The 49,568-nt window shown below is 46.3% G+C and carries 35 protein-coding genes and 1 pseudogene; 13 read left to right on the top strand and 23 right to left on the bottom strand.

Going from position 1 to position 49,568, the window contains the following annotated elements; all coding sequences use genetic code 11:
• The first annotated feature begins 421 nt into the window (after positions 1-421).
• Positions 422-709, top strand: a complete 288-nt coding sequence (locus RIG27_RS21115) for a BrnT family toxin (protein ID WP_446348406.1) — start codon at positions 422-424, stop codon at positions 707-709.
• Positions 663-956: a hypothetical protein gene (locus RIG27_RS21120; protein WP_446348408.1), complete on the top strand. Its 294-nt coding sequence runs from the start codon at positions 663-665 to the stop codon at positions 954-956. The genes RIG27_RS21115 and RIG27_RS21120 overlap by 47 nt, the downstream gene beginning before the upstream one ends.
• 88 nt (positions 957-1,044) lie before the next feature.
• On the opposite strand, the gene RIG27_RS21125 is transcribed toward RIG27_RS21120, so the two are convergent.
• From RIG27_RS21125 to RIG27_RS21155, 7 genes are all read right to left on the bottom strand, one after another.
• Entirely contained in the window at positions 1,045-1,377 is a 333-nt protein-coding gene (locus RIG27_RS21125; RefSeq protein WP_446348410.1) for a DUF5615 family PIN-like protein, read from the bottom strand.
• On the bottom strand, positions 1,378-1,692 hold the full coding sequence (locus tag RIG27_RS21130) for a DUF433 domain-containing protein (protein WP_446348412.1): 315 nt from the start codon (positions 1,690-1,692) through the stop codon (positions 1,378-1,380).
• A 73-nt stretch (positions 1,693-1,765) separates the two neighbouring features.
• Positions 1,766-2,374, bottom strand: coding sequence for a Uma2 family endonuclease (locus RIG27_RS21135; protein ID WP_446348414.1), 609 nt, complete (start codon positions 2,372-2,374; stop codon positions 1,766-1,768).
• A 137-nt stretch (positions 2,375-2,511) separates the two neighbouring features.
• Positions 2,512-2,883, bottom strand: coding sequence for a hypothetical protein (locus RIG27_RS21140; RefSeq protein ID WP_446348416.1), 372 nt, complete (start codon positions 2,881-2,883; stop codon positions 2,512-2,514).
• A 3-nt stretch (positions 2,884-2,886) separates the two neighbouring features.
• Positions 2,887-3,102 carry a hypothetical protein gene (locus RIG27_RS21145; RefSeq protein WP_446348418.1) on the bottom strand — a complete coding sequence of 72 codons (216 nt, stop codon included), beginning with the start codon at positions 3,100-3,102 and terminating at the stop codon, positions 2,887-2,889.
• 220 nt (positions 3,103-3,322) lie between these two features.
• A complete protein-coding gene (lysS, locus tag RIG27_RS21150; RefSeq protein WP_446348420.1) occupies positions 3,323-4,873 on the bottom strand; it encodes a lysine--tRNA ligase in 1,551 nt (516 codons plus the stop codon).
• Positions 4,874-5,322: 449 nt separating this feature from the next.
• Complete coding sequence (locus RIG27_RS21155; RefSeq protein ID WP_446348464.1) at positions 5,323-5,583, bottom strand: hypothetical protein; 261 nt, start codon at positions 5,581-5,583, stop codon at positions 5,323-5,325.
• A gap of 499 nt (positions 5,584-6,082) precedes the next feature.
• Between RIG27_RS21155 and RIG27_RS21160 the strand changes: the two genes are divergently transcribed.
• The 3 genes from RIG27_RS21160 (at position 6,083) to RIG27_RS21170 (ending at position 13,226) form a co-directional block, all read left to right on the top strand.
• Positions 6,083-11,377, top strand: coding sequence for an eCIS core domain-containing protein (locus RIG27_RS21160; protein ID WP_446348422.1), 5,295 nt, complete (start codon positions 6,083-6,085; stop codon positions 11,375-11,377).
• Between the two features lie 14 nt (positions 11,378-11,391).
• Positions 11,392-11,886 carry a hypothetical protein gene (locus RIG27_RS21165; RefSeq protein WP_446348424.1) on the top strand — a complete coding sequence of 165 codons (495 nt, stop codon included), beginning with the start codon at positions 11,392-11,394 and terminating at the stop codon, positions 11,884-11,886.
• Between the two features lie 194 nt (positions 11,887-12,080).
• Positions 12,081-13,226, top strand: coding sequence for a YbjN domain-containing protein (locus tag RIG27_RS21170; protein ID WP_446348426.1), 1,146 nt, complete (start codon positions 12,081-12,083; stop codon positions 13,224-13,226).
• Between the two features lie 382 nt (positions 13,227-13,608).
• Here the strand turns inward: RIG27_RS21170 and trmFO are convergent, their stop codons facing one another.
• The 3 genes from trmFO to RIG27_RS21185 form a co-directional block, all read right to left on the bottom strand.
• Entirely contained in the window at positions 13,609-14,967 is a 1,359-nt protein-coding gene (trmFO, locus tag RIG27_RS21175; RefSeq protein ID WP_446348428.1) for an FADH(2)-oxidizing methylenetetrahydrofolate--tRNA-(uracil(54)-C(5))-methyltransferase TrmFO, read from the bottom strand.
• Between the two features lie 134 nt (positions 14,968-15,101).
• Positions 15,102-15,659 carry an FHA domain-containing protein gene (locus RIG27_RS21180; protein WP_446348430.1) on the bottom strand — a complete coding sequence of 186 codons (558 nt, stop codon included), beginning with the start codon at positions 15,657-15,659 and terminating at the stop codon, positions 15,102-15,104.
• Positions 15,660-15,920: 261 nt separating this feature from the next.
• Positions 15,921-17,144, bottom strand: a complete 1,224-nt coding sequence (locus RIG27_RS21185; protein WP_446348432.1) for a site-2 protease family protein — start codon at positions 17,142-17,144, stop codon at positions 15,921-15,923.
• A 249-nt stretch (positions 17,145-17,393) separates the two neighbouring features.
• On the opposite strand from RIG27_RS21185, the gene RIG27_RS21190 reads away from it, so the two are divergent.
• Positions 17,394-18,023, top strand: a complete 630-nt coding sequence (locus tag RIG27_RS21190) for an MBL fold metallo-hydrolase (protein WP_446348434.1) — start codon at positions 17,394-17,396, stop codon at positions 18,021-18,023.
• Positions 18,024-18,263: 240 nt separating this feature from the next.
• Here the strand turns inward: RIG27_RS21190 and ctpA are convergent, their stop codons facing one another.
• Positions 18,264-19,502, bottom strand: coding sequence for a carboxyl-terminal processing protease CtpA (gene ctpA / locus RIG27_RS21195; RefSeq protein ID WP_446348436.1), 1,239 nt, complete (start codon positions 19,500-19,502; stop codon positions 18,264-18,266).
• A gap of 512 nt (positions 19,503-20,014) precedes the next feature.
• Between ctpA and petB the strand changes: the two genes are divergently transcribed.
• The 3 genes from petB to RIG27_RS21210 all read left to right on the top strand — a co-directional run bounded on the left by petB (position 20,015) and on the right by RIG27_RS21210 (position 22,642).
• The gene (gene petB / locus RIG27_RS21200) at positions 20,015-20,683 is read left to right on the top strand and encodes a cytochrome b6 (RefSeq protein ID WP_446340445.1); all 669 of its coding nucleotides are present in this window, start codon (positions 20,015-20,017) and stop codon (positions 20,681-20,683) included.
• Positions 20,684-20,739: 56 nt separating this feature from the next.
• The gene (petD, locus tag RIG27_RS21205; protein ID WP_446340446.1) at positions 20,740-21,222 is read left to right on the top strand and encodes a cytochrome b6-f complex subunit IV; all 483 of its coding nucleotides are present in this window, start codon (positions 20,740-20,742) and stop codon (positions 21,220-21,222) included.
• A 259-nt stretch (positions 21,223-21,481) separates the two neighbouring features.
• Positions 21,482-22,642 (top strand): glycosyltransferase family 4 protein, encoded by a 1,161-nt coding sequence (locus RIG27_RS21210; RefSeq protein ID WP_446348439.1) that lies wholly within the window; start codon positions 21,482-21,484, stop codon positions 22,640-22,642.
• A 242-nt stretch (positions 22,643-22,884) separates the two neighbouring features.
• On the opposite strand, the gene RIG27_RS21215 is transcribed toward RIG27_RS21210, so the two are convergent.
• From RIG27_RS21215 to RIG27_RS21250, 8 genes and pseudogenes are all read right to left on the bottom strand, one after another.
• Positions 22,885-27,399: a hypothetical protein gene (locus tag RIG27_RS21215; RefSeq protein ID WP_446348441.1), complete on the bottom strand. Its 4,515-nt coding sequence runs from the start codon at positions 27,397-27,399 to the stop codon at positions 22,885-22,887.
• On the bottom strand, positions 27,399-29,675 hold the full coding sequence (locus tag RIG27_RS21220; RefSeq protein WP_446348443.1) for an OmpA family protein: 2,277 nt from the start codon (positions 29,673-29,675) through the stop codon (positions 27,399-27,401). The genes RIG27_RS21215 and RIG27_RS21220 overlap by 1 nt, the downstream gene beginning before the upstream one ends.
• A gap of 3 nt (positions 29,676-29,678) precedes the next feature.
• Entirely contained in the window at positions 29,679-33,893 is a 4,215-nt protein-coding gene (locus RIG27_RS21225; protein ID WP_446348445.1) for a hypothetical protein, read from the bottom strand.
• Positions 33,893-34,810, bottom strand: a complete 918-nt coding sequence (locus tag RIG27_RS21230; protein ID WP_446348447.1) for a hypothetical protein — start codon at positions 34,808-34,810, stop codon at positions 33,893-33,895. Before RIG27_RS21230 ends, RIG27_RS21225 begins: the two co-directional genes overlap by 1 nt.
• Before the next feature lie 860 nt (positions 34,811-35,670).
• The gene (locus RIG27_RS21235; protein ID WP_446348449.1) at positions 35,671-36,687 is read right to left on the bottom strand and encodes a 2-hydroxyacid dehydrogenase; all 1,017 of its coding nucleotides are present in this window, start codon (positions 36,685-36,687) and stop codon (positions 35,671-35,673) included.
• 368 nt (positions 36,688-37,055) lie between these two features.
• A pseudogene (locus RIG27_RS21240) lies at positions 37,056-38,021 on the bottom strand (cytosolic protein); the annotation flags it as partial.
• A 95-nt stretch (positions 38,022-38,116) separates the two neighbouring features.
• Positions 38,117-38,329 (bottom strand): hypothetical protein, encoded by a 213-nt coding sequence (locus RIG27_RS21245; RefSeq protein ID WP_446348451.1) that lies wholly within the window; start codon positions 38,327-38,329, stop codon positions 38,117-38,119.
• A gap of 30 nt (positions 38,330-38,359) precedes the next feature.
• Positions 38,360-40,453 (bottom strand): amylo-alpha-1,6-glucosidase, encoded by a 2,094-nt coding sequence (locus RIG27_RS21250; protein ID WP_446348466.1) that lies wholly within the window; start codon positions 40,451-40,453, stop codon positions 38,360-38,362.
• Positions 40,454-40,783: 330 nt separating this feature from the next.
• Between RIG27_RS21250 and dpdA the strand changes: the two genes are divergently transcribed.
• Positions 40,784-42,931: a tRNA-guanine transglycosylase DpdA gene (dpdA, locus tag RIG27_RS21255; protein ID WP_446348453.1), complete on the top strand. Its 2,148-nt coding sequence runs from the start codon at positions 40,784-40,786 to the stop codon at positions 42,929-42,931.
• Between the two features lie 85 nt (positions 42,932-43,016).
• Entirely contained in the window at positions 43,017-43,841 is an 825-nt protein-coding gene (locus tag RIG27_RS21260; RefSeq protein ID WP_446348455.1) for a hypothetical protein, read from the top strand.
• A gap of 16 nt (positions 43,842-43,857) precedes the next feature.
• Here the strand turns inward: RIG27_RS21260 and RIG27_RS21265 are convergent, their stop codons facing one another.
• The 3 genes from RIG27_RS21265 to RIG27_RS21275 all read right to left on the bottom strand — a co-directional run bounded on the left by RIG27_RS21265 (position 43,858) and on the right by RIG27_RS21275 (position 46,350).
• A complete protein-coding gene (locus tag RIG27_RS21265) occupies positions 43,858-44,574 on the bottom strand; it encodes a hypothetical protein (RefSeq protein ID WP_446348457.1) in 717 nt (238 codons plus the stop codon).
• Positions 44,571-45,092: a hypothetical protein gene (locus RIG27_RS21270; protein WP_446348459.1), complete on the bottom strand. Its 522-nt coding sequence runs from the start codon at positions 45,090-45,092 to the stop codon at positions 44,571-44,573. The genes RIG27_RS21265 and RIG27_RS21270 overlap by 4 nt, the downstream gene beginning before the upstream one ends.
• Before the next feature lie 163 nt (positions 45,093-45,255).
• Entirely contained in the window at positions 45,256-46,350 is a 1,095-nt protein-coding gene (locus RIG27_RS21275; RefSeq protein ID WP_446348461.1) for a DNA sulfur modification protein DndB, read from the bottom strand.
• Between the two features lie 120 nt (positions 46,351-46,470).
• On the opposite strand from RIG27_RS21275, the gene RIG27_RS21280 reads away from it, so the two are divergent.
• Positions 46,471-46,713 (top strand): hypothetical protein, encoded by a 243-nt coding sequence (locus RIG27_RS21280; RefSeq protein WP_283363020.1) that lies wholly within the window; start codon positions 46,471-46,473, stop codon positions 46,711-46,713.
• Positions 46,714-46,777: 64 nt separating this feature from the next.
• Positions 46,778-49,396 (top strand): DEAD/DEAH box helicase, encoded by a 2,619-nt coding sequence (locus RIG27_RS21285; RefSeq protein WP_446348463.1) that lies wholly within the window; start codon positions 46,778-46,780, stop codon positions 49,394-49,396.
• 45 nt (positions 49,397-49,441) lie between these two features.
• Here RIG27_RS21285 and RIG27_RS21290 read toward each other — a convergent pair.
• A partial coding sequence (locus RIG27_RS21290) for a transposase (protein WP_446348468.1) occupies positions 49,442-49,568 on the bottom strand: 127 nt, incomplete at its 5' end.

Raw genomic sequence — 49,568 nt, forward strand, 5'->3', positions numbered from 1 at the left:
TTACTAAGTAAAGTTTGCCTCGACAATGTTAAACGGGCTTTTTACTCTCTTCAGCACTACAGCTATAAACCTGTTCACTGATTGCTTAACTGAACTCGACAGAGCCTGATACTGGCGTTCATATCAAGGTGTCGTGACCCGTCTAACGCAGACTACGGTGAGTCTCAGTCTGCACGTTCCGACGCAAGTCCAGATATGCTTAGGTGTGCATAGTCCTGTATAGGTTTTTCGGAACGGTTTTCTCTCTGTCGGTCTTTGGATTTATCGTAGCTTATGGGGGCGATCGCTTCTCGTACTGCTTCAGCTTTGGGGGAATGGACTTCGAGGAGGATAGTGCGATCAGCTAAGAGATTTTTTGCTTAAAACCTTTCGTTGTCGATTAGAGGGGATACTAAGTCATGACGTGTGTTAAATTGAATCCATGAATTTCGAGTGGGACGAGCGCAAGAACGAGATTAACATTGCTAAACATGGTTTTGACTTCGCTGATGCCCCTCGTGTCTTTGATCTACCAGTGCTTATCGCCCTCGATGAGCGAGAAGACTATGGCGAAGATCGATGGATTGGTATTGGGCTACTAGATGGACGAGTTGTAGTTGTTGTATACACCGAGCCTGACGACAAAACAACTCGCATCATTTCACTACGAAAAGCATTATCTTATGAACGAAAACGCTATGAGCAATACCTCAAAAACCGACTGGACTAGAGTTGATGCTATGAACGATGAGGATATTGATACCTCTGATATTGCACCGTTGTCAGAGGAGTTTTTTGGTAAGGCGCAATGGCGTATTCCCGAATCGTTTGTGACAGTTACAGTACCCATAGATCCCGAAACTTTTGCTTGGTTCCAAGCACAAGGTGAAACTGCCCGACAGCAGATGGCTGTGGCATTACGAATCTATGCAGAAGCCAACAAGCTACACGAAGCTTCTGTGCAGAAATCAACTTAATAGTGGCTGTATAAACAGGATGCGATCGCTCTTAACTGATGGAGATGGTGTCGATTATAACTCTTTTGATAAAGAATTAATAAAAGAGTTAATTGAAATTAAGCCATTCATCAGGTTCTGAAGCGAGAGCAATAAGTTCCAAATCTTTGACAAATTGCCCAATCGTACCCCCTAACTGATGTCCAAATATCAACCCTGCAAAAGGTCGTTCCTGACGCTGCCAATTTTCAGCTAATGCTTTAAAGCGGATATCTTGAGTAAATAAAACTCGACCGAGTGAACTAGCGTGTTCCAAAAGCGCCTCATCAGTTAACTCTGCTGAATTGTCTTCAATTGCAGTGAGAACATCTACACCACGACGACGCAATTGATCTGTAATAGCTTGAGGTACATGAACATCCATGTAGAGTGCGATCGCCACTTACAATAACCCTCTTGCCTTCATCCGCACAAAGAAAGGAGAAGGTGATGCTTGAGATTTTGCCTGTTGTGCTTGCTCCCATTCCATGCGAATCTCACTATCAATCTCATCTTGGCGATCGAAGTAATATACCATCGCTGCATGAGCTTCTGATAGTGTCAGATAAGGATGCTGTCGGCACATTTCTTCCACTGACCACCCATAAGCCAAATAATCCATGACAATCTGAGCGACACGCACACGCGGTATTCGCTTTAACCGTGCGGGTTGACCTTCCGCTTTCTCGATATGAGGATAAATTACTCCTGATGTCATGGCATTGGTTTTGAAACCCTACTGAAGCCTAGAATAACAAGTCTGAGTGAGCAGAGCTATTGTGTAACTTTCATTAGTTTTCTTCATTGCTAGGAATTGCCCCAGCCCAAATAATCTGCTCACTTGTCAGAGTCAACTCTGGGAAAGTGCCTGAAACAATCTGCTCAGCACCAACGAACTCCCTACCTTCATACAGTTCCTCAACCAGAGTAAAAATTGTAACCTTTGATGTCAGTGGGTCAACGACCCAGTATTCTGGAATGTTTAAAACGTTGTACTCAACCCGCTTAGCCCGATAATCGGCGGTCTTTGTCGATTCGCTAACGACTTCTATCACTAAAATCGGAGGGGGTTCGTTGAGTTCAATAACAGCCTCACGGGTTCTTAATTCGCGCCACTGCTGGCTAGGAATAATAGTCAAATCGGGAATGCGAGAGGTATCCCACTTGCCAGCACGAGGCGATCGCACACCAATCGCCACGGGTCTAACAATCCAGTCGCGTCCGCTACGCCCGATCTCAGCATCGATTTGCCGATAGAGAAAGTCAATGATTTCTCCATGTTGCCCGGTGCCAATACTCATTGCTACTAATTCCCCGTTCACCAACTCATAGCGGGTATCAGTCCCGTCTGAGTAGGTCAGATACTCTTCAAAGGTTAGCTTCTTAGTCGTTACAGTCATGATCGCCCCCTTCGGAGCATCTAGTTCGGTAGGCTTTTCCCCAACTTTAGCAGAGCATTGCGGAACTCTGTTTCAGACACCTCTGGCACACTCAAAGAGCGATCGCACTTACCAATGAGCAGTTAAATAGCAAAGAGTTAAAGTTTACCCTCTTGCAAAACGCCAATTTTAGGTAACTCTTTCCACTCCGGCTCAATCGGTGAGTAGCGGCAATAACACACAACAATCTCATCATACTCAGCCGACTCAACCGACTTGAACCGCTCAACCCGACTCACTTCCCAGTCAGACCAACGAACATGAGTGCTAGCATCCGGAAAGTTCGGATCAACCGACTCTTCAAAGCGGGCAAACTCACGCGGGCGATCGCCTGGTTCTGGCAATGCCTTGTCAGAACAATCCAAATACTCAGCCAGCATTCGGGTTAAGTGTCCAGCAGGTTGCAACTTGCGCTCCTTCCACCCCTTCGATGAAGCTGATTCAGTTTTGAAAACAATCCATCTCTTCACAAGTTATTTCTCCCTCTCATGTTTTGGTTCGTAGGGACTAGGCGGGAACTGGGTTTCGCCCTCAAAAACACAGTTAACCTCAAGCATCGGATCGCCAGTTTCCTCAATCCTGACAAGGTTCCAGCCGTACTTATCAGCCATGTCCTCACACTTGTCAGGGTCAGTTGCGCCATGCCGTGAGACGTTCTCATCCGGGTCGTACCGTGGGCTTCTGGTCATTGGTCATTGATACTTCATTGTAAGTTAGTTTATACCAAGTTGCCGTCTAAGGTAGAATCTGTCATGGTTCGCGAAATCCTTCACTTCGGAAAGAGGACAGGCTCCGTGTAGCGAAGTATCTGTCCAGATTCTTCGCTTCGCTCAGAATGACATGATAGAACACGACTTGGTAACATGATGGAACGCAACTTGGTATTAGATTACCGTTTTTAGCGCTCACTCAGGGTGCAGGAGAACCATCGCGGCTGCTACTCTTGAGCAACGGAAAGGCAATCACATCCCGAATACTCGCCGAATCCGTTAATAACATCACCAAACGGTCAATCCCAATTCCTAACCCCCCGGTTGGTGGCATTCCGTACTCTAACGCCGCCAGAAAGTCTTCATCAACCCCTTGGGCTTCCAAGTCTCCAGCCGCTTTCCGTGCAGCTTGTGCCTCTAAACGTTCCCGTTGATCAATCGGATCAGTTAATTCAGAAAAGCTATTAGCAGTTTCTCGCCCAGCGATAAATAACTCAAAACGTTCCACTAATCCTGGCTTAGAACGATGGGGTTTAGCCAAGGGAGAAATTTCTAGGGGGAAATCAACAATAAATGTCGGCTGAATCAGGGTTTCTTCACATTTTTGCTCAAAGCATTCGTTGAGCAGTTTCCCCAATGATGGACAGTCTTCTACCCCTTCAATCCCCACTTTATTGGCAGCGACTTTTGCTTCATCTAAGGTCTGAAATTGATTAAAATCTAACCCGGTCACCTCTTGCACTAACTCATGCATCGTGACTCGACGCCAAGGCGGTGTGAAATCAATTGTTTCACCTTGATAGGTAATTTCTAACGTTGTCAAACTCTCTTGAGTGACGGTAGTTATTAAATTTTCCGTCAACGTCATCATGTCGTTGTAGTCGGCGTAAGCCTGGTACACCTCAATTGAGGTAAATTCGGGATTGTGGCGCGTGGAAATTCCCTCATTCCGGAAAATTCGCCCCAACTCAAATACCTTTTCAAATCCGCCAACAATTAACCGTTTCAAGTGGAGTTCTGTGGCTATTCGCAGATACAACTCCATCTCTAGAGTATTGTGATACGTGATAAAGGGGCGGGCTTCTGCACCTCCGGCTTCTGTACTAAAAACAGGGGTTTCAATTTCGATAAAGTCGCGATCCTCTAAATAGCGGCGAATGGCAGCGGTAATTTTGGCACGGCGGCGGAAGGTTTCCCGAACAGTGGGATTTACCATTAAGTCCACATAACGCTGACGATAGCGCTTTTCGGTATCGGTGAGACCATGCCACTTATCGGGTAAGGGTAAGAGGGATTTGGTCAGGATAGCATATTCACTGACATAGACGGAGAGTTCCCCTTTATCCGTGCGCTTAATTGTCCCCTTGACGCCTAAAATGTCGCCAATATCCGTGAGTTGCTTGAGAGGGGTGAACGGATTTGGTACATCTGTCATGGTTGCGGTAATCCGCTTTTTGTCGAGATACAGTTGAATCGTTCCAGTTTCGTCTTGGAGATTGAAGAATGCTAACTTGCCAAAGACACGACGGGCTAAAATACGACCTGCGATCGCGACTTCAAAATCAACTTCTTCACCATTCCCTAGATCCGCGAATTTCTCTTGCAGTTCAGTCGCGTGGTGAGTAGACTGCCAGTGATAGGCATACGGCTCAATTCCCAACGCTTTAAGCTGTTGGACTTTCTCCAAGCGGGTAGCACGAATTTCTTCCAGAGTGTTTTGGCGATCGGGTGGGGACTGCTCAGGGGACATAGTAGGGAACTGCTCGATGCTAATCTTGTAGGATATCGGAAATCTATCTTAACATTCGACAGAACAGATAACCGGAGCCTCACGCGATCGCACCGAATAACCGGATTCTCGCCCTGCTGTAACCGAACGCGGTAAATCTAGAATACGCGATCGCTTCAGATGGCAAGTGCTATCAATTTTCTGACTGAATTGGATCGCCTGGTGGTGGATGTCGCCCTACAGCTTTGTCCGCCGCACGAATATTAATGACATCAAGGGGCGGGTAAGATAGCGAAAAAGGAGACAGAGTGTGGGGTGTGGGGTGTGGGGTGTGGGGTGTGGGGTGTGGGGTGTGGGGTGTGGGGTGTGGGGTGTGGGGTAAGAGAAGGAGGTTGACTCTTCAAGCTACCTGTAGGGGCACGATAATATCGTGTCCCTACCATAATAAAAGGCATTTTTTATAAATTGGATTAATTTTGGGTTAAATAAAGATTGCGAACAGTCCGATTTACAAAACTGAGATAGTCATCAATTTCTTCATATAAATCTAGTTCTTGTTCTTCTTCAGTATTGAGGGGTAATTTTTGTTGTTTCTCTAATAGTGTGTCAATACGTTCTTGAACAGTAATGGATGCCCGAAATAGAGGAATTCCTTCAACCAATTCAATACGAACCGCTCCTTCAACAGGGAAACTATTTGGTAGGTTGTGCAATTTAGGTAAAGCTAGCATATTTTTTTTGTGTCGTTTTTCATGTTTAATTATACGTGCCACAATATGGTGACAGGCTAAATTTGAACGTAATCCTTGGGCGTCAATCCCCAGATGCAGATGCATGAAACTCTCACAAGCGGGTGTGGCTTGTCGAGACGAGCGAAACTCTATCATCCATAATTTGGCTAAAGAGTCCTGTCAACTTCATGGGATTCAGCCCATGTTGCCACATTGACGGCGCAAATCGTCCCACCGTCAACGCTACCCCCAAATCCCAGCGTAAGGACACTAAACATACATCAAATATTCAAGATTCCCAGAAATTGCAGGAAGTTTAGCTTTATCTGCGAGAAGCCTCACGATCTAATGGTATATGTGTACTAATTCAAGTCAGTTTAACAAAACTTATTCAGTTGACAGCATAAATTTGATCACAATTGTGTTAATTTTCAGCCATAAGCGGATAGAATAAGGGAATTCTGAAGCAGAATCACCGCCATCGTTGGGGCAGTCGGCAATGTCTTCTCACGAACACCTCTGGAAAAAAGGCTTCTCTAAGCCCAATTCGACACCTGTGCCGAATCCCTTCAAGATCCAGAGGCGTCGTGTCAAAGCCTTACCACCACCTTTATCGCAACAGGAAAAACTACAGCTCAAACAGCAAGCTGATCAAATCTCCCAGCTAGGTTACAACTCCCACAATATTCCGATTCAAGCTCCAAATACTACAGCCGTCGCCAATCCAAGTCCGTCAAAATCCGGTGAGGTGACGAATCAGCCGACAACGCCAGCCGCCGATGCTGTAGACATTCAAGCAGATGCATTAGATGAGCAAGATCAAGAAGAGACGAAAGAGCGCGACGAGATTTCTTTAGCAGCCGCCTCCGATGGTTCAGCATCAGATGATACTATCCAGCGTCAGGAAATATCCGACAGTGAAGCCGAGGAAATCCCTGAACCCCAGGTAAACAGCGGTGAAAATCCAGAAGAAGATACTGAAATCCAGGCGAAAGCGCAACAACCTGCTCGTAATTTCCTAGAACTCCCCATCAACGCTCCGGGTACATCGCCATCTTCTATACAAAGACAAGTTAAATTCAGGGGATTAGGCAATTCGATTCAACCGCAGTCAGTTGAAACTGAAGAAAAAGTTGAGCCAGAAGCTGAACAAGAGTTGCAGGAAGAAGATGAAACTATCCAGCGACAGGAACTACCAGACGCTGAAGAAGATGAGATATCATTGAGTGAACCTAATACCGTTCAACGCCAATCTGACACACCAGACACACCTGATCAAGATACAGAAAAATCAGAAGATAATCACAATTTACTCGAAATTCCGGTAAACGTTCCAGGTACACCGTCATCCTCGCTTCAGAGACAGGTTAATCTAGGCAAGTTCACAAATTCCTCTTCTCAGCAAATTCAACCCGCCTCTCACCCCAAATTAAATCAACTCAATGCTTTTAAAACTGGCGAATTCGTACAGCCGCAGCGGATTCAGTCGCCTGTTAAGCCAGTCAATCCTGTATTGAATCAAACTCAAACAAATACAGAAACGGTTCAGAAGAAAGGTACACCAAAATCATCGGATGCTAGTGAAGTCGAGGCTGCACCGAATCTAGAGCAAGAGATTCAACAGAAACGGGGAAGCGGACAGCCAATTTCCAATAAAATACGCCAGCCAATGGAGCAGGCGTTCGGGGCGGATTTTAGTCAAGTTCACGTTCACACCGATAGTAAGTCGAACAAACTGAATGAGTCAATCCAGGCTAAGGCATTTACCACAGGTACAGATATCTTCTTTAAACAGGGAGAATATCAACCCGATAATCAGCCAGGACAGGAATTATTGGCGCATGAATTAACTCATGTTGTTCAGCAAAATGGCAGTCAAGTTCAGGCGAAAACCGATAGCCAAGTTGCGACAAAGGGAAATAAGTTACAGACACAAGAACGTTTGGTATCCGGTTTTCCGACACAACTGAAAATCCAACGAAAAGAAAATCCCCAAGAACAAAAAGTAAAAGAGAATAAACTCCAGCCAGCACCACCCACTCCCGCACCAGCGTCAGCCGCGCCAGAATCAGGTGGTGACATGGCTCCAGCCACTCCTCAGGTAGCCAATGCAGGTGGGGGGACAGCAGCACCTGCCATCCCAGAAGCGGCAGGTAAAGCCCCTGCACCACAAGGCGGAACTCAACAAGCGGCTGGAGCAGGTGGGGCATCAGCTACCCCAGGCGGCGGTGGAGCAAAATCTCCCAGTTCCCCAGAAGAAGATCCCGCATTTAAGGGAGTGGTTAATAAGACAAAGGGAGTAGCTGACAAAGAAAAACAGCATGATCCTGCCGAGGCTGAATCCAAAGAAGCCCAAGACGGCGCTGAACCCCCTGCAAATGATTTAGAAAGTAAGGCGCAAGACAAACAAGTTGGGGAAATGAACCAGCAGCAGCCTGGAGCTTTTAATGCGAAGGCTTTCAAGGCAAAGCTGATGGAAAAAATTGGTCCGATTATTCCCGATAACGAAGAAGATGCCAAAAAATTTAAGGAGAGTAATCAGCTTGATTCGGTGAGGCAGGATGTCTCCTCACAGGTGACTGATGAGCAGAAAAAAGCAGCAGGTCCGATTGAGGAGAAAACCAAAGCCGCTCCTGATACCAGTGGTGTTGAACCGAAACCTGTCACGCCAATGCAGCCGCCAGAGGCGGGTGCTGCGCCAACTGATATTAATGCCGAGAAAGCTGCACCGAAGCCGAAACCTGATGCTGAGGTATCCGCACCCTTTGAGGCAAATAGTCAAGAACTAGATGACGAGTTAGCCAAGGCGAAAGTCCCGGAAGAGACACTGGAAAAATCAAATGAACCACAGTTTGTGGAAGCGCTAAGTGCGAAGAAAGAAGCACAAACCCACGCTAAAGAAGCGCCACAAACCTATAGTCGGGATGAAAAAGCCACTATCAATAAGGCTGAAGCGGAAGCACAAACGACGAGCCAAACCCAGCTCCAGGGAATGCATGGTGAGCGTTCACAACTGTTGAATCAGGTAATGGGCGCTCAGAGTGAAACTCAGGGTAAGGATACTCAAGAACGAACTAAAATTGCTAACCATATTAATGGTATCTATCAAGATACGAAGAAAAATGTTGAAGACGTTCTCAGTAATATAGATGAAGAAGTAACCAAGAAGTTTGATGCGGGGGCTGCAACTGCCAAGCAGATATTTGAGAATTACGTTGACCAGAAAATGGAGGCGTGGGAGGATGAACGCTATGGTGAATGGTATGACGTAACTGGATGGGATGAGCGAGTTAGTGATAGTTGGCATGGGTTGCCACCAGAGGTCAATCAATTCTTTGTCGATGGGCGAGAACGGTATCTCAAGTCAATGGATGGCACTCTGACCGACATTGCTAATTTTGTTGCCCAAAAACTGAATGAGGCAAAACAAAAAATTGCTGAGGGCAAGCAGAAAATTCAGGAATTTGTTGCGGATTTGCCGGATAATCTCCGGAAAGTTGGACAGGAAGCCGCACAGACTATTCAAGGGAAGTTTGATCAGTTAGAAGAGAGTGTTAATAGTAAGCAGGATGAGTTAATTGACTCCCTGGCACAGAAATATCGTGATAACCTGCAAGAGCTTGATGCCGACATTGAGAAGCGGAAAGAAGAAAATAAGGGCTTAAAAGATAAGGCTAAAGATGCCATCGTTGGTACTGTTGAAACCATCATGCAGTTGCAAGATATGCTGATGGGTGTCTTGGCAAAAGCTGGTGGTGCAATAGACAAGATTATTTTAGACCCGATTAAGTTCTTAGGGAATTTGGTTTCTGGGATTAAGCAAGGGTTTGAAAGCTTTGTCGGCAATATTTGGCAGCATCTCAAGAAAGGGTTACTGGGGTGGCTGACGGGTACGATAGCAAAAGCTGGTATTCAAATGCCAGAAACCTTTGACCTCAAGGGCATTTTTACGTTAGTGATGCAGGTGCTGGGGTTAGCGTATGACTCAATTAAATCACGGACAATCAAGGCTCTGGGTAAGAACGGAGAGAAGATGTTCAATAGGTTAGAAAAGACCTTTGAAATCTTCGTTATCTTGAAGAATGAAGGATTAGCGGGTCTGTGGCAGTTCATTCAGGATAAGATTGGTGACCTGAAAGTGATGGTAATTGATACCATCCAGAATTTTGTGATTGAGAGTGTGATTAAGCAGGGTGTGCTGTGGGTGATTAGCTTGTTGAACCCAGCCTCAGCATTTGCTAAAGCCTGTAAGATGATTTACGACATCATCATGTTCTTCATTGAGCGTGGTAGCCAGATTGTGGACTTGGTGAACGCGGTGATGGAGTCGGTAACAGCTATTGCCAATGGGGCAGTTGGTGGAGTCGGAAAGCTCATTGAGAATGCTTTGTCTAAGGCGTTACCTGTAGTAATTAGCTTCATGGCGAGTCTGTTGGGCTTAGGTGGTATTAGTAAGAAGATTCAGGAAATCATTCAGAAGGTGAAAGAGCCGATTGATAAGGCGATTGGTTGGTTGATTGCTCAAGCGGTGAAGTTTGCCAAGAAGATTGGTAAGAAGCTTGGATTTGGTAAGGATAAGGGTAAGGGCAAGAAAGAGGGTGAGAACCAAGGTGAAAATGAGGGTGAGCAGCTTGAGGATAGTGAAGTTGGTAAAACCGTTAACTTCAGTGGTGGAGGTGAGAGCCATCGTCTGTGGATAAACACTCAGGGCACCTCAACTACTGTCATGGTTGCTAGTACCCCGACTTCTGTTGAGGCGAAGCTGAATGAGTGGCAAGGAAAGCTGGATTCTCTGCCAGAAGAGAAGCGTCCACAGGCTCAATCGTTGTTGGGTACTGCTCGTCAGCATCTGGGTACAACTGAGCAGAAAGCCCAAAAAACGGCTAAAGAAATGGAGGAGGCGAAGCAAAACTCAGCGGATGAGGCAGCTATTAATGAGGCAGAACAGGCGGATAATCAGACGGAGGCGGCGGAAGAGATTCTAGCGGATGTACTCAAGCAGCTATTGGAACTTTTTGGTGAGGAAGGTGATGACCAGAAGATTAGGGAAGGATTAGCTGCAATACAGGGAGAAGAGAAAGATCATCTACACGAAGGTAAGATATCACAAGAGGGTGCTGAGAAAGTCGCCGCCAATGTAACAGCAAATCATCCAGTTTTCCAGTCAATTACAGTAATTGATGGATCTGACACTTGGGATTATAACTACATTGCCAGAGCAACACAGAAGGGAACACAACCAGCAGCACCACGGAAAATTGGAAAGATTGACATTCCACGTACAAAGATGCGATGGCACAAAGGAACTAAAATAGAACTTGCAAAGGAGTTTGTCAAGCAGGGCGGATCACGTTCAACTGTGGATATAAAAACAGGAAAAATTAAAACCAAGAAGAAGTATGGTAGAAGACATATAATCTCCTTCGCTGATATGCAAAAACACTATCAGCAAGCCTTCCACCCAGAGTTAACTATTGATGAGTCCGTGAAAATTCTTGATAAATTTGATATAAAAGCCCAAAAAACTAAAAAGTCAGTACATCGTGGGATTCTTACTCTTGTTAGAAAAGCCTACAATGAGCCTAAGAACCTTAGAATTGGAGAGCAGGCAGTCAACTCTTCTATAGGAGATAAGGTTGATCATGAGATGATACAAGAAACAGGAAAGTCTATTCAAAGTAAGATAGATCAATATATACCAAAATTTCTTGAGAAATGGGGAGTTCCAGGCGTTCCTTTCGTTATTACTCAAGATAAAAATGAATTTATTGAATGGGAAATTACGGAGATATAGGCATTAAGACTAACATGAACGATTATCAACTTTCACCTTCACTTGAATCACTGATGGCTCAAGCCAAAGCCGTTTGTTCTGAGTTACAGCCAGAGGGTGACTTTTACCCTTTTGATTCTGGTAGCTGGATATATAACATTGGCTTCTCAGAGGATGAGCTAGTAAAGCATCTGGCACTTGTACTTGATCCTGATATGCCACTTTTTGTACTATACGCTATCTTGAACATTCCTGAATTAGAAACCTTGAAGAATATAGATTTACTAGTAAGAGCAATTGCCTTGGCAAATTATGGATTGTTACCTGGTTGTTTTGAGATGGATTTGGAGACTGGGGAAACTAGATACAGAAGTGTACTTATAGTGCCTTCTAATAGCGTTGGCACAAAAGATATTGCTCAACTAATTTCGGGTGCTCTGTTAATGGCAAAAACATATACTCCTACTTTTCAAAAAATTGTATTGCTTGGATTAGATCCATGCAAAGCAATTCAAGAAATCGAAAATTAATACTGTAAGTATAGACAGGGTATGGTGCAGAGAAAACAGAAGAGAATAGCAAAATGATCTAACAGGTGAAGATTGTATTTTTCTAGATAATAAAATAACTATTTTGTCAATTATTTTATTTTTTGCCAAAACCGAACAGGATAAAAGCCTCAATGCAGTTCTAGCAAAGCGTTTGCATCAAATAGATGTCACACATGACTACTAAAACTGAACATTGTTACCTAAACAGTGATTTAACTCTACACGATCGCACTCCATCCCCCCTACCCATCCACGCCGTCACCCTAGCCCTAACCACCCAAGACAACGAACTCATTGAATGTCGTCTCACCTTCCAAGTTAACCCCCAACTCTACCAGCGCATCGATACAGAAGCACTATTCAATCTTAAGCCGGAAGTGCGTAACCCCCTATCGGCTGGAGACTTCCTCCCCGAACCCGACATCCAAATCGAAACTATTTTAAAACCCGATTTGCTGCCTCGCCTAGTAGGACACACTACAACCATTGATGAAGCTGCCACCTATATCCTAAATCTCAGTCAAGAACAACCCGATAACCCGTTACTTTCTACTGAGAGTTGGTTAGCCCTATCCGTCAAACAGCTACAGGAATCAGGCGAGATAGGCTACCGTACCCTCTGGGATTATATTAGTCCAGCCGCCCTTGCTCAAGCCACGACTTCCGGTTCAAGCGAAGAAATTGCCGAAGCAATTACTACCTTCTTCAAAGATTGGACAGAGGCAAATCTATCGGAAGTGACACAGAAAACCACTTCTCAGTTGCTTGAGGGCATAACCAATTTCTTCGATGAATTAGCTGATGTCAGTCTGGATGCTCTAGAAAAGCAAGTACCTAACACTATCACCGAATCTGAACCCTCCAGCATCCAGATTTTTGAAGAAATGGTCAATTTTTTCAAACAGGACGACTGGTCTTTTTACCAGATAAAAGGACAACCTGTATTACAAATGGGATTCCAGGGGAAAAATGGTCAATTTACTTGCTACGCTAGAGCTAGAGAACAAGAACAGCAATTCGTCTTTTACTCAATTTGCCCAGTTACAGTCCCAAAATCCAAGCGTCGAACCTTAGGGGAATTCATCGCTAGAGCTAATTATGGTATGGTTATTGGCAATTTTGAGTTAAATTTTGCTGAAGGGGAAATTGCCTACAAAACCAGCATTGACGTTGAAGGGTCAACACTCACATTTCCTCAACTGAAGCGCTTAGTTGACACCAACGTGGCAATGATGGATCAATATCTACCAGGAATCAAGTCTGTGATTCAGGGAGATGCATCACCAGAAGAGGCGATTGCCCAAATCGAAAAGCAGTAATCCGCGATCGCGGATACACTTATTATGAAAGGTTTTGCCGAATTTCCCTTGTCTCCCAGACATTTGTCTCCCAGACATTTATAGCAGGTCGCTAGGCGTGTATTTAGGGCTTGCTTGACTTTCAACATAATTACTTCCCGTGAAGGGTTTTCAGAAAAGTCCCTTCAAGAACAGGCTAAAATTGGCCACATTTACCACACGTTTGATGCCATTTATAAGGCTGTCGAAGAAGATAAAAGTATTTTTTTCTCGTTTGCGTTTTGTGTAAATAGTGGTTCTGATAGTTGCCCAGTCAATGAATTATTATTGTGATGGTAACATCAAGTCATACCTACGGATATAGATATAATATTTCTTTGCATTTGGCATAATTTGGTCTGAATCAAGCCGCCGATACTTGGCATTTCTGCCGCCAACTCTGCAAATCAGCTAAAGCGCGATCGCGATACGCCCCATACCGCTCTTTTTTCCCTTTAATCCGCACTGCTAAGGGCGGTAAAATACCAAAATTGGGTGGCATGGGTTGAAAGTGTTTGGGTGACGCTGAACTAATAAACTCAAATAACGCCCCCATCATCGTCGTTGGCGGTAACGTAATCGGTTCCAATCCCAACACCAACCGCGCTGCATTTGTCCCCGCTAACCACCCCCCAGCCGATGCGGCTGTATACCCTTCCGTTCCCATCAATTGACCCGCCGCTAACAGGGTTGGACGATTTTTAAACTGTAGCGTGGGATACAGCAATTCTGGCGAATTAATGAAGGTATTGCGATGCATCACCCCCATCCGCACAAACTCGGCATTTTCCAATCCTGGAATTAACCGAAAAACTCGCTTCTGTTCGCCCCAACGCAAGTTTGTCTGAAACCCAACCATGTTCCACAACTGACCCGCCTTATCTTCTTGGCGTAACTGTACCACCGCATAGGGACGTTTACTCTGATTTTCTGGGGCGCGAAAATCTCCCTGACGGCGATCAAATAATCCCACAGGCTTTAGGGGACCATAGCGCATCGTATCTTCCCCCCGTCGCGCCATTTCTTCAATCGGTAAACAGCCTTCAAAGAACTTTGCCGTTTCTTGCTCAAAATCCTTTAATTCGGCTTTTTCCGCCTGACACAATTCCTGCCAAAACCGTAAATATTCCTCCCGATTCATGGGACAATTCAGATAAGCTGCTTCTCCCTTGTCGTATCGGGACGCCATAAACGCAATATCTTGATTAATCGACTCCCCGACGACAATCGGCGACGCAGCATCAAAGAAACTGAAATAGTCCATCCCGGTGAAGCGCTGCAAGTCTGCTGCTAAAGCTGAACTAGTCAAAGGACCTGTTGTCAGCACCACAACCCCATCTGGGGGAATTTGTGGCACTTCCCCCCGCCGTAACTCAATCAAGGGATGACTCGCAAGGGTTTCGGTCAAATCGTGGCTAAATACCCCCCGATCTACCGCCAACGCCCCCCCAGCCGGCACGGCATGGTTATCCGCTTTCGCGATAACAATAGAATCCAGACGGCGTAACTCTTCATGCAACAACCCCGCCGCGCGATCGCTAGATAGCGCCCCAAAGGAATTACTACAGACCAATTCTGCTAATTCTCCGGTATGATGGGCGGGACTCATCTGCACTGGGCGCATCTCATGGAGTACCACAGACACTCCCGCTTGAGCAATCTGCCATGCGGCTTCCGTACCCGCTAATCCACCACCAATTACCTGAATTGTCTGTTGTTCCATAATTTTTTTGTTGTCACCTCTACTGCCCAGTGGCAAATGACAAATAATAACAAACCCCTAAACGGATTTGATAGAGTAAGCGTTTTACGACTGACTAGCGCCGATAAAAGTTACGGGTTCGGTTAGTCTAAACATTACCTAGGGTTAGGATTTTTATCTTTTTTCCTTGCTGTACTGTTACCTTGTTTTAACTCATCCTCATCGTTGGCTAACGTGCTGGGGTCAATTAGAGTAACATCATAAGGGTCGAGCGGTCCACTCTTGTTATCTTCCTTCTGTCGGTAGTATTCCGCCTTCACGCCTGCATTACCGCCGAACATGACTCGATCGCCATCTTTAAGTTCATAACTACTAATTGGGCGACCATTAATCGAGATTTTATTGGTGCTACGTTGACCTTGGAGATTTCCATCGACAATTTGGTAACGGTAGGAACCGTCATCGAGTGTCATCCGTCGTAACGTTGCGTGTTGGCGAGAGACAAACATGGAGAACAAGCGGATATCGCAACTCGGATCTCGACCAATCGAATAGACTTGGGCTTCTAACTGAAAGACTCGGCGTCCTTTATCATCTTCCACCAGCAATAGATGCCTGTCTTGAGCATCTGAAGCCTCTGAAGACTGATTTGAGTCCTTGGGGGTGCTGTTATTTACAGGTTGATGGAATTGAGAAGTTTCAGTTTGAGACATTTTTTTTATCCTTGGGTTTACCGAAGGCGGTAACAACGACAAGCGAATAACCCACAGTGGTTTGATCTAGTTTAACCATTGGGCGATCGCAACGCTTCGGGACAAGGGAGATAGGGGAGACAAGGGGGACAACAGCTATTTTAGCAGGTTAGGATTTGCAGCTACTCTACATTAGGCGTCCCCGGAGAACACTCTAGAGAGCAGAAGAAATAAGATTGTGTTTCTTTCATGCTATATCGAAAACTACAGGACTGGCGACGCCTAAAAATTCAACCATTGAGATAGGGTTCCCGGAACGGGTAAGAGAATACTGACCAAAACAGTCAGCGCTAGCAATCCAGCAAAATCGCGCCAGTTATCCAATTCTGAAACATCGTTCAACGCGGGTTCATCGACAACGGGTAGCAAGATTAATATAATCGCCCACAGGAGCAAATCGGGTTGTAGAAATGCCAAAACCAACATCAATAAGCGACTCAATTGACCAATGGCTGCACCAGTTCTCTGTCCAAACATAGCGTGGATAACATGACCGCCATCCAGTTGACCGACGGGCATTAAATTAAACGCCGTGACGACTAACCCAATATACCCAGCCACAGCGACGGGATGCAGGTTGATTGCCATATCTGGCATGAATTGACTACCTAATGCCCATTTGCTGAGGACTGACAGCAATAGGGAAAAACGCGGATCTAAGGATTGGATATTCACCAATCCCGATTCCTCTGTTAACGGAACCGGACTAGAATGGGCTAACCCCCAGAATAGAAGGGGAAGGGCAACCAGTAACCCCGCCACCGGACCGGCAATTCCTACGTCAAATAAGGCTTTGCGATTAGGTACAGGCGATCGCATCTGGATAAATGCGCCAAAGGTACCTAAGAAAAAGGGTATAGGAATAAAGTAGGGGAGAGTCGTCCGCATTTTGTAATACATCGCGACGAGGTAATGACCGAGTTCGTGAACCCCTAAAATTGCCATCAGGGCTAAGGCATAGGGCAATCCTCTCACTAACGCCTCTGGGTTGGATTGCACTTGTTCGGGAGAAAGTCCGGCAATCTGAGTGGCACCCACCACAGTTGTGGTAAACAAGGTAATCACCAAGAGGGCTAATGCTAACCCCGGTCGGGTTAACTCGTCCTGCAACCGTTTCCCTCTAGACTGGGTGTAGGGGTTGGGAACCAGGGCAAAGAAGGGTTTCCCACTGAAGCTTTCCTGGAAAATCACAAAGAAGCGATCGCCAAATTCTGCCTCAACATTCTTCCGTACTGTTTTGTACGCCGCATCCGGATTGGTACGGAGTTTACCCCGACATAAAACCGCTTGGGGACGATACTCCAGATTTTGGAGATAGTAAACCCCCCAAGGAAAACAATTTCGCAGTTCCGTTTCTTCCTGCTTGGTTATTGGACGCAGCCCTAACTTTTCAGCCGCCTGTGAAACGGTTGATCCAGTCGCTGAGTTTTGAGAGGGTGTCGGCATCCGGTTCATCCTGGTAACCGAGTACCTGCCAATAAAGTAGGCAATGAAAACAAGTAAAATTAGGAGTAACCAGAGTTCCATGATGTACAGATATACCCATTCGTAATAAAAGCAAAATCTTGACCCAGATGAGTCTGATTAGTCCAAGTGGCTAATGATTACAGACCAATCCGTATTGTGCAACCTGATTTGTATCAAACGAATCATCGTGTTTTTCGTTCCAGATCGTCGCCCAATCTAAAAGCTACTGTGTTCAAATCCCCACGCCTAATCCTTGATTCTATTTTCGCATTTCCACCCAATCGTGACACCTTAGGAGGTACAGCTTATTTCATTGTAGAGAATGGGACTGGGGTGTTGATTGATTGTCCAGCTTGGAATGATGGCACTCACCAATTTTTGCGGGATCACGGCGGTGTCTCCTGTCTGTTCATTACCCATCGCGGTGGTATTGGCAAAGCCCAGGAGATTCAGGAAGCCTTTGGCTGTAAGCTGGCGATTCAAGAACAAGAAGCCTACCTGCTAAAGAGCGCCCAAGTTACCCCCTTTCAGCGAGAGTTGACAATTTCTGAGCGCTGTACTGCCTTATGGACACCGGGTCATTCTCCGGGTTCCGCTTGCCTTTACCACAACCAGGAAGGGGGCGTATTATTTTCTGGACGCCATTTGCTACCGAACCCAGAGGGAGAACCTGTGCCGTTACGAGTGTCAAAAACATTTCACTGGCAACGACAACTTCGCAGCCTCCAGTTTCTCCTCGATCGCTTTACACCAGACACCTTGAGTTATATTTGCCCGGGGGCAAACACCGGGGCGCTGCGAGGGAAAGGCGCGATCGATCAGGCTTATCAACGGTTGTCTCAGATTGACTTAGTTTGATTGTGTAGGGGCGGGTTTCACTATTATCGTTTCTTCCCTCACCCCGATGTCACTAAACCCGCCCCGACTAAATTTTGACGGCTCGGATCAGTTCTAATTTAATTTTTGCTTCCCCTGAATCCCCAGAAGGGCGGGTTTAGTTCAGTTATCGGTTGCTGCCAAAACGTTATGGGTAAAACCCGCCCCTACAGAATCGGCGGCATCCTCATCTCCCCCATCTCCCCTGCACCTCCGCTTTTGTTATGCGGCTTTTGCGGCTAAGACAGAATTCCCCGTCAATAACTCCACGGCGGCTTGATATTGTCGATCTGAGGCTGTACCCGCACGAGTCACAGGAATCGGATCAAGAGACACCTCCCAATCGGGCGTAATCCCTAACTTGTTGATATCTCGGTGATTGGGAGTCTCGTACTTGGCAACGGTTACGGCTAAACCTGATCCATCGGATAAGTCAAATAAGGACTGAATTAACCCTTTACCAAAGGTTCGTTCCCCGACAAGTTCCGCTCTGCCATTATCTTGAAGTGCGCCTGCTAAAATTTCACTGGCGCTGGCAGTTCCCTGGTTGACTAATACGACTAACGGTGCTTCTGTAACTGCTTGTCCAAAAGCATCAAAACTGCCGATCATGCCATTGCGATTAACGGTATAGACAATGGTGCCACGATCCAGCCAGAGACGAGCAATTTCTAAACCCGCCTGCAATAAACCGCCGGGATTATTCCGCAGATCGAGAATGTAGGCATTTGCTCCTTCTTGTTCGAGTTGGTTAATGGCATTGGCGACTTCCGTGGGCGCATTAGCACTAAATTGGGTTAAGCGAATGTAGCCAATGGGGACGCTGTTGGATTCAGAATCGAGTGCGGCATAAACTGGATTGAGGGCAATGCGATCGCGCACGAGTTCAATCACCCTAGGTTGCTCGTCCTTACTCTGAATTGATAGGGTTACACTTGTGCCAACAGGTCCACGCATCCGGGCGGCGGCTTGATCAAGGGTTAAGGCGGCTGTGGTTTCGCCATCAATTGCCACAATGCGATCGCGCGGTTGAATTCCGGCTTCCTCGGCGGGAGATCCAGCAATGGGCGCGACAACAGCTAATTGACCGGTTTCATCATCCAGGGCAATTTGTAACCCCACACCAGACAGTTCACCGGATGTATTCACCTTGAGACTGCGATATTGACTCGGTTTAAGCAGTCGCGTGTAGGGATCATCTAGAGTGGCTAACATGCCCTCAATCGCCTTGTAAGTGGCATCACGGTTCTCTAAATCCTTCTTCAGAGTTTTCTGGCGCACCAGCCACCAGTTTTGCTCGTTAAAGGAGTCATCCACATACGCTTGCGAGACAATCCGCCACGCTTCAGAAAATAGCTGTTGTTCTTGAGTCGATGCTGAAGCTGAGGGAGTCCACCCCACCCATAGCAGGACAATTTGGCAAAGGATTATCAGTCCAACCCAGAATGATCGTTTTGGCATAACTCAACAAAAATTAACGCTAGGCTTTGATGCTCTCATTTATCTAGTTTGGCAAAGTCTGGAAAAATAAGTGTGCCAGGGGTACAGTTTCCCCCTCCTGTTGGCGCAGATGGGGTGATGGGGAGCAGGGGGAGCAGGGGGAGCAGGGGGAGCAGGGGGAGCAGGGGGAGCAGGGGGAGCAGGGGGAGCAGGGGGAGCTAGGGGAGATGTAGGGGCGGGTTTTACTGCTAACGTTTGGTTTTCACCCTGATATCCCTAAACCCGCCCCGACAGAGTGCAAGTAGTTTTCAACAAAGGACGAATGACGAATGACAAAGGACTACTCTTGTCAAGTTATGTTACATTTCTCATAGAGCAATTTCAAATCGGGTCAGTGTTCCCGATACAAAAATTCCGCCCCAGCGGTATTCAACACGCTAGCCCCAGAGCTATCTCATTTCCTGATAGACTTAACCCTATCCAGGATTAGCTCACACGCTTTCCAGCAATATCCTTCTAAAAATTCTGGCTTCATGTTTTCTAAGCAGGTAACTGAATCAAAAGCTTTTAACTGGTTTGAGGAGCGTCTAGAAATTCAGGCATTAGCTGAAGACGTAACATCAAAGTACGTTCCTCCCCACGTTAATATCTTCTACTGTCTCGGTGGAATTACTCTGGTTTGCTTTATTATCCAGTTCGCCACTGGATTTGCTATGACCTTTTACTACAGACCGACGGTCACTGAGGCATTTTCGTCGGTACAGTACATCATGACGGATGTCAACTTCGGTTGGCTGATCCGTTCCGTCCATCGCTGGTCTGCCAGTATGATGGTGCTAATGATGATTTTGCACGTCTTCCGGGTTTATCTGACGGGCGGATTCAAAAAGCCACGGGAATTGACCTGGGTAACCGGCGTAATTTTGGCAGTCATTACCGTTTCCTTTGGCGTGACAGGGTACTCCCTACCGTGGGATCAAGTGGGCTACTGGGCGGTCAAAATCGTCTCCGGTGTTCCTGATGCGATTCCTGTAGTTGGTTCCTTAATCGTTGAACTCATTCGTGGCGGTCAAAGTGTGGGTCAAGCTACCTTGACTCGCTTCTACAGCCTGCACACCTTTGTTCTTCCTTGGCTCATTGCCGTCTTCATGCTGCTGCACTTTATCATGATTCGTAAGCAGGGTATCTCCGGTCCCCTCTAAAGTGCAAATCCCCGCAAAGACGTGCTACTCTTTGTTGATTAAGGACATTTAAAATCATGTCAATTCTGAAAAAGCCGGATCTCAGCGATCCCAAATTACGCGAAAAATTGGCTCAAGGCATGGGTCACAACTACTACGGTGAACCCGCTTGGCCCAATGACCTGCTTTACACCTTCCCAATCGTGATTATGGGGACAATCGCGCTATGCGTTTGTCTAGCTGTCCTCGATCCAGCTATGATTGGCGAACCCTCTGATCCGTTTGCCACTCCCCTAGAAATCCTACCGGAATGGTATCTCTATCCTTCATTCCAAATTCTGCGCGTTGTTCCTAATAAACTCTTGGGGATTGCGTTAACGGGAGCGATTCCACTCGGTCTAATCCTGGTTCCCTTTATCGAAAACGTCAACAAGTTCCAAAACCCTTTCCGCCGCCCAGTGGCAACCACTGTCTTTATGATTGGTACCCTGGTTACGCTGTGGATGGGTATTGGTGCAACATTCCCCATTGACAAATCCTTTACTTTGGGTCTGTTCTAAACGTTCAAATTCTTTGAACTTAACACCTGTCGCTGTCTTAGTTATCTCTCTATCTAAGGCAATGGCAGGTGTTATATTATCAAGTATTCCTAGAAACCGGGTTTCTTGTGAGGATGACAACGTATCAACCTTTCACCTTGCTCGGAGCCGGTTTCTTGACCGATTTCCTGGGAACAGCCAAATAGAACTTATTCGAGTAGTATTGGGGTTAGGAAAAATTTAAACATACAGCATTAGTAAGTCGGGGGAAAAGAAAAAATTGAGGAGTCTGAATAATACCCCAACTCATCATTTATTTGTTTTTCTAGAGATTTTTGCCATTGAAGGCGGTATTCAATCCTACGTCAAAAATATATTACAAGCGTATATATCCATTCAGGCTCAAACTGAAGCTGAGATCGGGGCTGAGGTATTTTTACTCCGGGATAGCCCAGATTGCGACAATCCGTTTGATGTTCCCTGTCTACAATTCCATTACCTGAAAACCAAACCCCCAATGTTAGGGCGTCTCCGGTTAGCCGCCGCGCTGGGGCTTTGTTTATGGCAAAAACGCCCCAAGCATGTCTTTTGTGGTCATATTAACCTAGCCCCTCTAATTCAGTTTCTTTGTCAGCCATTGGGTATTCCTTATACTGTTTTGACTTATGGTAAGGAAGTTTGGCAGGAATTACCCAATTCCCAACGTCGGGCGTTAGCTGGTGCGGCTCAAATTTGGACAATTAGTCGCTACAGTCGCGATCGCGCTGGTGCGGCGAATGACTTAGATCCCGATCAGGTAAAAATTTTACCCTGTATGGTGGATACTGATGCCTTTACCCCTGGTGATAAGTCTCCAGAGTTAATTCAGCGATATGATTTGGCAGGGGCTAAAGTATTAATGACTGTAGCACGTCTGTGGTCAGGGGATATTTATAAGGGAGTGGATGTAACGATTCGCGCCCTCCCCAAAATCGCGGCGGTTTTCCCAGAGGTGAACTATTTAGTGATTGGGCGTGGTGATGATCAGCCTAGATTAGCACAACTGACTCAAGAACTTGGTGTTCGCGATCGCGTGGTTTTTGCTGGGTTTGTTCCCACCAATGACTTAGTTGAACATTACCGCATAGCTGATGCTTATATCATGCCCTCTCAAGAAGGCTTTGGTATTGTCTATCTAGAAGCCATGGCTTGCGGTAAACCTGTATTAGCTGGCGACGCTGATGGCTCGGCTGATCCCTTACAGGATGGGCGTTTAGGCTGGCGAGTACCCCACCGTGATCCAGACGCTGTAGCAGCAGCCTGTATTGAAATCCTCAAAGGCGAGGATCAGCGCTGTGATGGGGAGTGGTTGCGAGAACAATGTCTGGCTCAATTTAGCCGAGATGCTTTTCAGGAACAGTTTAAACAACTCTTATCTAATTTACCGAAAAATTGGGTCTAAAGCCTCGTCCTGGTTTGTTGAAGTTCCTTGCATCACGAGATGTGTAGGGGCCACCCGCTTCTCACATTTAACAACACCAGTCCACTCAATTAACTCGGGTCGCCCTCTTCTCCTCGATTGACACCAATCGAACCAGTAGGGACACAACCTGTTCGTTCGTAGTAGGTGCTTTAGTGCCTCATCCACGCCGTTTCATGAGGATGTTAATCCAGGTGAGATTAACATCCTCCCGCCGCCTTTATCTAATCAATGGTGACGCGGAAACGGACAAACCCAACATTCGTCGGTGGTGTACTGGGTACATCTCCCACATTAACCAGGACTGAACCATTGGGATTGTCAGGATTGGGACAAGGCGGAGTAACAGGTGTTAACTCGCTAAAGAAGATGCCTTGATCTGCATCTTCATTGTCCGTTAGAGAGGTTTCATTCAACTCAATAGTATTTGGCACAAACGTTGTCTGTTCAGGAATCGCGTCACAAATTTGAACATCGTTGACGACGGGTCCACCATCAGACAAGAAGTAAATCGTATACTCAACTTCATCACCACTTTGAAGTGATACTTCTGAGCCTAAATTAATCACTCCGAGCAGTCCATTCGGCAGTGCCGACCAGCCACTAACATTATCATCGGGGTCATTTTGATCATCAATCACACGATTCAAATTAACATCACTCAGGGATTCACCGTTTCTCAACACATCCGTTATCCGTTTGACTAAACGCAAGTTCGGTTGTCCAAAGGAAACCACTGTAGGTTGGTTATCATTTCCGGGGTTGCCATCACCATTCGGGTCAGGATTTGTACCCGGAATAGAGGCGTCACTCACGATTCTGCCATTGCGATTCCCTTGTCCAACGGCGCTGTTTTCAAAGGGACCAAGATTATTCCCTGGGGTGATAATCACATTTAAAGTTATTGTTGCAGTTTGATTGGGACTTAGGCTTTCAGTACCCGATAGCAGATTCTGATCCCTGTTACCATCGAAGCTCAGATTCGGCTGACTCAGCGCACCTGTGACAATCGGGTCATCATCAATCCGAACATTCTGAGTCCCCGCAAAAGCACTCCGGTTATTTCCGAAAAGGTTATCGGTTACTTGTACCTCGGTTAATGTGGTATTGCCTAAGTTCTCAACAACAATGGTGTAAGGAATCGTGAATGTACCATCACCATTGTCTTGTACCGTACCGACACTCTTCGCCACACCGATACCTGGGTTTTCGGGAGTGTTGGTAAAGGTGACTGGGGTGGGGTCATTTTCCTCCGGTCCATTTGCTGTATTTCCACCACCGGGGTTGGGATTAAGAGTATCGGGGTCAGTGGGAACACCATTGGGAACACCATTATCGGAAAAGTCATCCACTGATGTTCCATTGGGTGAGAGTCCCGTGGCTTGCACTTGGTTGTTATATTCACGGTTGAGGTCAGGTGGGGTGACATCTGCGACTAACTGCATCGTTGCGCTTTCACCCACATTTAAATTGTTACCCGTCCCTAACAGATTCGTGACATTGTTCCCGTTATAGTTGGGGTTAAGGGTTAAGGTGGGGCTAGTCACATTGACGACCGTGAAATTGCCTGCACCGAAAGTATCATTGAGATTCTCTAGAAGCTTCACATCGCTCAACGGTACTTCCCCAACATTCGCCACCAACAAATCATAGGTGACCAGAAAGCGACCGGCTCCTAAGGGTGTGGTTGACGTGGCATTTTTGGCAACACCAATCGCGGGGAATTGTCCGCTAAAATTGACGGGAGTGGGGTCATTTTCTCCAGGTTCATTGGCATTGCCATCGCCATCCGGATCACTGGGGAACCCATTATCGGAAAAGTCCTCCACGGGAGCACCACTCGGAGATGTACCTGTTCCTTGGATTTGATTGGTATAGTCATCGTTAAGGTCAGGTGGGGTAACATCTACGACTAAGGTTAAATCGGCAGTTTGATCCACAGTCAATGTGTTACCTGGTGCTAAAAGATTGGTGTTACTACCCCCGTTATAGTCAGCGTTTGTGGTCAACGTGGGACTGCTGACATTATTGACCGTGAAATTGCCGACACCAAAAGTGGCGTTGAGATTTTCATTGAGTTCCACATTGCTCAAACTGACATTGCCGAGGTTTTCTACGCCAATGTTATAGGTAACCCGGAACGTATTCTGATCAAGGGGTTCGATGGAACCGACACTCTTCGCTACACCAATACCCGGACTTTCGGTAACATTACTAAAGTTAACGGGGGTGGGGTCGTTTTCTCCCGGTTGATTGGGATTTCCATCATTATTGGGGTCTGTTTCCAGTCCATCGGGTTCGGTTGGCACCCCGTTATCGGACAAGTCATTCACAGGAACCCCATCGGGTGATGTACCCGTCGCTTCCACTTGATTGGTGTAGTCTTGGTTCAGGTTGGGTGGCGTGACATCAATCACTAACCGTACCTCTGCCGTTCGACCCACCGCTAGGGTATTACCTGGTGCTAACAGATTGATGTTGTTACTGCCATCATAGATTTGATTAGTTGTCAAGGTGGGACTGGTGACGCTAGTCACGGTGAACGTCCCAGCACCAAAGGTATCGTCGAGGTTTTCCGTCAATGCCACATTATTCAACGTCACATTTCCTAGGTTTTCGACCAGCAAGTCGTAGGTAATCCGGAAGCGATTGTCTCCTAGGCGAATGATTGAACTCACACCTTTGGCGACACCAATTACGGGATTATCGGGAAGGTTATTAAAGTTTAGGGGAGTGGGGTCATTTTCTCCAGGTTCATTGGGATTACCATCACCATCAGGATCACTGGGGAATCCATTATCTGAATCGTCCGTTACTGTCTCACCAGCCGGTGATGTCCCTGTCCCTTGGACTTGATTGGTGTACTCCTGGCTCAAGTCAGATGGAGTCACTTCAATTACTAACTGAACCTCAGCGGTTTGAGCAACTTCTAGGGTATTTCCTGATGCTAATAGATTGGTGTTTGTGGTGCCGTTATAGTTGTTGTTAGTCGTTAGATCAGAACTGCTGACGCTGGTGACAGAGAATGTACCTGAGTCAAAGGTATCGTTGAGATTTTCAGTTAGTTCTACATTACTTAACCTTACATTACCCAGGTTTTCTACGGCTATGTCATAGGTAACCCGGAAGCGACCTCCACTAAGAGGTGTAATCGCACCAATCGTTTTAGCCACACCAATCACAGGGTTTTCCTCCACCTCAGTCGTTATGGTTGATGTCCTCGGTTCCGGGTCAGTTGCAGAGGTAATCGTTGTGGTGTTTGTAATTGTGCTCGGACCACTATAGTCAGGAGCGACACGAAACGTACTGGTAATCGTTCGGGTTCGCTCTGTTTCCGGGAGAGTAGTTCCCCCAGGAATGTCACCCAGGTCGCAGGGAAAAGGAGTTGTGCAGGCGCCACTATTGGAAATAAATGTGAGGTCGGGGGGTCCAGGAACGATTTCATCTTCTGCGACGACGGCTTCTGCGGTTACGGGTCCCTGGTTGGTGACAGTAATTGTGTAAGTGAGTGTACCACCCGGAGTTATGGTGCCAGGACCTGTTTTTTCCACATCCAGTAAGGCACTATCAATCCCCAATGTAAATACACCAGGTAGTATACCTTCAGAATTGGTGCCACTGCTGAATATAAATTCGGCTTGCTCAGCATTATTCCCGATAATGCCACCAGGTCCCCCGTTTAAGGAAAAGGTTTCAATGTCAAAACCAAGCTGGTTGGGAAAAAATGGATTTCTAGAATTGGCAGATGGGGGACTTTGGATAAAATTGTCAATCGTGTTATTAAAAATATCATTGTCAGGGCTGAAACTATTCGATAGTTCCCGACCTTCCAGAAGCACTTGGTCGCTGGTTATACCCGAATCTCCTTCATAGACGACCATGCCTAAATCAATATCAAAGGGATCGGCGGGAGGAGTGACAAACCCAGTTAAGGTAAGATTTAATGTTGAATTTGCCCCACCTGTCGGACCAATGACCAGGGGTAAGTTATCATTAATTGGATCAAAGACTGTGAGTAAGCGGAAATTACGAGCTGGGTCTCTATAAATTATAACTAGACTCCACGACGTATATTGGTTAGAACCTGTCGTCGATTCAACATCAGCTGCCCAGTATTCGCCACTACCGTTGACTATATTAGTGACCTCAGCAAATCCCTGATAGAAGTTAGCAGTTGGGAACGTATTTAAAGATTCGGCGACCACAGATTGGTAAGCCCCGATATTCTTTCTAAATTTAACCGTATTGCGATTAGCAGCATTAGATCTCCCGCCCCAGTAAAGACCTGCCCACTCAATCGTAGCGCCTGGAGGGAGAGTCAGGGTCGCACTACTGGAATTAAAGGTTGTCTGATCTTCATCTGCATCGACATATTCCATCTCAAAGTTGACATTAGTACCACCTTCCCCGTTGTTATTATTTTGGGCGTTGATGCAGTTCGGTGGACCAGATATACCCGGTGGCAAGTCTTGACCAGGAATTATCCCAAAATTAGGAGGATCACCCGGTTCTGGTACGGGACAGGTCATTAAGGTATTACCAATGATTTCAATATCACCGGTAATCGCTCGCTGTTCCCGAACATCAAATTGAGCTTGAGCCGGATTGACCGCGACAATTGTCCCCAAAACAGGTAACAGCCACAGCGCAAAATTAACGGGTAAGGAAATTAGTGAGTTCTGAAACTGACGAATCATGGTTAAGGATGATTTTGGGTTAGTTATTTGAACGATAGACACTACGGATTCCCCCCTGTTGATTCAATTTGTAAGTCCGTTTCTTGGTCTTCAAAAATAATCTCCAACCCTCTGAGATCTTGGAAAATAATTTCTACTCTGCGATCGCGTGCGTAATCCACCACCCCGCTACCTGTTGTCCGGCGCTGGCTTTCACCGAAGGATCGAATCGTCATGCGTCCCGGATCGATTCCTTGACGCAATAGATAATTCCGCACGGATAACGCCCGACGGCTTGCCAGCGCTTGGTTATAAGCGACACTAGCGCGGGGGTCAGTGTGTCCTTGTAGTTCAATGGTGAGGAAGGGATACTCTTTGAGAACCGCTGCGACTTGATCCAGTACCGCCGCACTCTCTGGCGAGATATCCGAACGATCTAGGGCAAAATGCACATTCCGAGGAACGCGCAGCGTCAGGGGTTGTTGGGGCGGTGGTGTGAATTCGGCGGGAGGTGGAGGAGGTGTTTGGCTGAGACATCGAGGAATCACAGGGGGTTGGGGTTCTGGGTTCGGCGGAATTGTACCATCTGAGGATTTCACCACCGCATTCAGGGCGGGTTCTGATGTCCCGTCTTGGGGGTGAGTCGCGATCGCACTAATTCTATCCCCAGGCTGTAACCCTGTTAACCTCAGGCTAAATTGACCTTCCCCATCGCTTGTCGCACTACCAATCGGTTCACTCAAGGGACCATAGACACTCTCGGCGGCTTCCCGTACCCGATAGAGTTCCACTGTTGAACCCGGTTCAGCTTGACCCAACACTTCTAACTCATCCCCCAACTGAACCAACTCCTCGGAAGCAAATTGAGGGGCATTAATCCCATTGTTCGCTGTGGTCTGGCTTTGGTACTTTGTTGTCCGGGGGGGATTATGACCATCGCCAATTTGGAAATGAATCGGTTCCACATGTTGCTGGGCATTCAGGTCAATACTCAACCCCTCCAACCCCGCAAACCGATTCGTCTCAATCACATTGCGATCGCTATCTGGATACGCCGTCACCACCACACCGGGTCCCGGCTGATAAGCGATTTGATTCCCCATAACTTGGTGATTATTTCCCATCAAATATACCGCCGCCCGTCGCAGGCGTCTACCATTAAAAATAATCTGGTTTTCGCGAATTTGTACCGCCCCTTCCGGTTTAAATAAATACACACCACTGCCATCATTGCCACAAATTAAATTCCCGGTAATTTCTGAATCATTAATCACCCCTTCCAAGCGAATCGCATCGGGCATTCCATCAATACCATTTCCGATAATAATATTTTCACTCACCTGTAAATTATTCGCTTGCACCGAAGTAATAATTGCACTGCCATCATGGTTAGTAATCCGATTTCGGTAAACCCTTGTACCTAAACTATTAAACACATACACCCCAAACCCTGACCGATTTTCTGGCATTTCCCCATCCGGCGCAATTCCCAACCAATTGAACTCAAGGTTCACATCTTTAGGGGGAACATTCTCTGGATAAAAGGGAAACCGATAATTAGGTGGTTCTTGCTGGCTAATATCCGGTGGCGGTGAGGAATGGGCAATAAAAATATCTGCTGGAGGCGCGGCTAAAGTTGTCTCGTTTACGGCTTTAAAACCGTAAATACTCAACCCTCTCACTGTGACCCCATCTGCCACAATTGTTAATCCCCGCAAAATAGGCTGACCGGGTGTCGGAGTAATCGTCACAATCGGTTGAGGAATAGCAATTTCCGCCGTGGGTGAGGTTGTCGGATCATACCCCGGTTGGGTTGTCCCATCCACCACAAGTCCTGGGCTTGCCAAAGGGGGCAATAATTCAGTTAGATAAATTGTGGTGTCTTGGGGGGGTAAATTAAACTCAATTCGGGAGAATTGTTCAGGACTGTAACTCACCAGCGTTCTTTCAATAGCACTTAATTGATTAACTGTCAACTCACCATTAGTTAATTCAATTGCTTCCCGTAAAGTGAGCAACTCATCGGGCGCGATACTATCCTGAGTGCTATTAACCACCACTCGTAAATTTGGTGATTGGGCTATCGCTAACGTGGGCAATGTTAAGACAGTTGCTAACGCTAAGGTTAAGGAAAATTGAAGTTTTGTCCTCTGTCTTTTGTCCGTTGTCCGTTGTCCTTGGTTCGTTGTCTGGGTGATAGTATGTCCGTCTAATACGACATCCGAGTTGATTATCTCCTTTATCGTCCAGTCCGCGAAGGCGGACTTTGTTTGTGTAGCCGCGACTTCTAGTCGCCGGGGCAAAAATGACTCTGAACTATCTTTTTGATTGAACACCATTTCTCACTCCTCACTCGTGGGATTTGCCGCTGGTTCATTATTCGCCACGGGCTGTACTTGAGATTCCTCTTGCTGGGGTGGCGGGGCGACTTTTTGCCGTCCAAATCCACCAAAGAGTTCATTCACCTTAAATGTCACATTCAGATAGGGACCCCCTTCGGAACGATACCCGGTAAAATCTCGGTCATCGACGCTACCGAAGCTATAGCCAACCCCAACTCGTAAATCGGGGGTGATATAGTATCCGAGTTCCGGTGCCCAACCCCACTCATCAAAATTGACGGAGGGTTGACCAATCCAGCGCCCTTCTACCGCTAAATCCATCCGGTAGCCCAATCGATAGGTGATGCGTGACTGTCCCAAATAAATGGTGCTACTATTGCTGAAATTGTCAGCTAAATCAGTCGTACTGCGGCGCAGGGCAAATTTCCCATAAAATTCCCAGCGCCAATTCGGTGCATAAATCCCTTCACCGGAAAAGACGTGATCATTGGAACCTGTACCACTCCCAAAGAGTAAAGTATCCGGAATCGTAGACGGATTCTTGCGATATTCGTATCGCATTAAGGCATTAAAACGGTCATCAAAAGGATTGCGGTAGGCTAATCCCAACTTGACCGACAATGTATCATCTAAGTCTTCTAAAAGTTGACTGGCTGCACTCGCTTGTTGGTAACGGAACAAAGCGGTTAACGAAGGAGAAACTTTACCCAGCGCCGCCGCCGAAATTACCGTGTTATCGCCAGCCGAACTATCCCGATGTTCCAACCGCGCCGAGGCTTTGAAGTCAGGATTGGCGGTGTACTCCACACCAACACTAAAGGAATCACGTTCGGTGAGTCCCAACGACGCCGCACTTTGACCCACAGCATAGGGTTGAGAAAAGCTACCGCCTGCGGCTGTAGCATCAAAGATATCATCGGCGATGCGTTCGTAACCCAAGTTAACGCGCAATCCCGGCGCTAGCAGGATACCATGTTTCAGTCCCAAGGCGGCTTGTCCCCTCATCCCATTTGACCCCCCGATAACCGAATAGCGAGAGGACATGGAGGTGTTTTCCCCTAACTGATATTGGGTAATGGTTTCCAGACTGGTAATCGAATTATCGTCTAAGAGTGCCTGATCGAAAAACTGATGCGCCAGTCGCAGGGTTACTCCCGGTTCCACCGCCCAATCTAAACCCAGGGTAGTGCGGTTGGGATAGAGGGGGTCACTTTCATTCAGGTTCAACTCATTTTGCGTCCGGAACGTGAGAACCTCATTCAGGGGAACATTCAAGCGAGACACCAATTGACTGGTATTGGTATCAAAGGTATCACCCAAATTGTCTTCCCGTGAACGGTTGACATATTCTAAACTCACATCAGAGGAGCCAATTTTTTGGTTTACACCCGCCCGGAATGTGGTCAGACTATTATCCACTCGGCTACCGGGTAAGGCTTCACTGGCTCGATTAAAGATATTATCGGGATTGAAGGGGTCAAAAAACTCCACGACGCTTCGGTCTAGGGGAGAAGTACCAAAGTTATCTTCGTGATCAAAACTGACTTGTACATTGGTACTTTCACTCAGTTGCGCCGCTACGTTTGCGCCATAGCGAGTTTGACCGGGGGTAAAACTGGTGGTGGCATTATTGGCAAACCCTTCTTCTACAGAACGGTAATACGCCCGCCCTTGAATCGTATCCGAAAAGGCATTGACGGCTTCCAACCGATAGGCATTTCCCGTCACCAATCCCATGAACGGAGACTCATTTGTAGAATGACCATATTCACCAACAATCCGTCCTTGAGTCCCCAACGACACGAGGAAGTCCGCACCATAGAGTTCAAAGTTTTGTAACCCTTGGTTTTCCCGTAAATATGAGGTTCCTATCCACCGTTCTTGTTGAAAATCTTGGGAGAAGTTATATTGCAACCGTCCCCCATAGAGATTGGTGTCGTCATCCGCTTCAAACTGATAGGTAACAATAATTCGCCGCACTAAGGTATTACCAAAGGGGTCAAATTCCGTGGCTCGCATCGGACGCCGAAACAGGAGTGAACCTCGGTCATAATCAATTTCGTAATCGGGACCGCGATAGAGGGCTTTGCGTTCGATGACGGTACCGGGGCGATTCAGTTCTTCGGTTTCAATGTAAACGTTTTCACTTCCCGGAATCAGCAAACGACGGGAGAGGAAGTAGTAGCCACTGGTGCCATCGGGAAGAATGGTATCCCGTTGAAATCCTTCGACATCTGGGCTAAATAGGGCAGTAACTTGCAGATTCCCCAGGTTATAATTCCCTTTAAATCCGTGTAATGCCCTAGCCGTAGCCGTAAATTCCTGGGAAGCACGGGTAAATTCGGTGGTATTGTAATCCCCCCACATGGCATAGTCAGGTTCTGCCCCAATCACGGGAGAGGAACGCTCGAAGCGGAGGTATACGCTGTCTTTGGAGGGGGTGAGATAGTCTACTGTAGAACTATCCCCATACACGGGATATTGGTTCTCACAGAACTGGGGTCCCCGAAATAGGCGGGTAATCCCATCACAGGTTTCATTCAGGGCGCGATCGCTATTATAGGCTCCCGTGAATAACCATTCCCCAATTCGACCGGTGGCAAAAATAGCACTATCTAAGTCAGCTTCTAGACCATCATCAATACTATCGGGATTGAGAAACTCGCGGCGACTTTCCCAAAAGTTGGTTCCCGCTTCCCCAATCCGCAAATTAATCACCCCAGAGACTAAGGAAGGGCGCAGATGGGTGACAAATTCAATTTGGGTATAGGCTTGGATGGGTTCGGAAAAGGTGGAAACAGCGCCTAGCGTACTCTCTTCTAGGGTAATTTGTTCGATGTCGGGGACACCGAGTCGTTCAATCGCCGCCCGAATCCGCACTTTTTGGGCATCTAACCCGGATTGCAGTCTAGCGCTAAATTGCCCCTTTTTCGCCAACACTTGAAAGCCAAGTTGATCCTCGTTATAGTCTGCGCCGACAAATTTACCGGCTTCTGCGGTGAGGGTGACAACTGCATCTTCTTCAATCAGTTCCCCAGTTTCTCTGGTGATACTCCCTTCAATCGTAATCGTCGAGCGAGCATCAGCGGGAACACGAGGATCACCGACGGGGGTGAGGGTAATTTGGACGTCGGTTTGGTCGGCTATAGGGTCAACGGTAAGCTCTAGACTAACGGGTGTGCCGTTATCTGGGGCAACGGTAATGGTATTGTCGCCTTTTTTGAGGGGGACGCCGTACCATATTTGGGTAACAATGGCTTGAGTCTCATCCCGTTCAATTGTTGTCCGGGTTTGAGCCGAGAGAGGCTGCTGATTAATCGTCACCTGAACCTGACTATCGGCATGATACTGAATCATAAAGTCCGTTGTGCGATCGCCAATTGTACCGGGTTCCGGACTGAGAATGCGAATCTCACCGGGAGCCAATTGCAGCCCATTATTAATCGTTTGCTGAGCCGTGCGGCTGAATTCATCCTGGAAGGCTTCCAGTTCCGACTCTGGGGTTTGTTCCTCCTCTTCTTCCGAGACGTAGCATGCTACGTCTCTACATTGATCCTCTGTTCCAGACGCGCCATGGCGCAGGGCGGGTTTAGTCAAGTTATCGGTTTTCTGAGTAACGTTATCCGTCAAACCCGCCCCTACCGATTGGCTCCCCTGCTCCTTGGCTTCTTCATCCCTAATCACATTGGGTAAAGGCTCTAGCGGCGATTCCATCCGGGCTGGTTCAATATCGCCCAAGTTTTCACTGCTGTGAGATTGGGCAATGCTTTCGGATCGGGTATTGGCGAAGTTGTCAGATTCAGAAGGCAGCAGATTGGAAGTATAAGGCTCTATCGTTTGTTTTTCAATTAACTGAGATTCCTCCTCAACCCCATCACTTAGAGTGGCAATCTCGTGCTGCGGATCAGGTAAGTTCGAGGTGCTGAGAGCCTCAGTATCAATCCCTTCTGCCTCCTTTTCTCTGGCTTCTGCCTTACCCAGTTGCCAGCCCTCAGTGTCTGCTTCCGGTAATAATTCATCGGCTTTCGCCACCGGAATGATGCCAATCATCCCGACTAGAATCACCAGCAACCCTAAAGATATCGAAGACAACCATCCTTTACCGGGAACACTGTAATCATCGATACTTTTGAGTAACGAAAAATAAAGGGTTAATCTCAGTAGTTTGGCTTGACTCGAATCGTCCCAACTATTCTGATCCTGAGTGTTCTTCATCACTGCTCCTCCCCATAAGCCGGTGTCACCGCAAAGTTCATCCGCGCCATCCCTCCCGGTGAAAGTCGCACCAAGCGAGATTGACTATTCCCTTCAATAAAATAGAGATTTGGGGCAAGGCTGTATCCGGGCAAACTGCTCAAATCCAGTGTCCCACTGCGATGACCGGCGATAACGTTGGCTAATGAAAACAAACCATCGGTATCCGTGGTAATCCGGTTACCATCATCCATGTAAATCACCGCATTCGGGACTCCCGGTTCTCCCGGTTGCTGTTCGCCATCAAAGTTCTTATCCACGAACACTCGCCCCACGATGGTGCCGCAATCGGATAAAATTCCCGGTCGAATCCGCATCAAAAAGCTGGCGATATTACTGCGTCGTTCCTGGGCAACATTTCGACCATCGCCCCGAACCGCATCGGGTGTGATCACCGCCGCATAGATAATATTGAGGGTTTGATTGGGTTCTAAGCGGGGAAACGTAAACGCGACATTGCGCCCATCCCGCTCTGCTGACGGTAATGTTACGGGTTCTGTATTAGTGCCTGTGGTAATCGAACCTTGCAACGACTCCGGCAAAAATTGTACACCCAAGGGCGATCGATCCGTCACCACAATATCACTGGCGGCGGCTTCACCACTGTTTCTCAGAGCGAGGCGATACACCACCGTATCTCCCGGTTCTGCGGCAGCGCGATCGGCTGTTTTAATCAGCTCTAGAGCCGCCTGACCTGCCACTAGGGAGGTTTCGTTAGAGTTAACAATACCTGTACCTGGCAAATTATCACCGGACGCCGACGCTTGATTTTTAATTTCTTGGGCGGTAACCGATGAAGTCCCAGTGAAAAATAGTGCAGCAATAAGCGTGGTTAGGAGCAGATCATGGACTCCTAACGTTGCCGTTAAAGATTTCATCAGAAGGTAGCACCCCAAAAGGGAATTGAATTGTTCAACAGTAAGGAAACCCGTTTTTCCATCACATCAATTGACTGACAAACGTTGCTATTGACCGTGAATTTGATTGACTGTTTTTGGGATTTTTACAAGAAATAATAACTTAAGACGAATGTCACTGAATTAAGGCTGGTGGGTTGAGCGAAGTCGAAACCCACTACAGTATATCAATGGTTTTGGCGCTCCCTAAATGCTTATTTCAGTGCTATTCAACTTAAGACACTGTCTATTAGCGTGTTATCCCTTTTCATCTCGCTCCGCTTTAATTGGTTGAATTTGTGAGTTTCAGTATATTCCCTGATGTGAATGAATGAACTCTAGCGTTAATATCAATAGTCAGTTGGAGCAATTAAGTTATCGATTTTGGCTCAACCTCTAAACGCTAAAAAGCATCTAGCCGGTTAACCCTGCTCCAATGGATTGATAGCTAAGAACCGTTGGTTTAGGCTCTCAGAGTTCATTATAGTAGCCTATGACCAATGACCTGACAAGAGGTCGTGTAGATGCCCTGATACTCACGATTATAAACTATTACTCTACTGATAGAGTAAAGCGATGAATGAGTTATAACCCATGCCAAAACTGTGCCAGAGCTTGAAGTCTGGCAATTTTTTGGGGTCGGGGGAAACTTCCCGAATAAGCTATCCTAACTCATAGCATCTGACCTGACAAGTCATTTTGTTAAAAAATTTACTTTATAAAGTTTTGATAAACTTTTGAGCAGTCACTGAACAAGGAACAGGAGCAAGTCAAGTTGTGAGCGCATATAGTACTTTCTCATGACCATTAACAGTGATTCCTGGTTCAACGCTTTCGGTTGATCAAGACTTAGTTGCAACAACACGCTGGGCGCTCACCTCATTAGGACAAGGACGCCCTGACTCGACATCGCTAATGTTAGATAAGGTTGTCTGAGCAATATTTTGCAAAGCATCTTCAGTAAAAAAGGCTTGATGACCTGTAATCAAAACGTTAGGAAAGGTTAGTAGTCGTTGAAAAACATCATCTTCAATCACTTCCGTAGACAAATCTTCAAAGAACAAGTTAGATTCTTGTTCGTAAACATCTAAACCTAGATAGCCAATTTTTCGAGACTTGAGCGCATCAATAACGGCTTGCGTATCAATAAGTGCGCCGCGACTGGTGTTAATCAGCATCACACCCGATTTCATTTGCGCCAATGATTGGGCATTGATTAGGTGACGGGTTTGGGGCGTTAAGGGACAATGGAGAGAGATAATATCGGAAGTCGCGAAGAGTTCTTGGAGATCAACATACTTGACCCCCAATGCTTCACAATCAGGATTCGGATACAAATCATACGCCAATAATTGACAACCAAATCCATGCAGAATCTGGGCAACCAGGAAACCAATTTTACCAGTACCGACAATCCCTACCGTTCGCCCATGTAAATCAAATCCCATGAATCCATCCAGGGAAAAATTTCCTTCTCGCACCCGGTTATAAGCGCGATGGATTTTACGGTTAAGGGTTATAATGAGTCCTACGGTATGTTCAGCCACAGCATAAGGTGAATAGGCGGGAACTCGCACAACAGTTATGCCCAACTCAGCCGCTGCATTTAAATCAATATGGTTGAACCCCGCCGAACGTGTGGCAATCAGCTTTGTTCCCTGTGCAGCCAGCACTCGCAAGGTTGTTTTATCAAGCTGATCGTTGATAAACACGCACACCGCCGGAAACCCGACGGCTAAGGCTGTGGTTTCTTGAGTCAGTCGGGGTTCAAAAAAAACGAGGTCATGATTATAATTCGCGTTGGCAGTTTCTAGAAAATTCCGGTCGTAGGATTTGGCATTGAAAACAGCGACTTTCATGGTTGTTTATTGTTTGATATAAAGTAAAAAAAAACAGCAAATTACTGACTGCAAATCTATTATATTATATGGTATGATGAAAAAATATGACGATATCCACCGTTAACTTTTATTGTGCATTGATATGCCGTAGGGTGGGCATTGCCCACCAGCCTTACACCAGTACCATTTTACTTAGGTTGATAAACTTGACGCAGTTCCTCAATTGTGTTTACGGCTGGTAGCGCTGCTAGAATTGCTCTTAACTGTTCCACATCCTGAATTTCCGAGATTTCGGCTAAAATATCTAACGGTTCGCTGCCAAACTTCAATCTTAAACATATTTCTATACCTTCTAATAGTCCTTGCCGTATTCCCTCAGTCTTATGCCACAACTGACGCAGTTCCTCTAGAGTATTTATGGTTTTTAGTCCTGTAAGAATTGCCCTTAAGTTTTCCACATTCTGAATTAGCAAAATTTCCGGGAATAGGTTTAACCCTTCCCTGCCAAATTTCAAGCCTAAGCCCAATTCAATTCCTGCCAGCAATCCTTCTCTGACTCCCTCTTGACGACCTTCTTGACGACCTTCTTGACGACCTTTTTGAATTCCAATCCTTTCAACACTGGTAATATATGGCATTCTCCTTTCCTCCTCATACTGACCTAATTCCGTCCAAAATTCCTTTTCCAACTCTTGAGGTAAGCTCATTACCCAGTCTATAAAATGGAATAAGTTGATTATATCTTCTCGCTCATAGCCCCGTTCGTACAATCCCCGAATTAGAGCCAGTTTTAATGATTTCCGCCTAATTCTATTATTCCTAGTTTCTTGGGCTTGTAAATGCGCCATGACGACGGTAGCAAAGGGATTGCGGGAAGTCTCAAGGATTGACCACCTCTGGGAATAGTCTAGCAACTTCACCACGGGAAAGTTAAACTGAATCTCACTTGTCCATAACTGATAACCATAGTGATTAGGTCTCCAGGTAGAACGTTCATCTCCCAAGATCGCTAAACTGGCAACATTGCGCTTATAACGGTCAAAAATTCGGTAATGGTAAACGAACATCCGTTCAGCAAAGTTCGTTTCTTCCTGGCTTTGAACTTCAATGTGGATTAAAACCCAAGCTTCTTCACCCGTAAGTAAATAAACTTTGGCTAGCTTATCAGCTAAACGCAGCCCTACTTCAGCATCGCGCACCACTTGTTGCAGTTCTTTATCTAAAAATTCGTAACCGCGACTCCAATCAATTTCCGGCTGCGCTTCAGGTAAAAAGAAGGCGATGAAGTCTTCAAAATAGTTTTCTATGGCATCTTTCCAGGGGCTATCGTAATCGGTTGGAGTTGGCGTCATAAGTAGTCGGACAAAACTCAAGTGAACGGTTGAGATTAGAGAACACCTCGGACTTCGGCGTGAGTTAATGGTGGGGTTAGGGCGGGTTTTGTTGTTCAGTTAATGGGAACAAAGTGAATGAAGTCCCTAAACCCGCCCCTACAAATGACAAATGACGAATGACAAATGACAAATGACGAATGACAAATGACGAATGACGAATGACAAATGACGAATGACAAATGACGAATGACGAATGACGAATGACAAATGACAAATGACGAATGACAAATGACGAATGACAAATGACGAATGACAATCCTCGCCATTAACTTTAATTTTTACACCTACTTACTTCCCTATTCCCTAAAGCAACGAATTAATTCTGCCACAGACCAAGCTTGGGCGATCGCACCTTGGGGGAGATGGGGTTCGTCTCCATCGAAAATCTCGGAAATAGACCCGATACAGGCTTGGTGCTGAAGATGATCCAGCAAAGGTTTCCAGTCAAAGGGAAGCGGTTGTGTAGGATAGAAACGTTTCCACGCCCGACAAAAGGGTCCAATCAGCCAACTCCACACTGTTCCTTGGTGGTAAGCACTATCCCGATGCCAGCGATCGCCATTATAATAACCAATGTATTCAGGATCAGCCGGATCAAGGCTTCGCAAACCGTAGGGAGTCAACAAGCGATCGCGTGCTACTTGCAAAGCCTGTCGCGCTTGATTCTCTGCAAAGCCACAATGATACAGAGACAGCGCCACTACCGCATTGGGGCGAATTTGAGCATTGCGGTGATCATCGGGTTCTATGGTGTCATAAAAGTATTTTTTATCGGGATTCCAAAACCGCTGCAATGACGTTTTTACCTGTTGTGCTTGCTGGATATAATACTGAGTATGATGCAACAAACGCACCCGATCTTTAACCGCCCCCGTTGCCATTTTTTCAGTCCATTTACCAATCCAACATAAGGACGAATACCAAAGCGCATTAATTTCAATAACTTTTCCCAGACGTGGTGTAATCGGTTGACCATCCAGCACCACATCCATCCAGGTAATCGCCACATCCGGCGCTTCCCAGGTTAGCAATCCATCTACAGCATCAACTTGAATATTGTAACGAGTACCTGCGGTATAAGCTTTGTAGATTTTTCGCACCGTGGGATATTGCTCAATCAAAAAATCCCAATCTTGGGTGATTTCCAAATACAATCCCAAAGTTTCCAGCCACCACAAAGACGCATCAATACTGTTATAAATCGGATCAGTCTCTGCATCGGGAAAGGTATTGGGAATTAAACCATCGCGACAATAATTACCAAAGGTTTTGAGTAGTCCCCTGGCTAAAGTAAAACGTCCTGTCGCTAATGCCAATCCGGGCAAAGCAATCAGTGTATCCCGCCCCCAATCATTAAACCAGGGATAGCCAGCCATCACCGTTGGACTACTAATCGAGGCGCACCAGGCAATAAACTGATCACCCGCTTTGAGTAACTGACGCCAAGTCGTCTCCCACTCAGCTTTCCCTAGAAGGGCGGGTTTAGTTAAGTTATTGGTTTGGCGCCATAAGTTATCTGTCAAACCCGCCCCTACACCCCCTGCTGCTGTCGCCACTAACTGATTTTGTCGCTCTTTTTCCCCTTGCACCGCCGCCTCAAACACTTGAGCATTTAACTGGAGCGCTGCTGTATCTTGAGGACATCCCACCCGCGCTTCCAAGGTAACGGTTGCGCCCGGTTCCAGAGAAATAGTAAGATAGCCAGGACTATAGAGATCTTCGCGATCGCCTAACCCGCGCTGGTTTTCTTCAGGATAGTAGTAATTCCAATACCACAATTCATCCGGTTGATACTCCCCTACACTCCAACCCAACTGCCAAGGCGTACCCACTTGATCCGGGCGCATGGCTTGCAGGTAAAGGCATTGATGTCCAATTAATTGAGAGAATTGTAAATTTTCTTCGTCGAATTGCTGGTGATGAAAGTTGCGATCGGCAATCAAAGGACGTAACCTTAAGGTTGCCACCTCACTACCTTGATAGCGATACTGAATCAGAATCCGGTGGCAAAACTGGCGTGTTTCCCGAAACCCTTCTTCATCCTCAACTAACCCGTAAGGCATAACGAGTTGACGTGTCAATTGCCACTGCTGGTATCCCCAAACCCACTCAGGAACAGGATCAGAGTCGAAAGAGCGCAAAAATTGATAGCCTACCGGATCAATAGTCTTACCCCCATTCCAGAAATTGGTCGAAAGCGCCCAAATCTTGCCCCCGATCTCCAGACTGGTATCCAAATGAGAGAATAATAACGTCCGTTGTCGGGGCGGATCGAGTGCAGCAATCAACCAGCCGTGATAGGTGCGAGTACGAGCATCACATACCGTACCACTGGCAAAACTACCTAATCCATTCGTGAGTAGCCATTCCCGTCGATCTAAATAATGCACCACAACGTTTTTCTCCCAACAGAACACCTAATCAGTTGTCGCAGAAGCTTTGGTATTGCTTTGACACGGCTTCTCCAGCTTAAAAACCCAATACTTTTACTGGAAGTAGTATAGTTTAGCGAATAATCGTTTTATATCAATTTACCCAAGAAAAAATTAAGGTTTCACCCTAATTTGACGTAAAGAACGATAGAACTGAGCCAATAGGCAATCCCATCATCTTTGCTAGTTGGGTTACGGCTCCTGCTGTCAATGAGCGATCGCGAAATGGTACTGGCTGATTCGGGTGTTTTGGGAGTATGCTCGATATCTGTATGATTAAGAAATTCAATGTGCCAGCCCCGTGTCTTAGTCGTTACCTCTTGTACTGGACAAAAGCGATTTAAATCTGAAAATCAGTTGACATTAGAGGATTTTAAGGATACAGCCCGACTCCAGCACCGAGAGGCGGAGTTAGCCAAATTCGCTTGTCCTGCGAATCAGATGTACACAGGGCAACAGCACCTCAGAGCAATGGAGGGAGTAGAGTTACTGCGCCAGTCTCTGGGGCGGGAAGCAGTACATGTGGTGATTCTTTCTGCGGGTTATGGATTAATCCCTGAAGACAGAACTATCGTGCCATACCAAGTCACCTTCAACACCTCGACTCCGCTCGGTGTTGACGCTGAGCGGAGTCGAAGCGTCAACACCTCGACTCCGCTCGGTGTTGACGCTGAGCGGAGTCGAAGCGTCAATCGGATGAAAGGCTATCAGGTGGATGAGTGGGCTTCTGTTTTGGGGATACGTCAAGCCTTTGAACGTGCGATCGCGGATTACGACTTGGTATTTTTGTTACTGGGGAAGAACTATTTGCGATCGCTCTCTCTTCCGGTTGAAACCTCGCCCACCCAGACTCTTGTATTTTTAGCATCAAAAACCAGTGCCAAATACATCCGCGAGTTAGCAGCCAAGACGTTTGTTTTTGCTCTGTCTAACGTAGAAGCCAAACGGTATCGCTATGGATTGGTCGGTTTAAAAGGATTTCTCTTCAAGCGGTTTGCCCAGTGGGTAACCCAGGAGACCCAGATCTTACAACAAGTTTACCAGGAGCCAGAAGTCTTTAGGCAGGTTATGGAACAAGAACCTGTTCAACTAGAACTGCCTCTGGAATTGCCAAAAATGCGTCATTCCGTTAAGTCAGTTAAGACTAGAAAAAAAAAGCTGTCTAAAAAAACTGACTTTTTTCCTATCCCTGACCTTCCCCAGGCTCCGAATTGGCATTTAGGGATGCAGTATTTTATCCCAGAATGGGATGACAGAGTTGATCCAGGATATGATTTTACTACCGATATTTTCACCGCTAATCGAGATACATATTTAGATGATATATACGCTCATCAGATTTATGATTTACCCAACTATGACGGAGTATTAGTATCAAAAGTAGTTGTGGATAAAAGCAAGAAAAAAAAAGAATACATAGAAAGAAATGGAATTCACTATTTTGTACGCTTTTCGGGCAAACTAATGGGAGACTGTGGCGCATTCGGCTATATTAAAGAGTCGGAACCTCCTTACACGACTGACGAAATCCTGGACTACTATGAGCAACTGGGTTTCAATTATGGAGTCAGCATTGACCACCTGATTGTGGGACTATTTGCTCAATCGGGAGTGAAAGAAAAGCGCTATAATTTGACCCTCAAGAATGCTGAGGAGTTTATCCAAAAGCATAGAGCTGGAAACTATCATTTTACGCCTATTGGTGTAGCTCAAGGGTGGAATCCAGACTCATACTCTAAAGCTGTTAAGGACATCATTGGCATGGGATATGATTACGTTGCTTTAGGAGGACTTGCGAGAACACCCAGCCACGAAATTATCGAAACTCTTGAAGCCATTTCCCCCTACTTAACTCCAAACACGCGGATGCATTTGTTTGGCGTTGGACGAATTAATGCGACTCCAGCTTTCCGTCATTTAGGTGTGACGAGTTTTGATTCAGCCAGTGCTTTGCGGAGTGCTTGGCTAGATTCAGCCGCCAATTACCATACTATCTCTGGCAAACAATATGCGGCTGTCCGTATTCCCCCAGTAGAACGCTCAGGCTTGCGAGTCAAGCGTGTGCTGGAAGCTGGGATATCTGATCGAGAAACTCTGAAGCGGCTTGAAGAAAACTCACTCAAAGCTATACGGGAATTTGATGCAGAAAAGCTGACTTTAGAGGAAACTCTAGACATACTGTTAGCTTATGACGAGTTGTTAGAATTGCCCCGTGACGGTCAGGTAAACCCTGAAGCTAAAGCTAGACGCTTGAGCAAACATGAAAAGATGTACAGGGAACTCTTGACAGATAAGCCTTGGAAATCATGCGATTGTCAAATCTGCCAAGACCTTGGCATTGACGTTGTGATTTTTCGAGGAAACGATCGCAATCGTAGACGAGGATTTCATAATACATTTGTTTTCTATAAAAGGTTTAAGGAGTTATTCAAATAATCAATTGAATCTTATAGTTTTTTGAATAAAATTGCTAGAATGAATGTTGGTAACCGATAAGTCATTCATTTGCGAGCAATAAAAGGTGACCAGAAAATTTTTACCCGTTTTCTCTTTAGACTGGGCGGGTCTATTGAAGAAATTAGAAAATCTAGAAGGAGACTTTGGCATACTCGCTCCTGTCTCCTGCTACAATAAACTCCTGATGAGGATTCGCGAACTGAATAAACCCTTTTTCATTGACAGCAGTGTTTTTGAAAATCAGGGTAATCCCTGGTACTGTCAACTTTATTGTGAGTTTATCCATAATCGATGGGTGCGTGAATTGCGTTTGGCAGATGAGCTACAGTTGCGCCAGACAATAAAAAACTATTTAGCTCGCTGCGACAATTTCAGTCCAGATTACGTTTTTGCTCCTGATATTATTGGAGAGCCACTACTGTCTTTGTATCTCGCCCGACTCAGTTGGGAAGAATACTGGCGTCAGCCCAGAGCTTATGCTTTGATTGGGGTTGTTCAGGTCGGAGCGGTACTCTACAATTGGCGTCAACAGCCAGTACCTCAGTTGGACTCTTTTCCACCCCATTACGATTCACCCAGAAGTTTTCTTGCTTCCCTGATCAGTGCGTACCGAAATATGGGTTATCAGTACATTGCTCTGGGAGGTTTACTGAAAGCTGATACTACCATGCCAACTGGTCTAAAGTTTGGTTTATCCCCTCAGGAATTGGATGAATTACTAGCCTGGAGCCGACCCGAATTTGTTTTGGGAGGTCTGGCATTAACTCGTCTGGAAGTCTTGAGGAAGCATAATGTTTGGGCTGATTCTACCAATTGGCTTTGGTGGGATGCTCGTTATGACCAGCAACGATTTGGGCATCGAAATGCTTTACAGGAGAGTTTAGGGTGAGCTTTGACCTAAAAACTCATATTTCAGTTGGTTCCAAGGAAATCACCTGATCGGGTGACAAAAGTCCTCCAACTTTCACGACTTTCAGTTCGCCACGTTCCTCAGGGTTTTGCTCTCTGACTTTAGTGATCGCCTCTTTTACTCTCTTAGCTTGAGCAATATAGATTTTCTCATCACCTTTCAGCACCCAGATGGGTTCAGAGAAGGTGTATCGAGGGTGAAGCACAGCCTTGTGAATGACTTGATGGGTGAACTGAGTGATTTGCTCGATATCGGCATCATTCAAAAATTCGCCCAACTCGGATTGAAAAGACTGTCTGAGTTCTGCTGTTGGAATGTGTTCGGTAACTTGCTCTGTTTGCGTGGGTGAGGGTTTGGGAGATCCTGATTGACTGTGTGCCTGCACCACCACCGATTCGATGAAGGGGTTGACCTGAGTCATAATCGAGTCAAAGTCCCGCTCCATTAACACATTACCAAGATGTTCTCTCAGCAGGGTTCTCAGCTTGTCATCGGAGATATTGATACCACAGGTTCTTAAATAGACGGGAAGCCGTTCTCCCCAATCCCGACCACAACCAACTTCCCCATTAGAGGCATCTTCAGCCTCGACCAGTTCCATCAGGCGTTGATAACGAGTCTCACTATCGGTCATCCTGTGGGATTGTGTGGTTTGTTGCTCTTTTGGCGAAGCTGATGCTTCGGGATTAGAAGTGGGGAACGATTGAGTCATGGTTCTTGCTGTAGAGTTTCAAAATAAATGAGATTGTCAGGATCTTCAGGATCGCAACCGCAATCGAGTAGACCCACTCTCAGCTTTCTGTAAAATCCTAACGCACCTGGCAGAGCGTGTAAGCCGATTCTGCCTTGATAGGCTAATTCATAACTCCGCGCGATAGCGAAGCGCTGCTGCGAAGCGCAGATCGCAAAGTCAATTAAGTTTCCGCCAACCCCTTTGTAAGTTGGAGGATTCATAATCGCAGGTCTATTCCAGGGAGCCGTTGCTAGCGCTCTAATGTAAACTAATCGACGTCTGAATTGAGATTCAATCTGACAGCGCTTTTTCAAAACGTCGATGGTCATTAAGCCTTGAGTAACGCCATCACACTCAATCGCATATAGCTCATCTCCAGGTAACAGCTTGGCTCGACGACTCTTAGCGACCCAATTCCAGTACTCATCCTCGGCTCCAGTCCCCTGAAGTTGGGGTTCCCAAAGCGTTTCGGCATCGTTCAAGTGTTTCTGGGTCACCTCTGTCAGGATGGCATTAACGACCTGCCGATCTTGAACTCTTAGAAGGTAAAGAGGGCGATTCAACTCGCACAGAACAACTCGACACCTGTTCTATCATAAGACTTGCTGTTCCACACAAGTAAACCAATCCGCCTATTTTTACTCAAAATCCACTGTCTACTCATATAACACCGCTCACAGGCGCAATACCGACAAACTCACGCAATACCTTATGGCACGCATCTACTGTTGTCTTCGTATTAGAAATAATCGGTTCTCCAGTCGCGCCAATTTGGATTACTCCTCGCTCACGCCATAAGTCGTTAGAACGCTGCCAATCTATCTCCCGTAGTCTCGCCAACCATTTAACAAACTCTTCCTCTGGCACACCCTCTAAGTAGAAGTCACGAGCTAGCATTCCCAAAGCCTGGAACATAATAGCTGTTACTGCCAGTGACTCCTGTCTTTGCACACAGCGCTCCTCTTTGCTGGTCAGTTTCCAGGGATCATTAGGCAGAACGCTTGCGACTGCTGCCCAAAATGTTGCGAGCCAATCAATTTTAGGCTCCAAATCCTGCTTAGATTTCAGATTTGGAAAAGCATTTCGGGTTGCTAATACTAAGGTAGAAAGGGTCATTAACTTGGGATTGTGTTTACCCAAGCCATTCTCAACCATCTCCACATTGTTGCGGAACTGGGGAACTCGCTTGATTAATTCTTTGGCAATTAAAACGGTAGGCGATCGCTTGTCGAAATAGTGAGCGAGTGAAACGCTTGGTCTTTGGACTAAAAGGTTTTGGTCGCGGAAGGCTTGACGTTCTTCCTCCAATGACAGTCCAGCATATAAGAGGACTCCCACTTCGAGTTGGGAAAGGATTGGTAGATATTGGGGTTGTTCTTTCTGGATATCTTTTAGCGCCTGACGGATACCAAAACATCTATGCTGACCGTCGGTTAGGCGCAGAGTAACCGAGTGATAAGGGAGAAAAATACTGCCGTCTCTGTAGGTTGGCGGTGGTTGAACGTTGACGCAAATCGGCGGGAAAAACGTCGTACCATCCTGGTAAGTCTCCAGAATATAGCGTGCGATCGCTTTAACTCGTGTAGCGTTGGGTTTGCGCTGGGCGAAGTCTGGTAAATCTGGCTGATGGGGAACGTAGAGATGACCATCATCAAGCAGTCGGGCGATATCGCCAAAAAACAGACTAGCAACATAGCTTTGATGTTCATCCTGCGAACCCCGACGAATAGGCACAGCCCGGAGTACAAGTTCCATTATTGATTCCTTTGAGAGGGGAGCAACTCTTTTCTTTTACATTGTACTCATGTATACATGGTGGCTACCTTTCTGTCAAGGGGAATAGAATGCGTGAGACCCCCTTCAGGCAATCCAACCTTGTCTTCAACAGTCCGCGTACCGGGTGAACTTTACGAAACGCTGCGCCAAATCAGGCTTTCACTTGAAAGCGAACACCAAAGTGCTGCACCTACTGTCCAGGATATGATCAGCGTCGCTCTGAAAAGATTCATCAATGATTGGGAGAACCCTGACAAGCAAAGTCAGCTTTTAGGTGAGTTACTAGAGCATCGCAGAGTTGCCCGTTCAAACATGGGTAAGAAAAGAATTGACGGCAGCTAGACGGTGGTGACGGTATGACATTGGCTAACTTTGAATCGCCTCAGCAATCTACTTACCCTAGAAAATGATAAGTCCCAACACTAAAAACACCGACCAACTCATTTTGCGTCATCTAGAGGATATTGAGCAGGAGCGGATTAACTTTGGTCTCTACGAAACCTATGTCACAAAGGCTGACATAATACAGCGTGCCCAAGAAAAGTGTGAAAACTTGGACGAGGCTGAATTAGAAGAAGGGTTAGCCAGTTTAGAAGAGCAAAGGTGGGTGCTGAAGCTGGATGAGAACCACTATCGCTCACGAATTAGCGAGATTGTCCGACTCCTCAAGAATGTTAAGCAACGGTTTCGCCCCAATGATGCCCAAAGCGCACCTTATCTAATCCAATCCATCCGTGTTGAGTTTGCCGATCGCCGCAGGTTGGCGCGTAAGACTAAGTTTAAAGAAATTATTAAACAGTTATTTAAAAACAGTAAAAATCTTAGACTCAAGCATCTAGATAACGCTCGCAAAGTTGTTCAAAATGGTTTTTGTAAAGCCCTAAACAAAGAACTAGACGAAGTAAAACTAACCAGCGTGCAAGAACGGGCATTGCAGCAAATCACTCAGAAATATTTCCAGCGTAAGGGACAGGGATATGTAATTACTGGCAACACTGGTAGTGGTAAAACTGAAGCTGCGTTACTTCCTCTGTTACTTGGAGCCTTGCAGGAGAAGATGAACGATATTGTGGGATGTAAAATCATCCTAGTTTATCCTAGGCAGACTTTAGCCAAAAATCAGTTAGAGCGACTCAGCCAGTATGTAGCCTTCATTAACCAGCAAGTGTATAGAATGGCAAGGAGTGGAGTATCGAATCAAGATTTGACTGTAGGAATTGCCTTTGGTGACACTCCATTAAATGACGAGGAACTGCGTAATGGATATAAAAAAGATGGAAAACTCCAACGTGGACGTTGGAAAAAGCAGGATGAGAAATACCAACTCCCGTACTTCACAGACACAAATGGAGATCCCGTCTATGCAATCAATCTAGCCAAGGGTGAATGTACCCTAACACCTGCTGACAACAGTTGGGAGTTAGAGAGCTTTAAGGCTACGCGCAGCGCTATTCAAAGCAATCCACCAGATGTGCTAATTATCACCACTGAAATGCTGCATCGGTGGTTGATAGACCCTACATTCAATGATTTCTTCGGCTTACCGACTCGCCGAGATTTTCCACCAAATTTCTGCGCTCCACGAGCTGTTGTATTCGACGAAATTCACCTCTATGACACTATACACGGCGCTCAGATTGGCTTGCTGATTCGCCGTTTACGCCATCGACTACAACAGGCAATGCATTCGTATGATGGAGAATTTTGGCAATACCCACTGATGTTGGGGATGAGTGCAACGATTGGTAATCCTCAAAAGTTTTGGCAGGAACTTAGCGGGGTTCCGTATGTAGATGAGATTTCACCAGATGAACAGAAGGACATGGAAGATGCTCAGGGACGAGAGTATTTCCTGTTCATTCGCCCAGAAACATACTCGCGTGGCAAACCTGTAGGAGATGCCTCGACAGCAATCCAGACGATCATGGCGATCGCCCACAATATGCGTCGGCGAGACAGTGATGGGAAAGAACCCCCTAAGTTCAAAAGCCTCGTGTTTCAAGACTCTATCAGTAAAGTCAAAAAGTTAGCACTTGAGTTCCACGATGCCGAAACAAACAGGAATCTAGCACGCTACAGACTTCAGCGACTTAACTTCAGCCAAGACGTACTAACCTCTCCAGAGTTTCTGGATGGTGAATATTGGTACTTTGATGCTGAAGACCCCGATCAATACTCCACACAACGCCAACCCGGAACAGAAGCGCGATCGCTCACTTCAATGCCTTTTCCAGTGTACAGCGGTAGTGGTAAAGGAGATATCGAAATTCTGCTGCAAGACATCATCTTTGCTACTACTTCATTAGAAGTTGGCTACGACGACGCTAGCATCCAATTTGTAATGCAGCACCACGCCCCTCGTAACCCAGCCAGCTTTGTGCAAAAGAAGGGCAGGGCTGGTCGTTCCCTCCAAGACCGTCCTATCACTGCGGTCACCCTCTCGCAAAACTCTTACAAGGATGCCTTCTATTATCAGAACCCGCAACTCCTCTACAATCCTTCCGACTACCGCCCACCTCTCAACGTCGATAACTACTTTGTGCAGCAGTTTCAAACCATTGCCCTAATCTTTGACGAGTTGGCGCGTCTCAGACAACGGCGAGACTTACTCCAGGGAAACTTCAGTAGTGTTGAAGAGCATTTGGACGAAATACAGCAGGAGTTGGATAAATCCGAGATTGAGCAGAAACTTCAGTACGCTTACAAGTGTGTAACAGGCAAATCGTTTCAAAAAGTTCACCCTAATTGGAGAGAGATATGGGATTGGTTTAAAAGACGGATGCTTGAAGATGATATCCGTTATAACTTTGGAAAAAACAACAATCTGCTCCAGATTTGTCCAGACTTACCAGACAACCTGTTTAGCTCAATCAATCTGCCTACAGTTCGGGTTATGTTTTCGGGAGGCGGGGAGCCAGAAAACTGGTCTGGGGCAAACGAGGATATTTCTCTTGCTTTCTTAGAATTGGCTCCTGGCAAAATCACGCGCCGTTATAGAAACGCCGTAAAACCCACATCCTTTTAGGTGTGGGATATAAGGCGGGTCATCGGAGGTACGGAGATGACCAAACTATCTGGTCTTCTGATTTTCAATGTAACGCTTAACCGTCTCACTACTGACATTTCCCGCCGTTGAACAAAAAAAGCTTCTAGTCCACATACTTGGCTTTGAGCCACTTGACCTACAAGCACAGGCT

The sequence above is a fragment of the Coleofasciculus sp. F4-SAH-05 genome, assembly GCF_040222985.1.
In the GTDB taxonomy this organism is placed as follows: Bacteria; Cyanobacteriota; Cyanobacteriia; order Cyanobacteriales; family Coleofasciculaceae; genus Coleofasciculus; species Coleofasciculus chthonoplastes.

Bases quoted from the DNA above. Each gene is read 5' to 3' on its own strand.
- RIG27_RS21115 (WP_446348406.1), top strand. From the start codon at position 422: ATGAATTTCGAGTGGGACGAGCGCAAGAACGAGATTAACATTGCTAAA.
- RIG27_RS21120 (WP_446348408.1), top strand. From the start codon at position 663: ATGAACGAAAACGCTATGAGCAATACCTCAAAAACCGACTGGACTAGA.
- RIG27_RS21130 (WP_446348412.1), bottom strand. From the start codon at position 1,692: ATGACATCAGGAGTAATTTATCCTCATATCGAGAAAGCGGAAGGTCAA.
- RIG27_RS21135 (WP_446348414.1), bottom strand. From the start codon at position 2,374: ATGACTGTAACGACTAAGAAGCTAACCTTTGAAGAGTATCTGACCTAC.
- RIG27_RS21145 (WP_446348418.1), bottom strand. From the start codon at position 3,102: ATGACCAGAAGCCCACGGTACGACCCGGATGAGAACGTCTCACGGCAT.
- lysS (WP_446348420.1), bottom strand. From the start codon at position 4,873: ATGTCCCCTGAGCAGTCCCCACCCGATCGCCAAAACACTCTGGAAGAA.
- RIG27_RS21155 (WP_446348464.1), bottom strand. From the start codon at position 5,583: ATGCTAGCTTTACCTAAATTGCACAACCTACCAAATAGTTTCCCTGTT.
- RIG27_RS21160 (WP_446348422.1), top strand. From the start codon at position 6,083: ATGTCTTCTCACGAACACCTCTGGAAAAAAGGCTTCTCTAAGCCCAAT.
- RIG27_RS21165 (WP_446348424.1), top strand. From the start codon at position 11,392: ATGAACGATTATCAACTTTCACCTTCACTTGAATCACTGATGGCTCAA.
- RIG27_RS21170 (WP_446348426.1), top strand. From the start codon at position 12,081: ATGACTACTAAAACTGAACATTGTTACCTAAACAGTGATTTAACTCTA.
- trmFO (WP_446348428.1), bottom strand. From the start codon at position 14,967: ATGGAACAACAGACAATTCAGGTAATTGGTGGTGGATTAGCGGGTACG.
- RIG27_RS21180 (WP_446348430.1), bottom strand. From the start codon at position 15,659: ATGTCTCAAACTGAAACTTCTCAATTCCATCAACCTGTAAATAACAGC.
- RIG27_RS21185 (WP_446348432.1), bottom strand. From the start codon at position 17,144: ATGCCGACACCCTCTCAAAACTCAGCGACTGGATCAACCGTTTCACAG.
- ctpA (WP_446348436.1), bottom strand. From the start codon at position 19,502: ATGCCAAAACGATCATTCTGGGTTGGACTGATAATCCTTTGCCAAATT.
- petB (WP_446340445.1), top strand. From the start codon at position 20,015: ATGTTTTCTAAGCAGGTAACTGAATCAAAAGCTTTTAACTGGTTTGAG.
- petD (WP_446340446.1), top strand. From the start codon at position 20,740: ATGTCAATTCTGAAAAAGCCGGATCTCAGCGATCCCAAATTACGCGAA.
- RIG27_RS21220 (WP_446348443.1), bottom strand. From the start codon at position 29,675: ATGGTGTTCAATCAAAAAGATAGTTCAGAGTCATTTTTGCCCCGGCGA.
- RIG27_RS21225 (WP_446348445.1), bottom strand. From the start codon at position 33,893: ATGAAGAACACTCAGGATCAGAATAGTTGGGACGATTCGAGTCAAGCC.
- RIG27_RS21230 (WP_446348447.1), bottom strand. From the start codon at position 34,810: ATGAAATCTTTAACGGCAACGTTAGGAGTCCATGATCTGCTCCTAACC.
- RIG27_RS21235 (WP_446348449.1), bottom strand. From the start codon at position 36,687: ATGAAAGTCGCTGTTTTCAATGCCAAATCCTACGACCGGAATTTTCTA.
- RIG27_RS21245 (WP_446348451.1), bottom strand. From the start codon at position 38,329: ATGGCGAGGATTGTCATTCGTCATTTGTCATTCGTCATTTGTCATTCG.
- dpdA (WP_446348453.1), top strand. From the start codon at position 40,784: ATGTGCCAGCCCCGTGTCTTAGTCGTTACCTCTTGTACTGGACAAAAG.
- RIG27_RS21265 (WP_446348457.1), bottom strand. From the start codon at position 44,574: ATGACTCAATCGTTCCCCACTTCTAATCCCGAAGCATCAGCTTCGCCA.
- RIG27_RS21275 (WP_446348461.1), bottom strand. From the start codon at position 46,350: ATGGAACTTGTACTCCGGGCTGTGCCTATTCGTCGGGGTTCGCAGGAT.
- RIG27_RS21285 (WP_446348463.1), top strand. From the start codon at position 46,778: ATGATAAGTCCCAACACTAAAAACACCGACCAACTCATTTTGCGTCAT.